Origin of the sequence: Streptomyces prunicolor NBRC 13075 (assembly GCF_000367365.1) — a bacterium.
Lineage (GTDB): Bacteria > Actinomycetota > Actinomycetes > Streptomycetales > Streptomycetaceae > Streptomyces > Streptomyces prunicolor.
This window is the reverse complement of sequence record NZ_BARF01000128.1, coordinates 1-54973: the sequence shown is the minus strand read 5'-3', so window position 1 is coordinate 54973 and position 54973 is coordinate 1. Positions and strand designations below refer to the sequence as shown.

Below are 54973 nucleotides of genomic sequence, written 5' to 3'. Positions count from 1 at the left end.
CGGTAGGACAGAACCGCGCCTGCGGCAACGGCCCCGCCAGCGCCCTGAGATACGCCGTACCGCCCGAGGCCTGAGCCGGGAAGAACTTCATCTCCCGCACCCCGCGCTCCAACAGCGCGACCACCTCCGACGTGGTCGACACCCCCGGCAGGAACGGCACCCCGGACCCCTGCATGGCCTCCAGCAACAACTCGGTCCACCCAGGACTCACAAGAAACTGAGCCCCCGCCCCCACGCACTCCTTCACCTGCCCGGGCGTCAGCACGGTCCCCGCCCCGACCACGGCCCCCGGCACCTCGCCCGCGATGGCCCGCAAGGCATCGAGCGCGACCGGCGTCCGCAAGGTCACCTCGATCGCCGGCAACCCACCCGCCACCAGCGCCCGCGCGAGCGGCACCGCATCGGCGACGTCCTCGATGACGACGACGGGCAGCACGGGAGCAAGATCGAGCAGGCCGGAGGAAGGCCACGGCGAGGAAGGCATGCCCTCATCCTGCCGAGCCGATGCAGTGCGCGCAAAGCCCATTGCGCACACTGCAACGCGTGCGCTCGAAAACCCTCAGCGTCCCTCGAAAACGTCCCTCGAAAACCCTTAGTGGATCTCGTCCACCAGCACATCCAGTGCCCAGGCCCGCCCCGCCTGCGAGGGCGCCTCCGCCTCCACCTCGTACCCCAACTCCCGCAACGCCTCCACCAGCTCACCCGGCGTCCCCGGCACCCCCGCCGAGGTCAACAGACTCCGCACGATCCGCCCCTTGGTCGCCTTGTTGAAGTGGCTGACGACCTTCCGCGTCGGCGCATGCAGCACCCGTACGGTCGCCGTCCGCCCCGCGACCTCCCCCTTCGGCTTCCACGCCCCCGCATACGCCGACGACCGCAGATCCAGCACCAGCCCGTCCCCGGCAACCTCCGGCATTGCAGCCGCCATCGGCCCCCGCCAGTGCGCCCCCAGCGCGCCGAGCCCGGGCAGCCGTACCCCCATCGAGCAGCGGTACGACGGAATCCGGTCCGTCACCCGCACCGCGCCCCACAACCCGGAGAACACGAGCAGCGAGCGCGCTGCCCGCTTCTTCGCGGCGGGTTCGAGCGAGGCCAGGTCGAGGGCGTCGTAGAGGACACCCGTGTAGATCTCCCCGGCGGGCCGCGCGCCCGCCGTCCGCAGGTCGATGTTCTTCGCGATCTCGCCGCGCAGTCCCTCGCTCAGCCCGAGGATCTCGCGTGCCTTGTCCTCGTCGGCGGCGCACAGGTCGACGAGTTCGTCGAGTACGGCGGCGCGGGCGTCGGCGAGGCCCGGGAGGGAGAGCGATTCCGGCTTGAGGGGGGCACCGCGGCCGGAGGAGGCCTTGCCTTCGGAGGGCGGCAGCAGGACGAGCACGGCGGGTTTCTCCTTAGGGGACTTCTGGAGGGAACTTCTGGAGGGGACTTCGGGGCGGAACTTCTGGCTTACGTGGGGGCCTGCGCCAGCGTAAAGGGTGCGGGCCTGCGGATTGTGCCTACGCTCGTGTCATGCCCAGCCGCCGTATCCGGGTGACCGGCGCCCCCGAAGCCCCGCTCCGCGCCGCCCTCGCCGCACTCCGTACCGAACTCGGCGTACCCGAGACCTTCCCGCCGGAGGTGCTCGCGGAGGCGGAACGCGCGGCGAAGTCCCCGGTGCCGCCCGCCGAGGACGCGACCGACATCCCCTTCTTCACCATCGACCCGCCGACATCCATGGACCTGGACCAGGCGATGCACCTGTCCCGTAGGAGGACCGGGCGGACCGGGGGGACCGGTTTCCGGGTCCGGTACGCCATCGCCGACGTCGCCGCCTTCGTGGTCCCCGGCGGCGCGCTGGACGCGGAGGCCCACCGCCGCGTCACCACCCTGTACTTCCCCGACGAGAAGACCCCGCTGCACCCGCCCCTGCTGAGCGAGGGCGCCGCGAGTCTGCTGCCGGACGTGACCCGGCCGGCGGTGCTGTGGACCATCGACCTGGACGCGGACGGCCGTACGTCCGCCGTCGACGTCCGCCGCGCCCTCGTCCGCAGCCGGGCCAAACTCGACTACGCGACCGCGCAGCGGCAGATCGACGCGGGCACCGCCGAGGAGCCGCTCGCCCTGCTGAAGGACATCGGGGAGGCACGCGAACGCCTGGAGGTCGAGCGCGGCGGCATCTCCCTCAACGTGCCCGAGCAGGAGATCGTCGAGCGCGACCACACCTACCAACTTGCCTACCGCGCCCCGCTCCCCGCCGACGGCTGGAACGCCCAGATCTCCCTCCTCACCGGCATGGCCGCCGCCGACCTGATGCTCACGCACGGCACCGGCGTCCTGCGCACCCTGCCCACCGCTCCCGACGGCGCGGTCGGCCGCCTCCACCGCACCGCACACGCGCTGCACATCGACTGGCCGCACCACATGGCGTACGCCGAACTCATCCGCTCCCTCGACCCGCACCTCCCGCACCACGCGGCCTTCCTCCAGGAGTGCACGACCCTGCTGCGCGGCGCCGGCTACACGGTCTTCCGCGACGGCAACCTCCCCGCCATCACCACCCACGCGGCGGTGGCCGCCCCCTACACCCACTGCACGGCACCCCTACGGCGCCTGGTCGACCGCTACGCCGCCGAGCTCTGCCTCGCTCCCGGCAGCCCACCCGCCTGGGTCCTGGCCGGCCTCGACGCCCTCCCCAAACAGATGGCCGACGGCACCCGCCTCGCGGGCACCGTCGAGCGCGAGTGCGTCGACATCGTCGAGGCGGCCCTGCTGAAGGACCGCGTCGGCGACTTCTTCGACGGCTGTGTGGTGGACGTCGACGAACGCCAACCCACCGTGGGGAAGGTGCAGTTGGACACCCCGGCCGTCGTGGCCCGCCTCGAAGGCGGCACGACTCCGCTGCCGTTGGGGGAACGCCTGCGCGTCCGCCTCACCCAGGCGGACCCGGGCACGTCGAAGGTACGCTTCGCCCCCGCCTGACCGCCCGCAGCTGGGCCTGAAGGGTCGCTACGACGAGTTCGGCGTCGTCGGCGTGGAAGTGGACGGCGTGCACCTCTCGTTGTCGGCCGAGAAGCGTGAAGTGGGTTACCGGCTCGGCGAGTTGGAGGGTGATGGAGGTGCGGAAGCCGACGGGGAGATCGAGTTCGCCGTCGGACCGGCGCCGGGCCACCCGCAACTCCCGCTCGGCGGAGGCGATATGACCCAGCGGGACGATCACGTCGGCGCGGGCGGCCCGCCGGAGCCGTAGCGCAAAGGTGTCCTGGTCCAGCAGGTGCGGGCGGGCGACGGAGGACGCGTGCAGGGCGGCGACGGACGCGACCGCGAACAGGCCCAGGACCGGCACCACTTGGTCGAGCGGTGGCCAGTCCCGCAGCAGCACCGACATGGTGAGCGTCTCCAGCACGCACGCGAGCGCCGACCCGGCCACCAGGGCCCGTCGCCCCCGCGCATACCCGAACACCCGCCCGCCGCCCGCCCAGTTGGTCCTCATGGGGATCAGTACAGATGCTGACGTCGCGGCAGGGTCAAGCGCCAAGCGGCGCGCCGAACCACAGTCGCAGTGCCTCCGTCGGGTCGTCCTCGGTGCCGTCCACGTCGGCCGCCCATGCCGTGATCCCGTCCGGACGCACCAACAGCCCGGCCAGTTCCGGGTGTTGGGGGCAGGTGGTGGTCAGGACGTCCACCAGACCCTCGTAACCGGCCGCGCGCGCCCGGAGTTTGGGGTCGTCGGAGAGGTCGAGGAGGAGGGCGTGGCCGGTGTGGAGGTGGTCGGCGAGGTGGGTGCCGTCGGCGAGTTCGAGGTCGGGGGCGCTGCGGCCGGTCAGCGGGTGGTCGCCGGGGAGGTCGTAGCGCTGCCAGACACCGGAGATCCGCTTGACGAAATACGTGGTGCCGTCGACCGTCCCGGTGAGGTCGGTGACCACCTCACGCAGGGCGCGGGAGTGCGGCTCGGGGCGCATCACCGCGATCTGGGCGCGGGTCCAGTCCAGCACCCAGGCGCCGATCGGATGCCGTTCCGCCGTGTAGGTGTCCAGGAGTTCCACCGGCGCCCGGCCGTTCACCACGAGGGCGAGCTTCCAGCCGAGGTTCATCGCGTCCCCGGCACCGAGGTTGAGGCCCTGCCCGCCGAACGGCGAGTGCACATGCGCCGCGTCGCCCGCGAGCAGCACCCGGCCCGAGCGATAGGTCTCCGTCTGGCGGCAGTTGTCGGTGAACCGGGTCGAGGAGTGGACCTTGTGGACGGTGACGTCGACGCCGGTCACCCGGCGCACGCTGGCCTGCAACTCCTCGGCGGTGACGGCGGATTCACGGTCGGCGGGCGGCCCGTCGAACTCGACGGTGAGGATCCGTCCCGGCAGCGGACCGAACGCGTACGTCCCCACGTCGGTGGTGTTCCAGCCGCCGCGCAGGGGCTCGGTGCCGGTCATGTCGGCGAGCGCCTGGTAGCCGGTGATCTCCGGTGGGGTGCCCGGGAAGTCGAACCCGGCGAGCTTGCGCACGAGGCTGCGCCCGCCGTCGCAGCCGACCAGCCAACCGGCGCGGACGGTCCCCGGCGCGGAGCCGTCCGTAGGGCTCAGGCGGACCGTCACGCCCTCCTCGTCGGTGTCGAAGCCGGTCAACTCGACCTGCCTGCGCACCTCGACGCCGAGTCCGTCGGCGTGCCGGCCCAGCAGCCGCTCCAGCGGGGCCTGCGGGACGAGCCCGACGCGCTCGACCGGACCGAGCTCCGCGAAGGCGGGGTCCGAGTCGTCGAGCAGATCGGCCCGCAGCATGATCCCGGAGAAGTGCCCGGCGAACCGCGGCGGCGGCACGGGATCGGCATCTCCGTCGCCGTCGCCGTGACCGGGACCGCCCTGGGTCCGCATGAACTCCTTGAAGCGGCTCATCGCCTCCTCGTGCACCTCGGCCAGCGCGGGCAGCAGTCCTCGGCGGTAGAGGGCGACGGCGGTGGTCGAGTTGATGCCGCCCGCCTTGATCGTCTCGTTCACCTCGGCCAGCCGCTCCACGACCAGCACGCGTGCTCCGCCGAGTTTCAGCTCGGTCGCCAGCAGCAGTCCCACGGGACCGGCTCCGGCGACCACGACGTCGTAGCGCGTGTCGGTGGTCGTGTCAGCGGTCGCCTCAGAGGTCGTGTCGGTGTCGGTGTTCGTGTCAGTGTCCATGGCTTGAGTGTAGTCACTAAAAAATTATGTTCGCTACACTATTCCCATGAGTGAGAGCACGAGTGGCAGTGACGGCGCGGTCGAGCTGTCCCTGAGGGAGCGCAAGAAGCGGGCGACCCGGCAGCGGATCTCGAACGTCGCCACCGGCCTGTTCAAGGCGCGGGGCTTCGACCAGGTGTCGGTCGCGGAGGTCGCGCGCGCCGCCGAGGTGTCGACGATGACCGTCTTCAACTACTTCCCGCGCAAGGAGGACCTGTTCCTCGACCGCATCCCGGAGGCGGTCGAGGTGCTCAGCGGGGCGGTACGCCACCGTGCCCCGGGCGAGACCCCGCTCGCCGCGCTGCGCCGCCTCTCGCTCGAACTCCGCGACCAGCACCACCCGTTGGCCGGTCCCAACGACGCCTTCCCGGACTTCTGGCAGGTCGTGATCGACTCGCCGGCCCTGCGCGCCCGGGCCCGCGAAGGCCTGGAGGAGATCGAGAACGCCCTGTCCGACGCCCTTGCCGAGACCGCCCCGGACCTCCCTGACCCCGCCCTGGCCGCGGCCCTGATCGTCGCCGCGTACCGATCGGTGTACGGCACCACCGCGCGCCGCCTGCTCGCGGGCGAACGCGGGGAAGAGCCGGCCGAGGACCACCAGGTACGGATGGCCGCGGCCTTCGACACACTGGAGCGGGCGCTCACCCCGGCATGACACGCGGCCCCGGCGCGTTGCACCCTGTGGAGGAGAGGGGGTGCGGCCGGTGAGCGCACGTGAGCAGGCACTGTGGACGAGGGCGAGACTGGGCCGCTGCGGCCCGCCCCTCGACCTCCTGACCGCCCGTTTCGACCGGCACGTCTACGCCCCGCACGCCCACGAGGAGTTCACGATCGGCGTCTGCGTCGGCGGCTCGGAGGTCATCGACTACCGCGGCGGCCGCATCCGCACGCACCCGGGCTCCATCGTCGTACTCGCCCCCGGCGAAATGCACACGGGCGGCCCCGGCACCACCACCGAGGGCTACGCCTACCGCGCCCTCTACGCCGACCCGGCCCTCCTCACCGACGGCATCCTCGGCGCCGCCCTCCCACACTTCCGCGAACCTCTCCTCGACGACGCCGAACTGGCCGTAGCCCTGCGCACGGCGCACACCCAACTCAGCGTCTGCCCGGACCCGTTGGAGGTGGAGTCCCGCCTTCCTTGGCTCCTCACGGCCCTGGCCCGCCGCCACTCCACATCGAGCCCGGCACCGGACGAGATCCCGGGCGCGGCCTGGGTGGCGCACGCGGTACGGGACCGCCTGGCGGACGAACTACTGACCCCACCATCGCTTTCATCCCTGGCGGCGGACTTCGACCTGTCCCGCTACCAGCTCCTCCGAGCCTTCCGTACGACGATGGGGATACCGCCGTACGCCTGGCTCGCCCAGTACCGGGTGACCCGGGCCCGCGGTCTGCTGGAGGCGGGCGGGCGACCCGCCGAGGTGGCGGCGCAGGTGGGCTTCGCGGACCAGGCGCACCTGACGCGGTGGTTCAGGCGGGTGCTGGGGGTGACACCGGCGGCGTACCGCAACAGCGTTCAAGACCGCGGGCGCTGACCGGTCCGACACTCGCCGTATGACTGCACGCGGCTGGTTCCTGTTCTCCCTGATGGGAGTGGTGTGGGGCATCCCCTACCTGATGATCAAGGTGGCGGTGGACGCCCCGCTGTCCCCGTCCACGGTCGTCTTCACCCGCTGCGCCGTGGGCGCCGTACTCCTGCTGCCCTTCGCGCTACGACAAGGCGGCCTCGCCGGCACACTCCGGACGCACTGGCGCCCGATGCTGGCCTTCGCGTGCATAGAGATCATCGTCCCGTGGTTCACGCTGACGGACGCGGAACGGCACCTGTCCAGCTCTACGGCGGGCCTGCTGATCGCGGGCGTCCCGATAGTCGGCGTGCTGATGGCGCGCTTCTTCGGCGAGACGGAGCGATTGGGCGCCCGGCGTGTGGCCGGCCTGACGCTGGGCCTGGCCGGGGTCACGGTCCTCACGGTCCCGCATCTGACGGGCGGCGACGCGCGCTCGCTGGCGGAGGTGCTGCTGACGGTGCTCGGCTACGCGACGGCGCCGCTGATAGCGGCCCGCTACCTGAAGGACGTCCCGACACTCCAACTGACCGCCCCGTGCCTGGCGTTGGCGGCGATCGTCTACGCCCCGGCAGCGGCGCTGACCTGGCCGTCCTCGGTCCCGTCGCCCCAGGTCCTGACGTCCCTCGCCGGTCTGGGGGTGATCTGCACGGCGGTGGCGTTCGTGGCCTTCCTGGAGCTGATCAAGGAGGTCGGCCCGACCCGTTCGACGGTGATCACGTACGTCAACCCGGCGGTCGCGGTGGCGGCGGGCGCGCTGTTCCTGGGGGAGAGCCTGACGGTGGGCATCGTGGTGGCGTTCACGCTGATCCTGGCGGGGTCGGTGCTGGCGACGGCGGGAGGAGGCGGGGGCGGATCGGGGCCGCTGGACCCGGGGGGACCGGCCGTCGGTCGGCGGGGTCGCGCCCGCCCGGTAGCATGGTCGACACGGCAGACGAGCCGGGCGGACGGCCGCGTGGAGTGCCCCTAGGGGGACTTCCCGAGGAACGTCCGGGCTCCACAGGGCAGGGTGATGGCTAACGGCCACCCGGGGTGACCCGCGGGACAGTGCCACAGAAAACAGACCGCCGGAGATCTCGATCTTCGGTAAGGGTGAAACGGTGGTGTAAGAGACCACCAGCGCCTGAGGTGACTCAGGCGGCTAGGTAAACCCCACCCGGAGCAAGGTCAAAAGGAGCGCCGCCGTGAAAAGCGCGCTCTGCGCGGACGTTCGAGGGCTGCCCGCCCGAGTCCGCGGGTAGACCGCACGAGGCCGGTGGCAACACCGGTCCTAGATGGATGGCCGTCGCCGGGGGGATCGTGAGGTCCTCCCGGACACAGAACCCGGCGTACGGCCCGGCTCGTCTGCCGCCAAGGACCTCTGACCAGGGAAAGTACTGGTCAGGGGCCCTTTTCATAGATCCAGGGGTTTGGTCGGACCCCGGTCCGTACGGGTTCAAACGGGATCGCACGGCTACGTAGGTAGCCACGTAGGTAGCCATGAAAACTGGGGCCAGAGCCGGGCGGCGGCGCGGCCGGACCTGGCACAAACGGCTTCTGCCCTGGGGCGTCCGAGTGGTTCCGCCACGATGCCTGAGGATGTGGCGCAGCCGCTTCTGGCTCGTGCCTCGACCGGGTGGCACTCATCCTCAGCAGTCCGGCTCTGCCGCCTGAGAACCTCGACCCGACGAAGTTGGCGCAGAAACGCTCCATGCCAGCCTGTCGGGCGCCGAGCATCGCGCCTGCCGACCGGGAGATGGCTGTGTCACCCCGTGGTTGTGACGAGTTCGTCCAGCATCTGCTCTGACAGGCTGTTGTCGCCGAGGAAGCTCTTTACCGAGGCGTCCTCGTTGCGCTGAGGGTCCAGGGTCGACCAGTTCAGGTCGTAGCTCGCGTCGGTGCTGAGCTGGGTCAGGAACGCCCGCTGGGTGCGGCCGTTGCCCTCGCGGAACGGGTGGAGGACGTTCAAGTCGCCGTACAGCGCGGCAAGTCGGATGACGAATTCCCGCCGGGGGAGATCCCGTAGGTGACCGGACGAGGCGAGACGGCCGAAGATCTCTCCGGCGTAGGACGCCAAGTTCTTGCCGGGCAGAACGGTGTGCGCTTGGCGATGTTCACGGTGCGTAACTCGCCTGCCCACGGATAGATGTCACCGAAGATCGCGGCATGGAAAGCTTGGAAATGGCCGAGGTCGTACGCGCCGGGTAGGGGGCGTTCGGCGAGCATGACCAGGCGCGCCCGGGTGATGTCCGCCTCCGCTGCCGCGAGCAGTTGATGGTCGGTGATGCCGAGCTTGTTGCGCAGCACGCCGTTGGGTATGGCGTACGGATCGTTCACCCTGCCCGCCGCTCCGAAGTCTGTCGGTGGCGGGCGATCGCGCGGGCGACAAGGGTGTCCGCGTCGAGGTCGCCCTTCACGTACGCCTCGGTGTCGCGATCGGAGGCCTGGGAAGCCTGGAGCCCCTCGGCTTCGATGGAGCCGGTGGCCGAGGCGACGGCTGCACGTCGTGCCGCTCGGCCGCTCAGCGCTTCGAAGGCCTCGACGGACAGGAGGACGCCCTGGGGCTTGCGGTGGGCGCCGATCAGGACCGGGTCGGCATCCGCGCCGGACTCCGACAGGTCAGTCAGGATCCGCGACAGCCTCGCGCGCGCATCGCTGACGGTCACGACCTCAGGGATCTCCATGCTGTCACCGTACCCATATAGAGGCTTGATTCTGTACAGATTCTAGTACGGATTCCGGTGAATGTCCCGTCCCGGGCGGGTTCGCCGTCCTGGAAGCGGAGCTGGACAACGGGCCGGTGGCGCCACAGGGGCCGGAACGAACCGAACCGAGACCGCGAGGTTCGCCGATGTCGGCGGGGTTGAACGGGACCACCGGTACACCACGCCGGTGAGTTCGGTGATCACCATGTCGGCGGTGATGTCGTCCGCCTCGGTGGCCACCAGAACTGGCCTCTCCGAGAACGACGAAGCCCCCGTCCGGACCGCTCCGGCGTGGGGCGCCTCCTTACGTAGCCATCAAGGTAGCCACGGAAACGCCCTCGCTGCACGTTTGTGCAGGTCATAGCGCCGCGGTGATTCTCCCCGGCGTACGGCCCGGCTCGTCTGTCGGCAGGGCTCTGACCTGGACTTGTGGTCCGGGTCGGGGCCACTTTCCGTGTCTGGGGGCTCCCCGCTTCTACCTGGGAGTTCCTGCGGAAGGGAAGCAGACGCTTCGACCTCGACGTGTGGATCTGGCCCCCGTGCGCGGTGGGACGGCATCCTGCCCACCCGCACGATCCTCATGGAGTGGCCCGCCGGCCACGGCTCCCGCGAACTCAAACACGGCCTCGGTCTGGACCACTTCGAGGGTCGCCGGTGCTGGAAGTCGTCCCAGGCGGCCGGGTCGAAGTTGACGTCCCTCACTCGTCACCGGCCAGTCCCTGGAACTCCTCCAGGGACTGGGTGACCCTTGTCTGGCCCGCACGGTCGCGGGCTACGGCTTCCATGAGGCGGCGGGCGTTGGCCGGTGAGCGCAGGAGGTAGACGGTCTCCTGCCAGGCGTCGTAATCCTCTGCCGGCATGAGGATGGCGTCGCCGTTCATGGAGTGAATCCGTACCTCTTGGAGAGGTGGACTCCGGGTCGGTGTGCACGTGATGTGCGCGGCCTCTGGTCCCGCGGAACGTCCGCACAGCTCAGAGGGTGCTTCCTCGGGTATCGAAGCCATCCCCGGTGTACAGCCCGACTCGGCCCGTCCCATGGCGGGCACATCAGTCGGAAGACATGGACCAGAAGACATGAACTGGTGTGTTGGAGAAGGGAGTTGAGTCGTAGGATGTGCCGCCAATGATCCCCGCCCCGGTTGAAGGACGCACACGACTCATGAGCGATCCCGTGCCGGTGCCCGAATCGGCGGAGCAGCAGAAGATCGACACGTCGGTGCCGCACTCTGCCCGTATCTGGAACTACTGGCTCGGCGGCAAGGACAACTACCCCGTCGACGAGGCGGCCGGTGACGCGTACACCGAGGTGTTTCCCGGGATCGTCACCATCGCTCGCTCCAGCCGTGGCTTCCTGCGGCGGAACATCGCGTATCTCGTTTCCGAGGTGGGCATCCGGCAGTTCCTGGACGTCGGTACCGGCCTTCCGACCGCGCAGAACACCCATCAGGTCGCCCAGGGGCTCGCTCCCGAGGCGCGGATCGTCTACGTCGACAACGATCCGATGGTGCTCGCGCACGCCCGCGCCCTGCTGTACTCCACCGCGGAGGGTGCGACCGCCTACGTCGACGCCGATGTGACGGACCCGGACCGCATTCTCGAAGTCGCCGCCAGGACACTGGACTTCGGTCGTCCTACCGCGCTCATCCTCAGCAACATCCTGGGTCACGTCGCCGACCACGATCAGGCCCGCTCCATCGTCACCCGGCTGATGGAAGCCCTGCCCTCGGGCAGTTACCTCTCCGTCAACGACGGGTCGCGCGGCATCGACCCCGTCTTCGAGCAGGCCCAGGACGCCTACAACACCAGCGGCGCCGTTCCGTACAACCTGCGCGCCATTGATGAGATCACCGCGTTCTTCGACGGCCTGGAGCTTGTCGAGCCCGGTGTCGTCTCGGTGACCCAGTGGCGTCCGGAGCCCGGTTCGGGCGTCCCGGAGGTCATCGCCGAGCACGGTGGACTTGCGCGTAAGCCGTGACGACCGCGTGAGCCGTGACGACCGCGTAGCCGTAACGGCAGGACAGGAAGAACCGCAGCGGCGCACAACCTTCCGGAAGGCCGCCGGTCTGAAAGGACACACACCTACGCGAGCTACCGGGGGTAGTCATGCGACGGATAGGTACTGCACTGGCCGCGACAATGCTGGCGGGCGGCGGCCTGCTGGCCGGCACGGTTCCGGCGGTGGCCGCGCCGGCGGCCGTGGACTGTGCCGTGACGTGGGGAAGCCTGGACAAGACCGGTGACGCCGTCGCCTCCAGGCGACTGACCGACGTGCGGACCGGACAGCACGAGTGCTTCGACCGCCTGGTCTTCGACGCCCAGGGCACGACGGCCGACCCGATCGGTTACACGGTCCGCTACGTCGACGTACTGCATCAGGACCCGAGCGACATCGTGGTTCCGATCAAGGGCGGAGCCATTCTGGAGATCTCGCTGTTCTCCTCGCGCTACGACCCGGCGACCGGACAGCCCTACCCGCCGCTTCCGTCCGTCGACGTCACCGGGTACCGGACCTTCCGGGAGTTCAAGGTCACCGGCGGCTCCGAGGGATACACCCAGGCCGGACTGGGCGTCCGTGCCCGGCTGCCGTTCCAGGTCTTCCAGACGGCCAACCATCTCGTGGTCGACGTGGCTCACACCTGGTGACCCCGGAGGGGTCGACTCGTTTGCCGCTCCTCGTGTCCAACTGCCCGCCGCCGCACGCCCCTTGAGGCGTACGGCGGCCGTGGCATCGGCTGCGCGTCAGCAGGTAGGTACGTCCAGCCAAGCCGCGCCCTTGATGTAGATGTTGGTCAGCCAGGAACCGTCCGTCAGTTTGGACCAGGCGTCGTTGGTGTAGCCCTCGGCCGTGACCTCCTGGGCGTGTGCCTGGCAGACGACGTTGACCGTGGTGGGCTGGGCGAAGTAGTCGACCACGCCGGCGTTGACGTTCGGCTGGCTGTGGGTGCGGACGCCGGTGCCCCAGGTCTGGAAGGGCTTGCTGCCTCCCGAGGGCGGCGGGGTGCTGCTGCCGCCGCAGTCCGGGATGCCGGGCAGCGAGGCCGGGCCCTTGATGTAGATGTTGGTCAGCCAGGAACCGTCGGCCAGCTTGGACCAGATGTCGTTGGTGTAGCCCTCGGCGGTGACCGTCTCGGCGTGCTGCTGGCACTGGACGGAGACCTGGGTCGGACCGGCGAAGGTGTCCACCACGGCACCGCGCACACTCGGCGTGGAGCGGGTGCGCACCCCCGTGCCCCAGGTCTCGAAGACCGTACCGCCGTTCGCGGGTGGGGGAGTTGGCGTGCCCGAGCCGTTGATCCGGATCGCGCCCGCGTAGTCGCCGCCGGTACGGACGGGGGCGACCCGGATGTGGGTGCCCGACTCGTACGCCTCGACCATCTGCCCGTTGCCCAGGTACATGGCGACGTGGTGGATGTGCCCGCTGCCCCAGAACATCAGGTCGCCCGGCAGCAGCGGGGCGGAGCCCTGCGAAGCGGCGAAGCGGGCCGAGGCCTGCGAGCTGTGGAACTGGTCGTCCGCCGTGCCGTTGAGCAGGTCCCGGCCGGTGGCCTGGTAGTAGGCGTAGCGCGTCAGGCCGGAGCAGTCGAAGCCCTTGCGCTCGTTGTCGTGGAGGCTGTCGGGGTCCGAGCCGTCGTAGTAGCCGTAGCTGGCGCCCGGCGTGGCCGCGTGGCCGCCGCCCCAGCTGTACCAGACGCCGATCTGCGAACAGGCGGCGTTCACCGCGGCCTGCGCGGTGGCCGAGGCGCCCGGTGCCAGGACACCGCAGGTGGCGGCCTGCGCGGCGGCGTGGGCCGGGGCGGAGACGAACGCGGACAGGGCGAGGACCGAGGCCCCCAGGAGCGCGCCGCTGGTCCGGCGGCGCGTGCTGCTGGTGTTCAAGGAAGTCTTCCTTCGTCGGGACGACGTCACCGGACGGGCCGGGGACGGCAGTTGGGGACGGCGGTGGGGGGACGTGCGTGCCGCTCCCCACCCCCGTGGGGGAGCGGCACGTGGGTGGGGCTAGTCGCCGAGCGCGTCGCGCATCTTGGCCAGGCCGCGCATCCGGTTGCGCTGGACCGTGCCGCGGTGGGCGCCGAGGCGTTCGCCCGCGGTGTCGTGGCTGAGGCCCTCCAGGTCCACGAGGATCACCGCCGCGGCCTCCTTCTCGGAGAGCATGGCCAGCAGCGCCAGCGTGGTCTGGGACGCCTCGTAGGAGGCCAGCCCGCCGTCCCAGCCCGATTCGGGCAGCCGGTCGGTGGACTGCTCGCGCCGGGAGGGGTGCTGCCACGCGTCGCGCAGCAGGTTCAGGGCGACGGTGCAGGTGTAGGCGTACGGGTGCTGCTGCCGCGTCAGGTTCTGGGCGCGGGCGCGTCGGGAGAGCCGTAGGTAGGTCTCCTGGAGCAGGTCGTCGGCGTCGTGCGGGTTGCCGGTCAGGGCCAGCAGTCGGCGGCGCAGGCGTGGCATGTCGGCGGCGAAGGACGCGTCGAAGTCCTTCGGACTCATCCGGTCGCCGTCCTCGCGCTGCGGTGGCGGGACGGCGCAGGTTCTGGTCTCCATGCTGTTTCCCCCTCGGTCGTGAACTCGGTCGTGAACTCGGCCCGGCCGTGAACTCGGTCGTGAACTCGGCCGTACGGTGCGGTCGTTGGGTGTCCCGGTCGGCGGCTGGTCAGGCCGTCGAGCCGGGTAGGCCGGGTGAGCCGGGTGGGGTGGCGGGGCCGTAGCGGGCGGCCGGTGCCCGGCGCAGCAGCGCCCAGTACCGATCGCCGTACGACCAGTGCCACCATTCGGTCGGGTAGTTGACGAAGCCGGTCGCGTCGAGGGCCCAGCTCATGAGGGCCCGGTTGGCACGTGCCTCGGCGCTGATATTGGGTGCTTCGGTGCGGCAGGCGCCCTCGCTCTCCTCGGGGGTCGCGTTGACCTCCGTGCCCAGCGGCAGTTCCCGGCCGTCCTGGTCGCACAGCGTCAGGTCGATGGCCCCGCCGCTGACGTGCGGTGCGACTTCCGGCGGGGAGATGTACGCGCTCGCCAGTTCGCGGATGCGTTCCGGCGACGCGTCCGGGTGGGCCCGGCGCATGGTCTGCGCGTACTCCTCGAAGTACCGGCGCTGCAGAGCGGGCGGCCGGTACCCCTCCACCACCAGGAACCGGACCCCGGCCGGCAGCAGCCGCTGGGCTCGCACCAGCCGCCGTAGCGCACCGGTCCTGAGGTGGGCGTAGTTGCCGTCGTCGTCGGCCTGCCGGTGGTCGATCCACAGGTTGCCCGTGCCGCGCAGGTCGACCAGGGCTTCCCCGCAGTCGTCCTCCGCGACGGCGGCGACCCGGGCGTCCGAGAGCGTGATGATCTCTGTCACGTGCATCAGCATCGCGGACCCCGCTGCAACTGCTCTGCAAGTTGCCTGTAGGTGGCCCACCAGGGCTTCTACAGGCGAAGCCGGGTAGGTACGGACTAGACGGCGTCCGGCGCCTGCTCCTGTGCCTCGCGGCAGTCCAACTCCCGGAAGACGCCGAGTGCTTCGGCCCTGGCCGCGCGCGCCGCCGACGCGTCGCCGTGCGCCTCCCGCACCTCGGCCAGGTCCCGGAGTGTGCGGGCCCGCCACAGGGGCAGCCGCAGGGTCTCCCAGGTCGACAGGGCCCGTTCCAGCGGCTCCCGCGCGCTGTCCGGGTCGCCGGCGGCCAGGTGCCACTCGCCCAGGGTGCGCAGGACGAGCGCCTCGCCGAAGCGGTCCTGGCGCTCACGGGCCACGGTCAGGCAGCGGCCGAGCCGCGCCTGTGCCTCGTCGAGGCGGTCGAGCCTCAACTCCGTTTTGGCCAGCGACTGTTCGGTGTACATCACCCCGAAGGTGTCCCGCAGAGCCGTGAAGATCCGCAGTGCCTCGTGCAGTTGCCGCTCGGCGTCCGCGAGCGCGCCCTCGGCCCGGTGGCACAGGGCCAGCGACCGCAGGGTCAGCGCCTCATTGTGCCGGTCGCCCGCCGCGCGGTACAGGTCAAGTGCCTGCGCGAGAGCCTCGCGGGCCTGCGCGCCGCGTCCTTGTTCTCGGTGCACATATCCGATGCCGTACAGCACCCGGGCCCGGGCGCCCTGCCCGCCGGACTCCCCGTACCGCTCCAGCGCCGCGTCCAACAGCTCCAACGCCTCGGCGTACCCGGCCTGTTCGCGGCGGGCCGTCCCCATCCCGGCGAGCGCGAGCGCCACCCCCTCGGGCACGTCACCGCGCGCCTCGAACAGGCGCAGGGCCTTGCCGAAGTAGGTGTACGAATCCTCGAACTCGTCTTGTTCGTAGCGCAGTTGGCCAAGACCCGCGAGCAGCCAGGCCTCGCCCTCGCCGTCCCCACTCCGGTGTACGGCGGCCATGGCCGCGGCGTGCGAGCGGGACCAGGCGTCGAACTGGTTGTACAGGGCGGCCGAACTCGCGATCAGCGCGCCGGCCAGATCGCGGGCGGCGCGGACCATGCCGTGGTCGGCGCAGTACTCGACTGCCGCCAGCAAACAGGCCTGTTCGGCGGCGAACCAGGCCGTGGGCCGCTCCAGCAGCTCCTCCTCGGTCGCCGCGTCGAGGGGCCGTACGGCGGCCGGTTCGGGGAAGCGCCGGGCGGCTCCGCCCGGGCCGAGGGCGGCGGCCTTCTCGGCAAGACCCAGCCAGGAGGCCACCAGCCGCAGCACGGCCGCCGTACGTTCCTCGGGGCTCTCCTCGGACAGGCAGCGCTCGCGGGCGTGTTCGCGGGCCAGGTCATGGATGCGGTACCGGCTGCGACCCGTGTCGTCCACGCCGATCACGTCGATGAAGTGGCAGTCCACCAGCCGCTCCACCGCCTCCTCGGCCTCCTCCGTGCCGATGTCCAGCAGAGGGGCGGCGATCCAGGCCGCGAAGTCCGGCAGGTCCAGCAGGGCCAGTCGGCGCAGCGCCCGGCGCTCGGGCAACTCCAGGTCGGCGTAACCGAGTTCGAGGCTGGTGCGCAACTCCAGGTCCCCGGCGCGCAGTTCGCTCAGCCGGCGGCGTTCGTCGCGCAGCCGGTCGGCGAGCCGGCCGGGCGCCCAGTGCGGGCGGGCCGCCAGCCGGGCGCCCGCGATACGCACCGCCAGCGGCAGCCGTCCGCACAGCGAGACGATCTCCGCGGCCCGCTCCGGCTCGGCGCTCGTGCGGTCAGGACCGGCGACCCGGCGCAGCAGTTCGAGCGCCTCCGCCTGACCGGGCACGGCCAGGTCCAGGTGGTCGGCGCCCTCCAAAGCCACCAGCCGGCGCCGGCTCGTGACGAGGACGGCGCAGCCCGGGCCGGGCGGCAGCAGGGGCCGTACATGCGCCTCGCCCGCCGCGTTGTCCAGGATCAGCAGGACGCGCCGGTGGCCGATGTGGGTGCGGTACAGCCCGGTCAGCTCCTCGACCGAGGTCGGCAGGGTCTTGGGGTCGGCGCCCATGGCGCGCAGCAGCCGGGCGAGGGCGTCGGCGGGTTGCAGCGGCGCGGTGTCGGCCGCACGCAGGTCCACGAACAGGCGTCCGTCCGGGAAGAGTTCGGCCGTACGGTGGCCGACGTGCACGGCGAGCGCGGTCTTGCCCGTGCCGGACCGGCCGGAGATCACCCCGATCGGCGGAGCGGTACGGCCCGCCTCGTCGACCCGGCCCACCAGCGAGGCGGCCCAGGCGATCTGCCCGGAGCGGCCCACGAAGTCGGCGATGTCCGGCGGGAGATGGGACGGTGCGGGGGTGGAAGTGGAGCGGTCGGCGGCCGGCGGCCTCGGGGGCCCGGCGGGTTCCCGCCCGGTCCGGTGCGGGCGTGCCGGGCCGGCCACCTGTGTGTCGTTGGTCAGGACCGCCTGGTGCAGTGCCTGCAACTCCGGGCCGGGATCGATGCCCAGCTCCTCGCGCAGGATCGCGCGGCCCTCCCGGTAGGTGCGCAGGGCGTCGGAGCCGCGGCCGGTGCGGACCAGCGCGGTCATCAGCTGGCCGCGCGGCCGTTCCCGCAGCGGGTGGGCGGCGACATGCGCGAGCAGCGGAGCGATCGTCCGGTCCGCGCGGCCCAGATCGAGATGCAGTCCGAAGGACTCCTCCTGGGCGATGAGCCGCAGTTCGGCCAGCCGGGCCGCCTCGATCCGGGCGAAGTTCTGACCCAGTCCTTCCAGCGCTTCCTGGCCGCGCCACAGCGCCAGCGCCTCGGGCAGCAGCTCGGCGGCCTCCTCAAGGCGGCCCGCCGCGGCGGCGGCCCGGCCCGAGGCGAGCAGGTCCTCGAACCGGCGGGCGTCGACCTGGGACGGTTCGAGGTCGGCGACATAGCCCGGCGGGCGCGTCCGGACCACCGCGTCCTGCGTGACCTGGGCCAGTGCCCGGCGTACTGCGGAGACATGGGTGGCGACCAGGGCGCCCGCGGTGGCCGGCGCCTCCTCGTCCCAGACACAGTCCACGAGCCGCTCGGTGGAGAGCACCTCACCGAGGTGGACGACCAGTGCCGACAGGACCGCGAGGGGTCTGACGCCACCGAGCGGGGCCCGCCGGTCGCCGGCCCACACCTCCACCGGACCGAGCAGCCGTACTTCGAACATCGTTCCCCGATCGCCGCACCACCCGCCCGATGGAGCAGGGCAAAGATATCGGCGAACATGCCCACGACATAGCGAAGGCACAGCAACGGCCGGACCGCCGTGACCGGATTCGATCGATTCGGCGGACCGGTGTCCCTCACCTGCAACGTCGTGGCAGGTGACGTCTGTCGTACGCGCCTCGGCCGGTGGTCGGCGCTCCTCCCTCCTCCCGCCGGTTGGCTGGTTTCGGCCGGTCGGCGAGGACTGTCGCGCGCAGGGGGGACGGTTCGCCGGCCGCCCTCGTATGACCGCCGGAGAAAGAAGAAAACCTTGTGATCCGGGGGCATACGGACAGGGCCCGCGGGGCGTCAACGGCTCGAAAGCAACACGCTCGTTCGCCCACTCGCTCGTTCGTCCATTCGCCCGTTCGACCAGATCCCCGGGAGCCGCCCCATGCACCGCTGGACCCTGACCCTGCTGACCGCCGGTCTGCTGGCGACGACGGCCACCGGATGCGCGGGCACCACGACCACCCCCGGGGCGACCGGGAGCAGCACACCCCGGGCCGCGGGCAGCACGGCCGAGACGCTACGGCTCGCCGAGCAGCTCCTCATCAAGAAGTGCATGGAGAAGGAGGGACACAAGTACTGGGTCGAGCCGGCCGCCCCCGACGACGTCTCGGTCCGCTTCCCCTACGTCGTGGACGACCCGGCATGGGCCAGGGCCCACGGCTACGGCACCGATCTACGGCGGCAGCGGGTGGCCGAGGTCCGGAGCGACCCCAACCAGCGGTACTTCCACTCCGTGCCGGCCGGCACCAGGGCCGTCCTGGTGAGCGACCTCAACGGGGCGCAGGCGCAGGGACTTTCGGCCCGCCTCCCGAACGGCATCCGCGTCTCCCACAGCGACCAGGGCTGCCAGGCCACCGCCCAACGGCAGCTGTACGGCGATCTCCAGGCCTGGTTCCGGGCCACCCGGGTCACCGACAGCCTGGCCGGCATGCGCGTCGGCCTCGTCACGGACGACAAGCGCTACAAGGCGGCCGTCAAACCGTGGGCGCGCTGCATGCGCGAGCGGACGTACACCTACGCGGACCCCGCCCGGGCCCGTGCCGCGGCCACCGGGCCGGAGACTCCGTGGCCGCACGCCAAGGAGGTAGGACTGGCCTCGGCCGAGGCGGCCTGTGCCGTCTCCAGCGGCCTGTCGTCCGTGGCCAAGTCCCTGGACGCCGAGTACCGGGACCAGCTTCGGCGGAGCCACCCCCGGGAGACGGCCGACCTGGCGCGCCTCAAGCGCGAGGCGCTGCCCCGGGCCCGCGAGATCGTCGCGCACGCCGACTGAACCCGGCCCGCTTCCTCCCCAACTCACATAGACCCCAACACACACAGACCACCACGGCCGTCGAGCCGTGGGCGCATCACCCCACCGCGGGCGTATGACCCCGGCGTGGGCGCATCACCCCACTCACAACGAAACGAGGGAAACCATGTCCGTCAAGCGTCTCCTCACCGTCGCGGCCTCGGCCGCCGCCGTCGCCGCGCTCTTCTCCCCGGTCTCCAGCGCCAGCGCGCTGGACGCGGGCACCCAGAAGACCGCGACCGCGCAACTCGCCGGGGACGGCTACCTCCACGTCTACACCCAGCCCTACGGCGGCGGCCGCGAGTGCAAGTGGTCCGGCAACTCCGACAACTGGGGCAGCTGCCGCAACCTGACCTCCGACATCTGGAACAACGGCTACGCGGGCGGCCTGGACGCCGTAGACCTGTACACCGCCCCCAGCGGCGGCGGTGCGCACGCCTGCATCAGCCAGGGCGACCGCTGGTGGGACACCACGACCGGCAATTACCGCTTCACCTACGGCGCGGGCCTGGACCAGTTCGGCAAGAGCGTCAACAACAACATCTCCTCGCACCGCTGGGTGGACTACTGCAGCCAGGGCTGACGACCCGACGGACCCGCCCCGGTACACCTGCGCACGGGTGCACTGAGGCGTCCTGGATCCGGGGCCCGGAGCGCCCCCCGCGCGCCCCGGACCGTGGACCCCCCATTCCCCCGTCGTCGTTCAGCTCTTCGGTGACCCCGTGGAACACGGGGGAGTTGGCGCCGGATGTGCTGCGGTCGAGTGCCCCCGGCATATCGACCGCAGCACGCGCCTCGGGTTCGTCCGAAGGCATGATCAGTGCGCCCGTTCCCCCATGGGGCGCGCCCCCGTGCCCGTAGGCTCCGGCACAGACAGCTTCCCCGGTCATCGGGCCGGACCGGAGGGGTCGGGTGTTGCCAGCGGGTATTTGGCAACACCGTTCGGGCGGTGTGTTGTTGGGGGGATGGTCATCGAGTACGACGGGTTCGGCGCCGAGTTACGTCGGCGCCGCATCGCGGCAGGCATGTCGCTGAGTGAGCTGGCCGGCAAGGTGTACTGCAGCCGCAGCTTCCTGAGCCGCGTGGAGAACGGGCGCCGCAGGGCGTCCCTGGAGTTGGCCCAGCTGTGCGACGAGGTGCTGGGTGCGAAGGGCGCGCTGGTCGGGCTGGCGCCGCTGCCGGGCTCCGACGCCGTACCGAAAGCGGTCCGGGGCGGGGCCGGTGAGCGGGCCGCCGGGGCGGTCAAGTCGCCCGAGCGGGACGGGCGTTCGGCCGGCGGGCCGGACCGCGCGGAGTTCCGCCGGCTGCTGCGGCGCGGTGACCTCAGCCATACCGCGGGCGAGATGCGGGAGGCCGAACGGCACTACACCGCCGCGTACCGCGGCGCCGAGGGCGATCCGCGGGCGCAGGCCGAGGCCGTGATCAGGATGGCCCGGCGCTGGTCCGATCCCGGGCAGGCCGACCGCGAGCTGCTGCAGTCGCTCCGGGGCTGCCTGGCCGCGCTGGACGGCGACGGCAGCGCGGAAGCGGCGGGCTTGCGGCTGCGGCTCGAAGCGCACCTGGCGAAGAAGATGGCCCTGGCGGTCAGCCAGGACACCGCGGCCGGACTCGCGGGGCCCGCCGAGGGAGCGCGGCTCGCCGAGGACACCCTGCGCCGATTACCCGACGACGGCGACGGCGAGGTGCGCTGCGAGGTCCTCACCGAATGTCGCTGGGCACGCTACGACTTCATGCCGGCCCCCGAGTCGCTGACGCTCTCCGAGCGGCTGCGCGAAGCCGCCGCCCGGCACGACTCGCCGTACTTCCGCGGCGAGGCCCTGATGGCCGTCGCCATCGACCAGCTCCGCAACGGCAGGATCTTCAGCGCCCTCGCCACCGCGAACCAGTACCGCAAGCACGCCGCGGACACCCACAGTGCCCTCGCCCTCTGGCAGCGGCACACCCTCGACGCCCTGCTCGACCTGTGGCACGGCCGGTTCGACGCCGCCGCCGAGTGGATCTTCGTGGAGTCGCTGAAGTTCATCGAACTGCTCCGCGCCGACTACGCAGTCCCCGCGGACAACCTCACCCAGACCCGCCTCGGCCAGGCCTACTGGCTGCTGCGACAACAGGGCAGACTGGCCGAACTGTTCACCTCCGACCTGGCCGGCGACGTCGAGCGCCACGCCTACTTCCCGATCTGGCGGGCCGGCCTGGCCCTCGCCCTGTGCGAGACCGGGCAGTACGCCGAGGGCGCGGACCTCCTCCTCGGCTGCGTCGCCGACGTCGACCGGTTCCCGCCGTCGGGCTGGGCCGTCCCCGCGCTCGTCCTGCTGGCGGAGGTCTGCGCGGCGCTGGACCTCCAGGGCGGATTCGACACGGAGTTGGCACCGGTGCTGCCCGTACTGCGCGCACGCCTCGCGCCGCACGACGGCGAGCAGATCGCCCTGGGCGGCTGGCCCAGCGTCCTCGTCGGCCCGACCGCCCGCGCCTGCGGCGTCCTCGCCCTGGCCGCGGGCGAACCGGAGACCGCCCTCGAACACTTCCGCCGGGCCGCGATCCCGGCCCGCTCCTCCCAGCCGGAACTCGCCCGCCTCCGCCTGGCCCAGGCCCGCGCCGTGCGCCGCGTGGGCGGCCCGGGGAGCGAGCCGAACGCGGTGCGGTTGCTGCGGGAGGCGTCTCGGGGGGCGGAGACGTATGGGATGACGTGGCTGGGGGCGCAGAGTGAGGGGTTGTTGGGGGCGCCGGGGAGGGGGTGAGGGGGCGGGATCCGGGGGTGGTTGAGCGCGTACGCCCAACTTGGCGCGGCACGCGGTGCTCCGTCAGCCGCGCTAGCCCTTGATCAACCGCCCTGGCCCCCCGTCAGCCGCCCCAGCCCCCCGTCAGCCGCCCCAGCCCTCCATCAGCCGCTCCGGCCCGTACGCCGACACCAGCCCGTCCACCGCGAACCCGCACCGGGAGACCGCGACCAGCGGAGTGTCCTCGTCGGCGCCGGGCACGGCCATCGCGTCCCGGGCCAGAGAGGCCAGGGCCCGGTGGTCGAAGGGCCCCCGCTCGTGCCACTTGATCGAGCCGACGAAGGCGATCTCGCGGGCCGGCGAACGGTCCGCCCCCACCAGGTCGACCTCCGGGTTGTTCGTCCGGGGCCACCAGCCGCCCACCTCCCGGACCTGCGGCCAGGTGCGGTCGGGGAGCAGCCGGGCCAGGGACTCCCTGACGACGGGTTCGATCGCCCGTCCGCGCCATGAGGTCCAGCCGCGTTCGACGGCGTCGCTCACGATCCGCCCGCGCCCACGCTCGATCTCCGGGATGCCCCGCTCCAGGAAGGCCAGCCAGAACCGGAGGTAGGGGTCGGCGACGCGGTAGCGGCGGTCGCGGTCTCCGGGCCGGGTGGACAGGGGAGTGTCCACGGCGATGAGCCGCTTGTCCGCGAGGGTGCGCAGCGCCGCGTTGAGCGAGCCGGGCTGGAGCGGCCGGCCGGACGAGCCCGCCCTCGCGGCGATCGTCCCGAAGGTCCGTTCGCCGCTGCCGATCACGGAGAGCACGTGCCTGGCCTGGAGGGCGGCGGGGAACTCCGCGGCCAGCACACGCTCGCCGGAGACCAGGAGCGGGGAGGTGGGGTCGTCGAGGGCACGCGCGAGGAAGTCGGTACGGGACTCGCCCTCCCGCCACTCCTGGCAGACGAGCGGCAGGCCGCCGGTGATCAGATGGGCGTCGAAGGCGTCCGCGGCGGGGAGCCCGGTCATCGCCATGACCTCGGCCGGGGAGAGGGACGTCAACACCATCTCGATGCCGCGCTGATGGAAGGGGCGGCCGTAGGCGGAGAGCTGTTCCATCATCGCCAGGTCGCTGCCGATGAGGACGAGCAGCACCGGTTTCCGGCTCAGCACCCGGTCCCACACGGTCTGCAGGGTGCCTTCCAGCACCGGGTCGCCCTCCAGCATCCAGGGCAGTTCGTCGAGGACGACGATGCTGGGGGTGTCGTCCGGGAGCACCGCGGCGAGCTGGCGCAGGGCGGTGTCCCACTCGGCGACCGTGGTGACGCCGGCGAGGAGGGCGGTGTCCGGCAGCGAGGAGTGCCGCACCTCGGTGAGGAAACGGGCCCGTTCCCGGTGGGCGTCCTCGCCGCGGGTGGCCTGATGCACGACGTACGGCACCTGGGCGCGCTCACAGAAGAGGTCCACCAGCCGGGACTTGCCGACCCTGCGCCGGCCCCGGAGCAGCAGGGCCCGGCCGCGCTGGTCGCCCCGGCCCTCGCGCACCCACGCGAGGTGGCGCTCCAGCGCGGCCAGCTCGGACTCGCGGCCTACGAAACCCGCCATGGCGCACCCCTCGGTCTTGCTGGCATCGAACCTAGCCCGTGCTACTAGTATTGGTCATAGTCAAGTGAACCATAGTAACTTCAATGCTAGTAACACAGAGATCGAATGGAGTTACGACTGGTGACAGCCCTGCGTGGCCCGGAGGGGGAGGTGTTGACGGAGTGCGGCGGACTCTTCACTCCGCCCCTTGCGCCCCTCGAACTACCCTTTCCCCCTCGCCTCACCCTGGGTAGTCAGCCAAAACGTCTTCGTGGCCAAGGGGTTGGGAAAACGTCGGTGTCGCAGTTCTTCACCGCAGCTCCTCCTCTCCGCCGTGCCGTCGGCTGCCGGTGGGCGAGGTGAGCCGACATCGGGGTACGTCCGCGCCGGCGGGGGCGGGCGCGAAGGCCGGTCGGGGCGCAGTACCAGGCCCAGTTGGCCACCGTACGGAAGCGGCTCACCGGGCTGACCGCCGAACGGACCGCGGTCGACGACGGGAAGGCCACCCTCTTCGGCGCGATCAGCGAGACGACCCCGCTGCGTACCGAGGAACTCATCACCGAGGCCGGCGTCGGCGTGGACAACCTCGTCGGGGTGGAGCAGAAGACCACGACGACGGTCGCCATGGACTTCGGCCGGATCACGCTGGGTTCGGCCCTCGTGGTCTACCTCTTCGGGGCCCCCGGCCAGGACCGGTTCTGGTTCATGTGGGACGACCTGTCCCGCGGCGTGCTCGGCGCGGTCGTCCTCGCCGACACCCGCCGCCTGGAGAACTGCTTCCCCTCCGTCGACTTCTTCGAGCACCGCGGCATCCCCTTCGCCGTGGACGTCAACTGCTTCAACGGCGTCTGCGAGGAGGACCCCGAGGAGATCCGCGCCGCGCTCGACCTCGCCCCCGACATACCGCTCGTGCTGTGCGACGCCCGCGACCGGGAGTCGGTGAAGACGGTGCTGCTCGCGCTCCTCGAACACGTCATGCGGGGGCTGGCGGCGGAGGCGTCGGGGGACCGCCAGCCGGTGTAACTGGCTTCAGCCGTACGGTCATACGGTCATGAGGGCTTCGTCGCCGTCACGGCCGTAGCGGTCAGCGTGCCGTCGCACTCCGCGAACTGGCCATCATCCAGGGCGACTTGGTGTGCGCCGGAGTTCGGCAGGCCGATCACCATCGTCGGGTACACGACGGGCGCCGAACCGGACTCGCAGTAGCCGTCGCCCTCGCCCTGCACCTGCACGAAGGTCAGCTTCAGCCAGGCCTGGGCGCCGGGGGCGAGTTTCACGGGGGAGGCGGAGCCGACGGGGGTGACCTGGAGCGGGACATTGAGCTCCGGGGAACCGTTCGCGGCGCCGGCGACGGTGGGGTGGCCCTGGAGGACGCAGGGCTTGGCGGTGGTGTTGGTGAACTGGACGATCGCGGCGCCGGTCCCGGTACCGGTGGGGCGGTCGGCGGCCTGATAGGCGCTGGCCTTCAGGGAGTTCGGCGCGCAGGTCTTCACCGACGTACCCGTGGACCCGGACGTGCCCGTGGACGTGGAGGAGACGGGGGAGGAGATGGGGGAGGAACTGGTCGCGGTCGGCGCCGTCGACGTCACGTCGTCGGACCCGGTCTCCGCGTCGCCCGGCTGACACCCCGTCATCATCGCCGCCGCCACCGACACCACGGCCACCGCCATCGCGCCCCTACGGATGCTGATGCTGCTCTTCTGCATGACGTCCCCCGAACTTGCTGTGCACGGACCGGCTCTCACCGGCACTCGCGGAGAGAGACAGGTCCGTCGCACCCAGGGTTTCGCCCGTGCACCACCTGTGACGCAATGGTGACGCTCAGTCGCCCGGCTTCTCGCCCGCGCCCTCCTCGAAGCTCGCGAAATACGCCGCCGCCATGTCCTCGTCCCCATGCCCCTGCGCCGCCGCCCGCGCGAACCGTTCCGCACTCGCCGCGGCCACGTCCAGCCGAACGCCGTTGGCCGCGCCCGCCTGCACGATCAGCCGGGCATCCTTCTCGGCCGTAGTGACCGCGAAACTCGCCGGAGTCAGCTGGTCGTTGAGGATGGCGGCCGACTTGGCGTGCAGATACCCCATGTCGAGGGGACCGCCGGCGATGAGGCCGAGGAAGTCCTGCGGGTCCACGCCCAGGCCCTTGGACAACGCCAGAGCCTCGCCCGCCGCGTTCGTCACGGCCAGCACCCAGCTGTTGGCCACCAGCTTCAGCCGGGTCGCCGTCGCCGCCGCGCCCTCCTCGCCGACCCACATCGTGCGGGCGCCGACCGCGTCGAACACCGGGGTCACCGTCTCGCGGCCGCTCACCGGACCCGCCGCCAGGACGGTCAGTTGACCGGCCTCGGCGGGCTGGCGGGTGCCGAGGACGGGGGCGTCGTAGAAGACGAGGTCGTGCCGGTTCGCGAACTCGGCCAGTTCGCCCACCGATTCGAGGCTGGAGGTCGTCGACTGGATCCACGCGGCGCCGGGCCGCAGCACGGGGGCGGCCTCGCGCATCACATCCAGCACGGCGTCGCCGTCGTAGAGCATCGTGAGGATCACGTCCGCGTCACGTACGGCGTCGGCCACCGTGCCGCTGACGTGCGCGCCGTCGGCGGCCAGGGGCTCGGCCTTGGCACGGGTCCGGTTCCAGGCGTGCACGGTGTGCCCGGCGCGGGCGAGGTTGCGGGCCATCGCGGCGCCCATGATGCCGGTGCCCAGGACGCCTACGGTGAGCTTTTCGGAGGTCATGACTCGGCTTTCGTCCTCGACGGTGTTGTCGAGGACCAGCGTGCCAGGCCGCCACGCACCCGGCCTCCCGGCGGGGCGCGCGGCAGCCGTTGCCGTCAGCCCGTGACCGTGAACCAGGTCGACCGTGACTTCTTCCACTCCTCGTGGGAGAGGTCCTTCGCCTCGGTGCCGTCGCCGTAGAGGTCGGCCGCGCCGTCGTCGGTGATCAGCTGGGCGCGGGCGCCCGAGGTTGTCAGGTCCGGTACGTCTACGACCGCTTCCCAGGCGCCGGGGTCGGTCGTCGGCAGGTCGCGCAGTTTGACCGGCTGGTCGGTGGGGTTGCCGGTCCAGGAGTAGAGGGCGTACGGGTCCGAGTTGTCGTCGGCGGCCCAGGAACCGGCGACGATCAGGTACTGGTTCGCCGCGTTCTTGCGGATGTCGCGCACCGAGAGACCGCCGAGGTCGAGCTCGATCGGTGTGCCGAAGGTCGCGGCGGTGCCGTTCGCGACCACCTTGTCGATGTTGGTGACCGGCACGAGCAGCGCCTTGCCGCCCTCCACCGCCGGGGCGAGCGGCGCGCGGAAACCGAGGTACGCCGTGCTCGTCGAGCCCGGCGCGAACTCCAGGCCCTCCACGTTGAACCCGTTGATCTCCTTGGGGATTTGACCGTCCGCGGTGCCCGCCGCGAAGCCGTACCGGTTGCCGTTCGCCTTGTCCCACGCCACCAGGTCGTCGCGCAGCTTGCCGTACGAACTGCCGTAGGAGAGCGTCGTGTTGGCCCCCGTGCCGGTCACCTTCGTGGTGAAGACCGTGTTGCGGGGCGCCTTGTACTCGCCGTCCTTGTTGTTGCCCAGCGAGCCGGTCCAGTAGATCGTGTCGCCGACGCGGGCCGCGCCCTCGATGTCGATCTCCTTGGAGACGTCGATGTCGTCGCTGAAGTCCCAGGTCTTGATCGGCGCGCCGGAGGTCGAACGGTCGTACAGGCGGAGGACGTTGGACTCGTCATCCGCTACGACGATGTAGCCGCCGCCCACGTCGACCGCGGCGGAGGCGTCGCTGGAGCCGGTGAAGTAGCGGGTGTCGGCGGGCTGTTGGACCGATGCCGAGGCCGCGTAGTGCAGGGTCTTCGTCGCTGTCTTGCCGCCCAGGCCCGTGACCTTCACCGTCAGGTCCGTATAGCCCTGCGCGGCTGCCGTGACAGCGAGTTGGCGGGTTGCGCCGGTGCCCGTCACGGTCACCGCGCTCGTCGGCGCCACGGACGTCTTGCTGCTCTTGCTCGCGGCGACCGTCAACGCGCCGACGTCCGCGCCGCTCTGAGCGACCGTCACCTGGACCGTCGGATCACCGACCGCACCCACCGCGCCCGAAAGGTACGTTGCCGAGAGGGAGATGGTCGGGGTGCCGTAACTCGCCGCGTGCGCCTGGCTGTTCAGGCCCATATTCAGACCCAGGGCCGTGAGGGCGAGGCAGGTGCCCGCCACGGCGACCGTCCTGCGCCTGTTGGCGAACGCTCCGCTGGAGACTGCGTAGTCCTGCACTGGGACCCCTTCGTCGGCTCGGTGTCGACGAGAAGGTTCAGCGGACCTCACCAACTCCGCGGGGTGTGGGCACGTCCTGGGGGTGAACAACTGCCGACGGGCCGAGGGAACGTTCCATGACCCGGGCCAGGTGACGGGTGAAGACCTGCCGCGTATCGGGGGTGAGCGTGCGCAGCGCCACCAGCGCGGTGATCACCACGTCGCACAGTTCCGCCTGCACGTCGTCCCAGGTGTGGGTGACGCCCTTGCGCGGGTTCTGCCCGGTCGCCCCGATCACCGCCTGGGCGACCTCACCGACCTCCTCGGACAGCTTCAGCATGCGCAGGAGCAGGCCCGCCCCGCCGTTCTCGCCTCCCTCGCCGGTCAGCGGACGGTTGTCGTCCACCCAGGTCCACAGGTCCTCGATGCCGGCCCAGAGGTCGGCGGCCCGGTCGTTGTGCTCACTCATACGCCCAGCCTGCCATCACCGCCCGACCGGTCCGACCTACTCGTCGAACCGCGTCCTGCTTCCCGAAGAGAACCGCGTGCTACTTCCCGAAGACCGCATCCGCCTCGTCGAACAACGTCTCCTGCCCGAACTCCGCCGCCTCCCGCACCCGCCTGTTCCGCAACCCCACCACCACGGCCGTCGCCGCCCCCGTCACCGCGAGCGCCGCCGGCACCATCCAGCCCCGGTTCACCGCGTGCCCGAGCGCGTTGTCCAGGGAGAGCCGCCCCGGGCCCGTGACCGCGAGCCCGGCCGCGGTCAGCGCGAGGGAGGCCGCGTACTCGTAACCGCCGCCCGCCGCGAAGAACCCGTTGGGCGCGTGCACGGCCGCCGCTCCCGTCATCGCACCGGCCGCCGCCGCGCCCGCCGCCGGAGTCGCCAGGCCCAGCGCGAGCAGCGCACCGCCGCCCGCCTCCGCGAGCCCCGCCATCACGGCACTCTGCTTCCCCGGCGCGTACCCCATCGCCTCCATCGCCGCGCCGGTGCCCTCGATCCCGCCCCCGCCGAACCAGCCGAACAGCTTCTGCGCGCCGTGCGCGGCCAGCACTCCGCCGGTACCCAGCCGGAGCAGCAGCAGGCCCAGATCTTGTCGGTCGTAACAGGTCACGGTGACTCCCTGAACAGGCGACGGGGACGGTCTCCCCACGGTCGCACCTCCGACCTCCCACGGGCCTGCGCAGACCGCCGTTCGGGTGGCGGGCCCCCGTGAACGGTGTGAGTCTGACCGGCATGACGATTCAGCCAGCCAAACTCAGCGATCCGGCCGTCCGGGCCTTCGTCAGCGCCGTCAACGCCCATGACCGCGACGCCTTCCTGGAGGTCCTCGCCCCCGGCGCGACGATGGCGGACGACGGCTCCGACCGTGACCTCGCCGAGTGGATCGACCGGGAGATCTTCTCCTCCCACGGCCACATGGAGGTCGACCGCGAGTCCCAAGGCGGCCGTGCCCTCGTCGCCCGCTACTCCAACGACGCGTGGGGCGAGATGCGCACCCGGTGGAGTTTCACGGTCGGCGACGACGGCAGGATCGCCCGCTTCGAGACGGGCCAGGCCTGACCGCCGTAGAAAGCCGCCGCAGAAAACCGCCGCAGAAAACCGCCGTGGAAAACCGCCGTGGAAAACCGAAAAGCCCTTGCCCTGAAGTGCGCTCCAACTCCTAGTGTCCCCAGGCATGGAGACCAAGTCGAACATCAGGACCCTCGGCCGCAGCGGTATCGACGTGAGCGCTCTCGGCTTCGGCTGCTGGGCCATCGGCGGGGAGTGGCAGGACGCGAGCGGGCAGCCGCTCGGCTGGGGCAGGGTCGACGACGAGGAGACCGTACGGGCGGTCCGGCGCGCCCTCGATCTGGGTGTCACGTTCTTCGACACCGCCGACACCTACGGCGCGGGGCACAGCGAACGCGTCCTCGGCCGCGCGCTCGGCAAGCGCCGGGACGACGTGGTCCTCGCCACCAAGTGGGGCAACGTCTTCGACGAGGACACCCGCACCCTCACCGGTTCCGACGACTCCCCGGAGTACGCCCGCCGCGCGCTCACCGCGTCGCTGGAGCGCCTGGGCACCGACCACGTCGACCTGTACCAACTCCACCTGTCCGACGCCGACTTGGCGCGTGCCGCCCAACTCCGGGACCAGTGCGAGGAGTTCGTGCGGGAGGGGCTGATCCGCGCCTACGCCTGGAGCACCGACGACCCCGCCCGTGCCGCCGTGTTCGCCGAGGGGGAGCACTGCGCGGCCGTACAGCACTCGGCGAACGTGTTGCAGGATGCCCCCGAAATGTTCGCGCTGTGCGAGGAGTTGGGGCTGGCCAGCATCAACCGCAGCCCGTTGGCCATGGGCCTGCTCACTGGAAAGCAGGCGCCGGGACGGGAGTTGGAGGCCGGCGACATCCGCAACACGCCCCCGGCCTGGATGCAGGGCTTCAAGCAGGGCGCAGGTGCCGACGAGGACTACGTAGCGCGCGTCGAAGCCCTCCGCGAGATCCTCACCTCCGACGGCCGCACCCCGGCCCAGGGCGCCCTCGCCTGGCTCTGGGCCCGCAGCCCGCGCACCATCCCGATCCCGGGCTTCCGCTCGGTCGCGCAGGCCGAGCAGAATGCGGGCGCGATCGCGAAGGGGCCGCTCACCGCCGGGCAGTTGGCCGAGGTCGACCAGGTGCTCGGGAGGTGAACGGCCCCGACGGGACCGGCAGGCGGGCTCAGTAACCCTGGTTGCCCTGTTCCGCGTACTGCTGCTGAGGGGTGAACCGGCCGTTGCCGCGGCCCTGTTCGGTCAGGGTGATCTGGCCGGCCTTGATGGTGGCCAGGCGCGGCGCGCGGCGGGCGATCGACGAGTCGTGGGTGACCATGATGAAGGTCAGCCCGTACTCGTGCCAGAGGCCTTCGAGCAGGCCCATGATGTCGTCGCGGGTGCCCTCGTCGAGGTTGCCGGTGGGCTCGTCGGCGAGGAGCACCTTCGGCTTCTTCACCAGCGCGCGGGCGATCGCGACGCGCTGTTGCTGGCCGCCGGAGAGTTCGGACGGGGCGTGCTTGAGGCGGTCGCCGAGGCCGACCGACGAGAGTGCCTCGGCGGCCCGCTCGCGGCGCTCGGCCGGCTTGACGCCGAGCGGGACCAGGGCGGTCTCGACGTTCTCCTGCGCGGTGAGCGTCGGGATGAGGTTGAAGGACTGGAAGATGATGCCGATCTTCTCGGCCCGCAGCCGGGTCAGCTTGGCCTCGCTGATGGTGGCGAGGTTGACGCCGTCCAGCTCGACACTGCCCTCGGAGGGGCGGTCGAGGCCGCCGATCATCTGCAGCAGCGTCGACTTGCCGCCGCCGGTGGGGCCCTGGATGACGAGCTGGTCGCCGTCCTCGATCGTGAGGTCGACGCCGCGCAGCGCCTCGACCGTCTCCTTGCCCCGCGAGTAGCGCTTGGTGACGCCGGTGAGCTTGTACATGGGATCTCCGTCGATACGTCTGTGAAGAAGAGGGTCGGGGCGCCGCCGCCCGGGGGGAACGGTGGCGGCGCCCCGGTTCAGGGGGTGCGGCGCGGTCGGCGTCGGGCGGCGTGACGAGCCGCCTCCGCCGGACCACGCCACCACGGCCGCGCTACGACACGCTGCGCAGCGCGTCCGCCGGACGCATCCGCGAGGCACGCCAGCCGCCCATCGCGCCGGCGATCAGCCCGCCGGTGACGGCCAGGCCCACCGCGAGGGCGATCGTGGTCAGCGAGACCGGCGCGTTCAGGGCGATCTCCAGGGTGTTGGAGGTGGCCTGCTGGCCGGGGCCGCCCTGGCCGCCACCGCCGGGGCCGCCGCCCATGCCGCCACCGCCGGTGGAGGTGGAGCCGAGCTGCGCGGTCAGCTTGGGGCTGATCGCGGTGACCGTGTAGGCCGCCAGGAGGCCCAGCGCGATACCGAGACCGCCGCCGATCAGACCGTTGACCATGGACTCGCCGACGACCTGCCGGGTCACCTTGCGGCTCGGCCAGCCGAGCGCCTTCAGCGTGCCGAACTCACGCACCCGGCGGGAGACGGCCGAGGAGGTGAGCAGCGCGGCGACGAGGAACGCGGCGATCAGGACCGCGATCGACAGCCACTTGCCCACGCTGGTCGCGAGGTTGGAGGCGGTGGACAGCGAACCGGAGACCGTGGACGCGAGGTCGGCGGAGGTGGTGACCGTCGTACCCGAGATGTTCTTCTGGATGGTCGTCTTGACGGACGAGATCTGCTTCGAGTCGGTCGCCTTGACGTAGATCGTGGTGACCTTGTTCTTCGAGTCGCCCAGCGTCTGCGCCTGCTTCAGCGGCACGTACACGTCGATCGTGGACTCGCTGCTGTTGGGCGTCGCGATGCCGATGACCGTGAACTTGGTGCTGGAGATCTTGAAGGTCGAACCGACCTTGTACTTCTTCGTCTTGGCGTACGACTTGCTGACGACGGCGACCTTCGCGTTGGTCTGCGCGGTCGTGAACGTCTTGCCGGTGGTGATCTTCGACGTGGACAGCGGGCCGAGTGTCTGGTCGGTGACGTCGATGCCCGCGACCGAGTACGAGTTCACGTTGAAGTTGGCGCCGCCACCCTGCACTTGGGGTGCACCGGTGCTGCTGGTTCCGCCACCGCCGCCGGGGCCGCCCTGCTGAGAGGAGCCCGAAGAGCCGGACGTGGTGGAGGACTTGGCCTTGCCCTGGGTGAAGGAGCCGTCGACCTTGGTGACGTTCAGGGTGAGCGCGCCGACCGCGGCGGACACGCCCTTCTGCGAGCCGACCTTGGTGACCAGGGAGGACGCGAGGGCCTGACCGCCCTGCGTGTTCACCCGGTCCGTGCTCTGCGAGGTGCTGCTGGAGGAGGTGGCGCCGAACTTGAAGCTGGGACCCTGCGAGCTGCCGGCCTTGGGGGCCGACTGCGCCTTGGTCACGGTCATGTCAGTTCCGAGACCGTAAAGAGACTTGAGGACCTTGTCCTGAGCCTGATTCATGCCGGCCGACACCGAGTTGACGGTGATGACCAGCGCGATACCGAGCGCCAGACCCATCGCGATGACCAGGGCGGCCTTCTTGCGCCGGCCCAGCTCGCGCTTGAGATAGATGCCAAACATCCCATTCCCCAAAGGTTCTTGGCGCCCGCTGTGGGCGCGGCCACAAGCTATGGAGGAACCTTTGAGTCGACCTGAGTAAAGGATGTGTCTGGCCTGAGAAAAAGAGGCCCGAAATCAGAATTGCGTCAGACAGCTCATTCCTAAGCTGCCGAGGGCTTCCTGCCAGGAAACCCCTGTTCAATGGCCTGCTGACATGGGATGTCGATCATCCTTTCGGCGCCCCGCCATGGACCTCGCCATGGACCCCGCCGTGTACGCGCGCGGCCTCATTTTGTACGGTCCCGGGATGCGCGATTCCTCTCGGCTCACCCGGCGTGCCGCTCTCGGTCTGACCGCCGCCGCCCTTCCCGTGGCGGCGGCCACCCCCGCGTCGGCGGCGACGGCGATAGGCGGTGAGCGCCTGGCCCGCGCCGGGATCCAGGTGGGCGATGCCGCCACGCTGCCCAAGAAGCTCACCGCCCGCTCCTGGCTGATCGCCGACCACAAGACCGGCGAGGTGCTCGCCTCGTACCGCGCGCACCAGCGGCTCGCGCCCGCCTCCACGCTGAAGATGCTGTTCGCCGACACCGTGCTGGGGAAGTTCGAGCGGACCCGCACCTACCGGGTCACCGACGCCGACCTCGCCGACGTCCCCTCCGGCTCCAGCCTCGTCGGCGTCAAGCCCGGGATCACCTACAGCGTCCACCAGTTGTGGCAGGGCGTCTTCCTGCGCTCCGGCAACGACGCCGTGCACGTGCTGGCCCACATGAACGGCGGGATCGCGGCGACGGTCGCCGAGATGCAGGCCAAGGCGAAGGACCTCCAGGCCCTGGACACGCACGTGGTGAGCCCGGACGGCTTCGACCACCCCGGGCAGCTCTCGTCGGCGTACGACCTCACGCTCTTCGCCCGGCACGGGCTGTACGACGACGACTTCAGCGCCTACTGCTCGACCAGGACCGCGAACTTCCCGGCCGGCGGCAAGAAGACCTTCCAGATCCAGAACACCGACCGCCTGCTCAGCGGCGCCTACGGCCTGCGCCCGTACCGGGGCATCATCGGCGTCAAGAACGGCTACACCAGCCACGCGGGCAACACCTTCACCGGCGCCGCCACCCGCGACGGCCGCACCCTCCTGGTCACCGTGATGCACCCCGCGAACGGCGGCAACGAGGTCTACAAGGAGACCGCCGCGCTCCTCGACTGGGGCTTCGGCAAAGGGAGTTCGGCCACGGCCGTGGGCACGCTGGTCGATCCGCTGAGCGAGGGCGGGGCGACCGCGAGCCCCACACCGTCGGGGAAGGGCGTCAAGGGCGCTCCGGGTGCCACCGGGGCGGCGGCTTCCTCCTCGGACGCTCCCTCGCCCTGGCGGCTGCTGGAAGGCGCGGCGGGGGCGGTCGTGGTGCTCGCGGGCGGCGCGTTCGCGCTGCGCAGGCGACGGGCGGCCGTGGCGGCGGCGAAGTCTCAGGAAGGTGTCAAGTCTCAGGAAGCGGCCAAGTCCCCGGAACTCGACGGGAGTTGATGTGACGCGACAGCCGCTCCACGGTCCGGTGCGTAACCCGCGGTCCCTCGCGGGCTCCACCCCCACCCGGGCCGTGGAACGACTGTCGCCTCTCCCCCCTCGGTGTGGCCTGCGGAACCCGGGACTCCGATACCGCGGAAGCCCCGTGCTCCAAGTGTGAAGCTTTGGTGGAGAAGAGTTGAGCATAGGTCAGCAACCGGCCGCAATGGTACGGATGGTCAAATTCCGTTTGTGCAACTTGCCCTAGCCGCGCCCCACATACGGCATCGCGGTCGCCAGCACCGTCGCGAACTGCACATTCGCCCCCAACGGCAGCTCCGCCATGTGCCGCACGGTGCGCGCCACATCGGCGACATCCATCACCGGTTCCGGGGCTACCACCCCGTTGGCCTGCAACGCCCCGGTCCCCATCCGCGCCGTCATGTCGGTCGCCGCGTTCCCGATGTCGATCTGCCCGACCGCGATCGAGTACGCCCGCCCGTCCAGCGACAGCGACTTCGTCAGCCCCGTCAACGCGTGCTTGGTCGCGGTGTAGGCCACGGAATGCGGCCGAGGCGTATGAGCGGAGATCGACCCGTTGTTGATGATCCGCCCGCCCTGCGGCACCTGCTCCTTCATTCGCCGGTAGGCCGCCTGCGCACACAGGAACGCCCCGTTGAGATTGGTGTCCACCACGTGCCGCCAAGCGTCGTACGGCAACTCCTCGACCGGCACCCCACCGGGCCCGAAGGTCCCCGCGTTGTTGAACAGCAGGTCGACCCGTCCGAACCGTTCCACGACGGCGTCGAACAGCCCGTCCACATCCTCCGGCCGCGCCACATCCGTCGCTACGGCGAGGGAGGCGCCCTCGGGCACCAGCGCGGCCGTCTCCTCCAGCGTCCCGGCGCGGCGGCCGGCCAGCGCCACCGACCAGCCAGCGCGCAGCAGTTCCACGGCGACCGCGCGGCCGATGCCGGAGCCCGCGCCGGTCACCACGGCGATCCTCGACGATTCCTCAGCGTTCATGGCCGCAGCCTACGAGTCACCCTTCCTGCGGGTACCGCACCCCGATCCGCTCCCGCACCGCGTCCAGCGTCCGCATCACCGCGAGGGTGCCCTCCAGCGGCACCAGCGGCGACTCGGTCTCACCGGCCCGCAGCGCCCGCATCACCTCCGACGCCTCGTGCCGCAACGTGTTGCGGGGCCCGTCGGCCGGGTCGAGGACGAACTCCTCGGGGTCACGCCCGTCCCGGTGCAGCACGAACCGCTCCGGGTGGAAGAAGCCGTCCGGAATGTCGATCCGGCCCAGCGACCCGGTCACCGACGCCGAGGTCCCCGTACCGCCGACGATCGAGCAGTGCAGCGCGGCCAGCGCGCCGCTGTCCCACGAGAACAGGGCCGCCGTCTGGAGATCGGCGCCCTCGGGGGAGAGCACGGCAGAAGCCTTGATGTCGGCGGGCTCACCGAGCAGCAGATGAGCGAACGACACCGGATACACCCCGAGGTCCAGCAGCGCGCCCCCGCCCTGCGCGGGATCACGCAGCCGGTGCGCGGGCGGGAAGGGCCCGGCGAGCCCGAAGTCGGCCTGAATGGTGCGGACTTCACCGATGGCCCCGTCGTCGACAAGCGACTTCAGCCGCCGTACCAGCGGATTGCAGTACATCCACATGGCCTCCATCAGGAAGCTGTCGCGCTCGCCCGCCAGCGCGACAAGTTCCGTGGCCTCGCGGGAGGTGAGGGTGAAGGCCTTCTCGACGAGCACGTTCCGTCCGGCCTCCAGACAGAGACCGGCCGCCGTGCGGTGCGCCGAGTGCGGGGTGGCGACGTAGACGATGTCGACGTCCGCGTCGTGCGCCAGCGCGTCCCAGTCGCCGTAGGCCCGCTCGATCCCGAACCGTTCCGCGAAGGCCTTCGCCGAGGACTCCGTCCGCGAGGCCACCGCGACCACCTCGGCGTCCGGCAGATCGACCAGCGCCGCCGTGAACGCGGCGGCGATCCCGCCGGTCGCCAGGACTCCCCAGCGCACCCTCTGTTCCGTCATCGCGGCCCCACCCTCGCTCACCAGACCCTCGGCACCTTGTACGAGCTGAGAGCATAGGTGGCGGATCACCAGGAGAGGGAGGGCCACATGTCCGAGCAGAGAGCGAAGGCACCGACGCCGGCTGTGCCGCGGTCCGCCGTACCGTCGCTCAAGGCGTCCCGCCGGACCGGCCTCCTCGTCATCCTCATCCTCGGCGGCCTCACCGCGACCCCGCCGCTGTCGATGGACATGTACCTCCCCGCGCTCCCGGCGGTCACCCGCTCCCTGCACGCGCCCGCCGCGACCGTCCAGCTCACCCTCACCACCTGCCTCGCCGGCATGGCGCTGGGGCAGCTGGTGGTCGGCCCGATGAGCGACAAGTGGGGCCGCAGACGCCCACTCCTGACCGGCCTCGCCGTCTACATCGTGGCGACCGCCCTGTGCGCGATCGCGCCGAACGTCGAATCCCTGGTCGCCTTCCGCCTGCTCCAGGGCCTGGCGGGCGCGGCCGGAATAGTGATCGCGAGGGCGGTCGTACGCGACTTGTACGACGGCGTGGCGATGGCCCGCTTCTTCTCCACCCTGATGCTGGTCTCCGGGGTGGCCCCGATCGTCGCGCCGCTGGTGGGCGGCCAGATCCTGCGGGTCACGGACTGGCGGGGCGTCTTCGTGATCCTGACCTTCGTCGGCGCGGCCCTGGCCGTCCTCGTCTGGACCCGCCTCCCCGAGACCCTGGCCCCGGCGGACCGCCACGCGGGCGGCACGGCGGAGGCCCTGCGCGGCATGCGCGCCCTCCTGGCGGACCTCCCCTTCACGGGCTACATGCTCACGGGCGGCTTCTCCTTCGCCGCATTGTTCGCGTACATCTCGGCATCCCCCTTCGTCGTCCAGGAGATCTACGGCGCCTCCCCGCAGACCTTCAGCCTCCTCTTCGGCGTCAACTCGGTCGGGCTGGTGGCGGTGGGCCAGATCAACGGCAAGCTGCTGGTGGGCAGGGTCTCGATGGACAAGGTCCTGGGCACGGGGTTGGCGGTGGTGGTGCTGGCGGCGACGGCGCTGCTGCTGATGGCGACGGGAGCGTTCGGGGAAGTGGGCCTGGTCCCGGTGGCGGCGGGGCTCTTCGTCCTGATGTCGGCGATGGGCGTGACGCTTCCCAACGCCCAGACCCTGGCGTTGATGCGCACCCGCCACTCCGCGGGCTCGGCCTCCGCCCTGCTGGGCACGTCGTCCTTCTTGATAGGCGCGGTGGCGTCCCCGTTGGTCGGCATAGCGGGCGAGCACACCGCCGTGCCGATGGCGGTCGTCCAACTGGTGGCCGCACTGGTGGCGGTGGCCTGCTTCGTGGGAATGTGCCGTCCTTGGAACACACGTACGACCGCGGAGGGAGTGGGGAGCTGAGCGCCCCGAGACTGCGCAACGACACCCCGGAACGGGCCGGCCTCGACCCCGAGGAACTCCGCCACCTGATCCGTGAGGTGCACGCCCTCACCACCGGCGACCGCCCCTGGGCGCCGGGCACCGTCGTGGTCGCCGGCCGCGGCCCGGTGATCGCGGTGGAGGAGGCGGCGGGCTGGGCCGTGCGGTACGCGGCCTACGACCCGGAGACGGACAGCGGCATCGAACTCCCCCCTGCCGCCCGCGTCCCGACGACGGTGGACACCCCCTTCGACCTGGCCTCCCTGACCAAACTGTTCACGGCGGTGGCCGCGATGCAGCAGATCGAGCGCGGCACGCTGGGCATAGACGCGAGGGTGGGCGCGTACCTGCCCGACTTCCGCGCGGCGGCCCGCCACGGCATCACCGTCCGCCAACTCCTCACCCACACCTCGGGCCTACGCCCCGAACTCCCGCTCTACGCCTGCGCGGACGACGCGGAACGCATGGCGATGCTGCGGGCGGAGGCGCCGGTGGCGGAGCCGGGGGAGTACGTCTACTCGGACCTGAACCTGCTCCTCCTCCAGTTCGTCCTGGAACGCGTCAGCGGCCGCACGCTGGACGTCCTCATCCACGACGGCATCACCCGCCCGCTGGGCATGACGTCGACGGACTTCGGCCCGTGCCCCGGCGCGGCGGCGACGGAGGACCAACGCCGCCCGTGGGCCAAGGCGGACCGGGGCATGCTGCGGGGCGTGGTCCACGACGAGAACGCGTGGGCGCTGGGCGGGGTCGCCGGCCACGCGGGCCTGTTCTCGACAGCCCGAGACCTGGCGATCTTCTGCCGCACGCTCCTGGCGGGCGGTTCCTACGGCCCGGCCCGCATCCTGGGATCCGACTTCGTGGAGCTGATGCTGACGCCGCCGGGGCTGGGCTTCGGGGTCGATCAGGCTTGGTTCATGGGGGAGTTGGCGGGGCGGGGGGCGGTGGGGCACACGGGGTTCACGGGGACGTCGGTGGTGTTGGATCCGGCTACGGACACGTTCTTGGTGCTGCTGGCCAACACGGTGCATCCGCGGCGGCGGGGGGCGGACAGTGGGCCTCGGGCGGCGGCGGGGACTCGGGTGGCGCGGGCGGTTAGGGGCTGAGGGGGGTGCGGGGTGGTGCCGGTTGTGTTGTGTGGTGCGGCCCGGTGGGGGCTGGTCGCGCAGTTCCTCGCGCCCCTTCGAAAGCGGGGCTGTGTTTGAGAGGTGCGGGTGGTGCGGGCTTCGGCTTGTCGAGTTGGCGGGTAGGGCGGGGTTTTTGAGCCGAGCTCTTCCATTGCCCGAGACGGGTGATGGGTGGGCATAGGCCTCGGGGGTCTGGGGGCGGAGCCCCCAGGGACCTCGGCTGCGACCCCGGGCCACTTAGAATCGGCGGGTGAACGACCCCGTGGCCCCGGCCGAAACCCTCCGTACCGCTCTGGCCCGCCTGCTCGACGGGCTTTCGCCCAGGCAGGCCGCCGGGGCTGTGGAACGCCTGATCGGCAACTACCGCGGGGCCACCCCGACCGACGCCCCGATCCTCAGAGACCGCGCGGATGTCGTCGCCTACGCGGCGTATCGGATGCCGGCGACTTTCGAAGCCGTACGTTCCGCACTGGACGCCTTCGCGGACGCCGTACCCGAGTGGTCCCCGCAGGGACACGTGGACGTCGGCGGCGGCACCGGTGCCGCGACCTGGGCCGTCGCCGCGACCTGGGACGGCGAGCGCCCGGTGACCGTACTCGACTGGGCCGAACCCGCACTCGCCCTGGGGAAAGAGATCGCCGCGGCCAACTCGGCGCTGCGCAACACCAGTTGGCGCCGCGCACGCATCGGCTCCGCGCTCACCCTCGACCCCACCGACCTCGTCACCGTCTCCTACGTCCTCAACGAACTCACCGTCCCCGACCGAGCCGCCCTCGTGGACGCGGCGGCCACCGCAGCCCAGGCCGTCGTGATCGTCGAAGCCGGTACCCCGGACGGTTACGCCCGCGTCATCGAGGCCCGGGACAGACTCGTCGCCGCCGGTTTCCACATCGCCGCCCCCTGCCCGCACAGCGCCGCCTGCCCGATCGTCCCCGGCGAGGACTGGTGCCACTTCTCGACGCGGGTCAGCCGTTCCTCCCTGCACCGCAAGGTCAAGGGCGGCTCCCTGCCGTACGAGGACGAGAAGTTCAGCTACGTCGCCGCCGCCCGCTTCCCCGTCGAACCCGCCCCCGCCCGCGTCGTACGCCGCCCGCAGATCCGTAAGGGACAGGTACTCCTCGACCTCTGCGAGACCGACGAACAGCTGCGCCGGACGACGGTCACCAAACGCCACGGCGACCTGTACAAGGCGGCCCGGGACGTGAGCTGGGGAGACCCCTGGCCGGAAAAAGCGTGACACTTGCGCCGAAAGCGCCACACGTGTGTCTCGTCCCACCCACCCCGGATGTGGGGTACCGCCTCTCGGGGCGCAGGATGGTGGGACCATAGGGGAAGTTCTCCGCACAACGGCAGGGCTTCTCCGCACACGGCAGGGCAAGAACAAGCAGGGCAAGACGGCAGGGCGACAACAGCAGGGCGAGGAGATAGATGAGCGCGACGTTCGGTGGCCGGACCGGTCGGCAGGGCAAACTCTCCTCGTGGCTGCGCGGACGCCGCCCCCAGGAGGCCCCCGACGACGGCAGCGGACGCGAGGCGCTGCTGCTGGCCGCCGCCGAGGCCGGGCTGCCGCTCGCGCCCGCCGCGCACCCCGCCCCGGGCTACCGATGTTCCTGCGACCGTGTGGGCTGCCCCACACCGGCCCGCCACCCCGTGTCGTTCGCCTGGCAGACGCAGTCCACGACCGACCGCGCCCAGATCGAGCGCTGGGCCCGCCACCAGCCGCAGGCCAACTTCATCACCGCGACCGGCATGGTCAACGACGTCCTCGACGTCCCCCTGGAGGCCGGCCACGAGGCACTGGAGCGACTGCTCGCCGCCGGTGTCGAGGTAGGACCCGTCGCCGCGAGCGACGACGGCCGGCTGCTCTTCTTCACCCTCACCCGCGGCACCCCCGAGGACGAGGACGAGTGGTGGCCCTGCGAACTGGACTGCCACCCCGAGACGATGGACGAACACCCCGGCCTGCGCTGGCACTGCCGAGGCTCCTACGTCCTGGTCCCCCCGGCCCAACTCCCCGGCGAGAACCAGTCAGTTCACTGGGTACGCGGCCCCGAGCACCCCCTGCCCGACCCGCTGACCCTCCTCGAAACCCTCACGGACGCCTGCGCCCGCCACGCGGGTGCGGAACCGGACCACGCGAACTCGGCCTGGCCACTGGGCCGTTAGGACTCGCGGGGATCTGTAGGACTCGTAGGACCTAGCCGCCCTGCGCCGACGTGAGGCCCTCGATCCGCCCCAGCACCGACACCTTCCCGCCCCGCTTCGGATCCAACGCCACCTGGTTGGACACGAGTTGGAGTGTGAGGGACTGCTCGACCTCGCCCGTCGTCAGCGCCTGTACGTCCTTGTTCTGGGTCGGCACCGACGTGCCCTCCGCAGCGGTCTCCTTCTGGAAGTACCGCGTCGTGAAGAACACCAACGCCCCGCCGTCCGTCGTACGAAGCGCCAACGGCGCGTAGTCGCCGCTCGTCAGCGGCTGGTCGAGGAACTGGACGGCCAGACCGGGCTTGGTGGCCTTCTCCCGGTCCGCACGCCACGCGCTGGTGTGCGCGCCGTCCGCGAAGGCCGTCCCGCCGCTCTTCAGATACGTCGCGTAGCTCTGGCTCAACCGGCCCGGCGCGACGGCGAGTTCGGCCGAGTTCGCCGGTACGGCCTCGGCCCAGCCGTCCTTGTCGGTCTTGAACTTCGGTACGGCGGTGGGCGCGAGCAGCGTCAGATACGCCACCTGCCACGGCTCGGACAGATCGTTGCGCGTGAAGACCAGCAACCACCGCGCCGCGCCACCCTTGTTGGCGGCGGCGTCGGCGACGAACCAGCGCGGCCAGCCGGCCTTCTTCGGGATGGTGAACTTCGCGTCCGTCAGCTCCAGCGGCGCGTAATTCGCGTTCCCGGCCGGCGAGTTGGTGTGCCCCGCCTTCAACCGTGCCCCGTCGATGTCACCGAGCGCGCCGGTGACATGAGCGGAGTCCAGGGAACTGTCGTACGCCTTGTCGGCAGCGTTGTACGCGGTCGTGAACTGCTGGAGCGCCGTCGCGGCCTCGGCACGGGTGGTGGCCGGGAGGACCTCCCGCTCGCCGTGGACCACCACACAACCGCTCGCCGTCAGCGACAAAGCGCTCACCGAGGCCGCTATCAGTACGCGCCGGTCAAGCCTGCGGAGCCTTCGAGGGCTGCGATCCCTGCTCATCAGGTGTCTTCACCTTCCCCTTCCCGGAGGCGAACCCTACCGGGGCGAAGAACAGGGCGAGCGCGGGGACCAGGTACAGCAGCCACACCGTGATCTGCAGGACCGTCGGGTCCGGCTGGAAGTTGAAGACGCCCTTCAGGAGGGTGCCGTACCAGCTGTCCGGCGGGATCGTGTCGCTGATGTCGAAGGCCAGCTTCGTCAGCCCCGGGACCCAGTCGGCCTCCTGCAAGTCGTGGAAGCCGTACGCCAGTACACCCGCCGCGACGACGACCAGCATCGCGCCGGTCCAGGTGAAGAACTTCGCGAGGTTGATCTTCAGCGCGCCCCGGTAGAACAGCCAGCCCAGCAACACCGCCGTGGCCAGACCCAGTCCTACGCCGACCAGCGGGCGCGGGGTGCCGTCGCTCGCCGCGTGCACCGACGCCCACACGAACAGCGCGGTCTCCAGCCCCTCGCGGCCGACGGCGAGGAACGCGGTGGCGACCAGCGCACCCGTGCCCATCGCGAGCGCCGCGTCCAGCTTGCCGTGCAGTTCGGCCTTCAGATGCCGGGCGGTGCGCCGCATCCAGAACACCATCCACGTCACCAGACCGACGGCGAGGATCGACAGCGAACCGCCGAGCGCCTCCTGCGCCTGGAACGTCATCTCCTGCGAGCCGAATTCGAGCGCGCACCCGAAGCCCATCGCGATGAGGACGGCGACGACGATGCCGATCCAGATCGGCCTCAGCGCGTCGCGCCGGTCCGTCTTGACCAGATAGGCGATCAGGATGCAGACGACGAGACTGGCTTCCAGGCCCTCGCGCAGACCGATCAGATAGTTCGAGAACACGGTCTACGACTCCTTCGCGTCCTTGGAGAACAGCGTGCTGCCCCACCAGTCGTCCTTGTCACGGACGCCCGGCGGGACGGCGAAGACCGCCGAACCCACGTGCTGGATGTACTCGTTGAGCGCGTCGGTCGCCGACAGCCTCCGCTGGAGCGGGATGAATCCCTTGCGTACGTCACGCTGGTAGGCCAGGAAGAACAGGCCGGCGTCGAGCCGGCCGAGGCCGTCGGTGCCGTCGGTGAAGGAGTAGCCCCGGCGCAGGATCGTGACCCCGCTGTTGGAGTCGGGGTGTGCGAGCCGGACGTGCGCGTCGGGCTTCATCGCCTTCAGGAACGGCGGGTCGTGCTCCTTCGCCTTGCCGACCGCAGCGCCCTCGCCCTTGTCGCGCCCGAAGACGTCCTCCTGCTCCTGCAGCGAGGTCCGGTCCCAGGTCTCGACGTTCATCCGGATCCGCCGGGCGACGAGATACGAACCCCCGGTCATCCAGGCCGAGTTCGCGCTGTTGTCGCCCTCGCCGACCCACACGAACTTCTTCAGCCGGTCCGTCTCGGTCCCCGCGATGTTGCGGGTGCCGTCCTTGAACCCCATGAGATTGCGCGGGGTTTGAGCCCCCGGGGTCGTCGACGAGGTCTTCCCGAAGCCGAGTTGGGACCAGCGGATCGCGACCTTCCCGAACCCGATACGCGCCAGGTTGCGGATCGCGTGCACGGCGACCTGCGGATCGTCCGCACAGGCCTGCACACAAAGGTCCCCGCCCGTACGGGACTTGTCGAAGTTCTCGCCGGGGAACTGCGGCAGATCGACGAGGGCGTCGGGACGACTGCCGCTCAGCCCGAAGTGGTCGAAGAACGACGGCCCGAAGCCGATCGTCAGCGTCAGCCGCGAGGGTTTCAGCCCCAGCGCCTCACCGGTGTCGTCCGGCGGCGCCTCGGCGAGCCCGCCGTAGGCCCCCTCACCGACTGCGTGCCCACCGGTCATCCGCCGCGCGGCGGCCGTCCAGTCCTTCAGCAGCTGCACGAACTCGGCGCGGTCGTCGGTCTTCACGTCGAACGCGGCGAAGTGCAGCCGGTCCTGCACGGGCGTCGCGATGCCCGCCTGGTTGGCGCCGTGGAAGGCGACCGCGGCACCGGTGTCGGCACCGGCCGGATCGACATCGTCGCCGACCCGGGTCATCGCGACCGCACCACCGGCCGCGACGGCACCGAGCGCGAGCCCGGCACCGCCCCAGCCGATGAGCGAACGGCGGGAGGGGCTCTCGGATTTCGGGGTCTCGGCCATGGTGATCCCCCCTACTTCACGACGGCGGCGGCGAGCTTCGACAGCGGCTCCGCAAGCGCGTTGACCCCGTCCGACAGCTCCTTGCGCTGGTCCTTGGTGACCTTGTCGTACGACACGAAGCCGTCGGAGGTCGTGGTCGAGCGGTACTTGTCGAGCAGCGTGTCGAGCGCGGCGAACTGCTTGTCCAGCTCGGTGGTGAGGGCCGCGTCGTTCTTCTGCGCGACCGGCTTCAGCAGCTCGTACGCCTTCTGCGCGCCGTCGACGTTGGCCTTGAAGTCGCTCAGGTCGGTGTGCGAGTAACGGTCCTCCTCGCCGGTGATCTTGCCGGTGGCGACCTCGTCGAGGAGTTCCTTGGCACCGTTGGCCATGGAGGTCGGGGTGATCTCGGCCTTGCCGACCCGCTTCTGCCAGTCCTTCAGATCGGTGACCAACTCGGCGGCGAGGACCTTCTGTTCGGCGCCGATCTTCTTGTCCTGCCACAGAGCCTTCTCCAGCGCGTGCCAGCCGGTCCACTTCTGGCCCTTCTCCAGGCCGTCGGCGCGGGTGTCGGTCTTGGGGTCGATGTCCCCGAACGACTCGGCGATCGGCTCGGTGGCCTCCCAGCCGACGCGGGAGGGGGCGTAGGCGTTCTTGGCGGCGGTGAGGTCGCCCGCCTTGATGGCGTTGGCGAAGGTCTCCACCTTCGGGATCGTCGCGTCGGCCTGCTCCTGCGCGTACTCGCGGTACGCGGCGACGGCGGCGTCCAGCTTCGGATCACGCTTGGCGACGCTGCCCCCGGTGACGGTCAGCTTCTGCCGCACACCGTGCCCCTTCATCCCCGGCCGGCAGGCGATCTCGTACGACCCCGCCTTCACTTCAGCGGTGAGCGTGTACTTCGTCCCCGGCCCGATGTTCTCCTTCTCGGAGACGATCCGGTCGTCCGGGAAGAGGATCTCGACCTCGGTCGCCTTCGAGCCGGTGTTCTCGATCTTCAGCGTGACCTGCCCGGCCGGGATCGACTTGGTCGAGGTCGTGCACTTGGAGTCGGCCGCGGTCACCTGGATCGCGTCGCCGTCCTTGGCGTCGCTCTTCGCGGTGCACGCCGTGACGGCGGTCAGGGCGGCCGCGGCGGCGACGGCGGTGGCGACGGGAAGTCGGACGGCACGCATGCAGGCTCCAAGCGGAAGTGTGTGACGAGGCGATGTCGGGAGGCGGTGTGGTGAGGCTGCCCTAACTTACCTGAGGCTTACCTCAGTCCTACCCGTCCGGTCCGGTATTCACTGCCCACGGAAAAATCACAGACACGGCTTGATCTCAGTGGCGAAAAACGAACGCCAAGGGATAGTCAAGAGAGGGTCAAGCGGGCCGGTGCGGGGTCACGACGACCGCCCCCGTGCGCGGATGCGGAAACACCTCGACCTGCTGGTCGTAGACGTCCGACAACAACTCCTCGGTGAATACGACCCCCGGTGGGCCGTCGGCGGCGACACGACCGGCGCGCAGAATCGCGACCCGGTGCGCGTAGGCGGCGGCCAGCGCGAGATCGTGCAGCACCACGACCACCGCCGCCCCCGAGGACACCCCGATGACACCCGGCTCGGCGTGCGGATTCCCGAACACGCCCTGCATCAACGCCCCCGCGCACCCGAGCGACGCCCCGACGAGCAGCGCGAGCACGATGCGCGGGAACCGCACGTTCCACAGCACCGAATCCGGTACGCGGTCCAACGCCCCGCCACCGAGCCCGAGTCGGTGCTGCACCGAAGCCAACACATGACGAGCCTGGGCGAGAAGTCCGACGACGTGGTCCTGGCCGACCTGAAGGCAGGATCGACCGACCTCACCGCGAAGAACGACGTCATCACCCTCGACGACGTCACCGCCACCCTCACCGCGGCCGGCGCGAAGGCCTTCGGCGGCTTCTACCAGACCGGCGCCGAACTCGACCCGCTCGACCTGACGTTGGCCCTGACGGCGGACGCCACCCTGCCCTCGGACGGCTCGTCGTCGACGTCCGGCACCGGCACGGGCTCTTCCGGCAGCACCGACAACTCCGGTACGACAGGCTCGACTTCGGGGGGCGTCACCGGCTCCACGACAGGCAGCGTGAACGGCTCCCTCGCCTCCACCGGTTCCGAGATCCCGGCGGCGGCCCTGGGCGCGGCGGCCGCGGTGACCGTGGCGGCGGGCGCGGGTGTGGTGCTCGCGATGCGTAGGCGGCGTAAGACTGTGCCCCATGGAGACCAGGGGGCGTAGAGAACCACTGCCGGAGGGCGGACTGGTGCTGGCCGTGACAGGCCGGCCCGGTCCGCCTCCGTTGCGCTTCGAGACGGCGGACGGCGGCCGGCTGCTGCTCCGCCAGGGCGGGCGGCCCTTGCTGTTGGGCCGGGAGGAAGAGGGCGGCTGTTCGCGCGAGGGCCTCTTCGTGCACAGGCTCGACGGCTTCCGCTCACCGCTGCCCCGGATCCGGTCGGGCCGGATGAGGAGCCCCGGCAACTGGGTCCACCAGTACACGAGTTGGCTGGAGGAGGCGAAGGAGGGCCCGTTGCACGACGCACGCTGGCACCTCCGGGAGAGGCGCAAGTTCCCGGCGTACGTGTGGTGGGGCGACTTCATGCGCGACTGGCCCGCCTGCCATCTCGACTGGTGCGCGGGCGGCTGGGAGGGCGTCGTACCGCTGCGTCCGCTCTCGCCGACGGACGCGCCACGCGTGAAGGCCTACCGCAAGCACGCCCGGGAGGACACACTCGCCCCCGTCCTCCTGTGGCGGGTCACGCCGTTCGACGGCTGGGCGCTCCTCGACGGTCACGACCGGGCCGTGGCGGCGCTTGCGGAGGGCCGTACCCCGCCGTGCGTCGTCCTGTACCGCGTACCGGACGACGAGACATGGCGGCGGACCGCCGACGAGTTGACCGAGGACCACGAACAGCGCACGGAACTGCTGCTCGCGGGCCGTGCCACCACCACCGGCACTGACGCCGAGCGCAGACGGGCCGTCCTGGAAACGGCGTACGAGGACACGATGTCCTCGCTGCCCTACGACGAGGCCCCCACCCTCACCTGGCCCCTCCCCGGCGGAGCCCCGGCCTGGGATGGCCTCGCGGCCCGGGCGATGTTTGAATGCCCCCGTGACTGACTACGACGTGCTGCGTGTCTTCTGCGGCCCCAGCGGTGGATACGGCAACGAACTCGGAGTCGTCCGCGAGGGTTCCGTGATGCCGGACCCGGACGAGCGGCAGGTGTTCGCCGGGAAACTCGGCTTCAGCGAGACGGTGTTCGTCGATGACCCCGAGCGCGGAGTCATCGACATCTACACCCCGACCACCCGCCTGCCCTTCGCCGGCCACCCCTGCGTAGGCACGGCCTGGCTCCTGGACATACCCGAACTGGTCACCCCCGCAGGCATCGTGGGCGCCCGTCTGGACGGCGAGTTCAGCTGGATCGAGGCCCTCCCGGAGTGGGCCCCGCCCCGCACCCTCCGCCAGTACGCCACCGCCCCCGAGGTCGACGCCCTCCCCGTGCCCCCGCCCGGCGAGTGGATCTACGCCTGGGCCTGGGAGGACGAGGCAGCGGGCCGCGTCCGCGCCCGCGCCTTCCCCGGCCGTGACGACGGCATCCACGAGGACGAGGCAACGGGCGCGGCGGCACTCCTGCTGACCGACCAGTTGGGCAGAGCGCTCAACATCACGCAGGGCGCGGGGTCGCAGCTACTCACGGCACCGCAGCCGGGGGGTTGGGTGGAGGTCGGGGGACGGGTGTTCCTGGAGCGCTGAACGCTTTTGGGAACAGGGTTACTTGACCTGCGCCACGAAGAAACTCCAGGCGAAGCGGCCGAAGGGTATGACCGGGCCGGTGGGGGTTTTGCTGTCGCGGATGGGGGCGAGGGCGGGGATGTCAGGGGCGAGTTCGAGGCACTCGTTGTTGCCACCGCTGTAGCTACTGCACCGCCACCTCGCGCCCGACAGGTCCGGCGTGTTGTGGCGTGCGGTGTTCATGCCCTGTGCTCCTTGGCCCTGTGTCGGATGACGGCGAGGGATTCCACGGGAGAGAGCGCTGACGTGCGCGCGGCGTCGAACAGCTCCTGGTACCGGGCGACTTCAGTCTCCCGTTCGAACCACATGGAGCCGGTCGGGTTGTCCGCCAGCACTACGTCGAGTGCTGCCTCCTCCGGGAAACCCAAGACTACGTACGGCCCGAACATACTCGCATGGGCGCCGTGGGAGAACGGCAGCACCTGGATGGTCACATTTGACTGTTCCGAGGCGGCCAGTAGCTGTGCCAGCTGCCCTTTCATCACATCCGGCCCGCCGACCTGCTGGAGGAGTACGGCCTCCGACAGGACTGCCCAGAGGTGGAGCGGGGAGTCCCCGGTGAGGCGTTCCTGACGGGCGAGACGCACCTGGACGAACTTCTCGATCTCGTCCGCCGTCTGCCATTGCCGCGAGGCGACGGTGACGGCGCGGGTGTACTCCGGAGTCTGGAGCAGGCCGGGGACCAGTTGCGCCTGAAACGTATGGATCGTCCCGGCCATGGCCTCCAGGGCGATGTAATCGCGGTAGGTGTCCGCGAGCACTGATCCGTACTCGTTCCACCACCCTTGCCTGCGACGGCGGTTGGCCTTCCGGGCCAGCTCTGAGAGCCGACCGCGAAGCTCGGCGTCCGCCGCTCCGTAGGCGTGCAGCATCGCGGTCAGGTCCGGGAGCCGGACGGCGACCCGGCCGTTCTCGATCCGGCTGATCTTGCCCTTGGTGCAGTCCAGTGCTTCGGCCGCCTGAGCGGTGGTCAGCTCCGCCGCTTCCCGCAACCTGCGCAATTCGTCGCCGAGTTGACGGCCAAGGACGGTCGAAGGGTTCGGGGTGGTGCTTTTCGCAAGCATGGCAACACCTTCTAGCAGGACGGCAGATGCGGTGGCGGTGACTTAACTCGAAGGAGTGAATATCGGCATCATTCTAGTCGGCAACGTTGCAGACTCGCATCATCCTTGGGCATCCTGCTGATGTCCGCGACTCCAACCGGAGCCGCGCTGCGGGGAGTTCGCCACAGTCGCCGAGTCCCGAGGAGGCCACCGCATGGCCGCACCGAACGAAGTCACCTTCCGGCTGCCCCGTTGCCATCGCAGCGTGCCCAGGGCGAGGGCCGCGCTGCTAGCGGTGCTCGGTGACTGGGGTGTCGATCAAGAGGTCCTGGGCAACGCCGAGTTGGTGCTCTCGGAACTCGTGACCAACGCGCTGCGCGTACCCGTGCCGAGCGATCGCCAGGTAGGCGTACGGATCGCCCGCACGGTGGACGAGGGGACGCTGCGGCTGGAGGTCAGCGACGCCGGAGCGGGGACGCCTGAGTTACGGGAACCCGGAGACGAGGAGACGGGTGGGCGCGGGCTGCTCCTGGTCGAGGCGCTCGCTCACCGCTGGGGAGTGGAGAAACGCGCCGCCGGGATCGGCAAAACCGTGTTCGCGGAGCTGAAGGCCCCGGACATCGTGGCCGAGCCTGTCGAGACGGAGGTTGCGGCGGTCATGGTCCGCCCCGGCCAGTACGTGCGGGTATGGGGTGCCTGGCGCGCGGTCCTCGACGTCCATTCCGAGCAGCGCGAATCGCACGAATCCACGGTGGTACTGAGGCTGGACGAGGGCCCGGCGCTGCGCGTACACGCGACCGAGCCGCTGGCCGTACGGCGGACAGGGGGCGGATAGTGTGGCCGCGCAACCGCTTCGCGTACACGCGGTGAGTGAGGAGCAGCAGTGATCACCCGGATCGAGATCGACGGCTTCAAGACGTTCGACGACTTCTCACTCGACGTTCCGCCGTTCCTGGTCCTGCTGGGAGCGAACGGCTCCGGCAAGTCCAACCTGCTGGAGGCGGTCGCTCTGCTCGGTCGCCTCGTACGGGACCCCAGCGGTCAGACGCTGGTCCGTCACGCCAGGCGAGGCGGGCCCCGGGAGCTGTTCCGGCGGCGTCCGGACGGGAGCCTGGTGGACGAGATCCACATCGGCGCGAGCGTTCTGCTGGAGACCTCGGAGTTCGGTCTGGTTCATGTAGGGGTCGACGCGTACATCGCCTATCGCGAGGCGCCGGACCCGTTGGACGTAGAGGTGTCGATCGGGGGAGTGGGCAGCTACGGTCTGCCACTGCCGGAGCAGGTGGCTGCTGACATCGACGAGTCGGCGCCGTACGTATATCGGGAGGGGCCGGGAGAGTCCCCTGGCCTTGATGGCGCGGTGTCCCACGCTCTGAAGCGAGCGACCGACGGCTGGCGCCTGCTGGATCCGCTGCCCGATGCCATGCGCCTACCCGCTGACGCGTACGACGCCGAAGCGTTGACCGAAGACGGTCGTAACCTCGGTGCCGTACTCGGCCGGTTGTGGAGGACACCGGAGCTGAAGTCCGCCTTCCTGTCTGACGTGGCGGCCGTTCTGCCCGATGTGCGGGAGATCGACGTGGTGCAGGACGAGAACCAGGCTCTGTGGGACATCTGGATCCAGCACAAGCACGAGCCGAGGATGGCGCCGCGAGTCGTGTCCGGCGGAACGCTGCGGGTGCTCGCCCTGCTCGCCGCCGCACATGACCCGTCGCATCCGGGTGTGCTGATGGTCGAAGAACCTGAGAACGGCCTGCACCCGAATCGCGTCCCTCGTCTGCTGGAGCGGCTGAAGGCACGCGTCACGGATCTCGCCACGTACGAGGAACTCGCTGAAGGCGATCGTGACGCGCGCCGTCAGATCATCGTCACTTCCCACTCGCCGGTCGTGCTGGCCTCACTGCTGGACGAGGCCTCACAGGACGTGGTGTTCATGGACACGGTCACACGGCTGGAGCGAGGAGAGTCGCCGACCAGACTGACGCGGGCCCGGCGGGTCGGCGTGACCGGTGAGCGTGGCACGTACGTCACGCCCATGGAAGTAAGCCAGTACCTGAACCCGGTGGGATACGCCCCTGGGGCTTAGGTACTTGAGCATTGCACTGCTCACCGAAGGGCTCAGCGACCAGTGGTTCCTGCTGCCGCTCATCGACCGCCAAGTGGCGGCCCTGGAGCCGGAGTCCACTCCCGGATTCGATTTCGGAGGCACGGCGCCCGGAAGCCGTTTCACGGTCGCGCCGCGCGACCAGGTGGTCCAGGAGGTCGCCTCGCTTCTGGAGCACATGGACATCGTGCTGATCCATCATGATCACAACGAGCGGAGCAAGGTCGAGTCCGTCCGGGCGAGGCTCGGCCGCGAGGCGGAGCGGCTCGTCGGGATCGTCCCCGTGCGGGAGACGGAGGCGTGGATGCTGGCCGACGCCGCCGCGCTGCCCACCGCGACGGCGGAGGCGTCGGTACGGAACATGGTCCGGTCACCTCGCGACGCCGAGAAGGTTCCGGATCCGAAGAAGGCTCTGGCCGAGGCGTTCGGCCCACGGCACCGGCCGGAGTACGACTTCGATCGGCTTGGCCAGCACGTGTCCTTGGCGGCGCTTCAGCAGCTTCCCGCCTATGCCCGCTGGGTCGGTGAGTTGCGCACGGCGATGGAGCGGCTGCGCTTCCTGTGACGGTGGCCTCGCAGGCGCAGCCCGACATCACGCGGACATCGGGAACTCGTCACCCAGCGCCCGAAAGACCCCCGTGTTCAACGCGAACGCCCGCTTGCACTCAGCCACGATCCGCTGCTTCTCCAGGTCATCGACCTGAACCCCGTCCAGCAGTTCCCGATACCCCCGCTTGAACGCCGCCGGGTTCCCGATCCCCTCGAACACATAGAACCGCACCCCGTCCCCCCGCCGCGCGAACCCCCACGTCCGCTCCGCCTTGTCCCGGATGATCTGCCCGCCGGAGAGGTCCCCGAGGTAGCGCGTGTAGTGATGGGCGATGTACCCGGCCGGCCACAACTCCGCGCACTCCCGCACCCGTTCGGCGTACGCCCGCGTCGCGGGAAGTGCGGTCAGCCCCGCCCGCCAGTCCGCACCGCGCAGATGCTCGAGGTCACGCTCCAGCGCGGGCAGCCGGAACAACTCGGCCTGGATGAACGCCCCGGCCACCGGATCCGCCGCGAGCCGCTCCGCGCCGGTCTCCAACGCCTCGTAGACGAACCACAGTTGCTCGGTGTACCGGGCGTACGCGTCCACGCCCAGCCGGCCGCCGAGCAGGTCGCTCATGAAGGTGGAGGTCTCGGCTTCCACGTGCTGTTCGTGGGACGCGGTGCGGATGACTGTCGAGAAGGAGTCCATGGGGCCTATCCTCCAAGGTAAGGCTTACCTAAGTCAACAGGTTTGCCGACACCCTGTCGGTAAAAGCGTACAAGAAAAACGGCCCGCACCACGAGGGCAGCGAGCCGCTTCCACCAGTACCTACGCCCTACGGGAGGGTGAGAACCTCCGCCCCCGTCTCCGTCACCACCAACGTGTGCTCGAACTGCGCCGTCCGCTTCCGGTCCTTCGTGACGACCGTCCACCCGTCGTCCCACAGGTCGTACTCGTACGTCCCCAGCGTCAGCATCGGCTCGATCGTGAACGTCATCCCGGGCTGGATGACCGTCGTCGCGTGCGGGCTGTCGTAGTGCGGGACGATCAGGCCGGAGTGGAAGGACGAGTTGATGCCGTGGCCGGTGAAGTCCCGGACCACGCCGTACCCGAAGCGCTTGGCGTACGACTCGATGACCCGGCCGATGATGTTGATCTGGCGGCCGGGACGGACCGCCTTGATCGCGCGGTCGAGGGACTCGCGGGTGCGCTCCACCAGCAGCCGCGACTCTTCGTCGACGTCCCCGACCAGATAGGTCGCGTTGTTGTCGCCGTGCACCCCGCCGATGTACGCCGTCACGTCGAGGTTGATGATGTCGCCGTCGCGCAGCACCGTGGAGTCCGGAATGCCGTGGCAGATCACCTCGTTGAGCGAGGTGCACAGGGACTTGGGGAAGCCGCGGTAGCCGAGCGTGGACGGGTAGGCGCCGTGGTCGCACATGTACTCGTGCGCCACCCTGTCGATCTCGTCCGTGGTCACCCCCGGCGAGATGATCTTCGCGGCCTCCGCCATCGCCCGCGCGGCGATCCGCCCGGCGATCCGCATCGCCTCGATCGTCTCGGGGGTCTGCACCTCCGGCCCGGTGTACGGGGTCGGCGCGGGCTTGCCGACGTACTCGGGGCGACGGATGTTTCCGGGCACGGAACGGATGGGAGAGAGCTCCCCTGGTACGAGCAGCGACTGGCCAGACATGCCAGCGAGTCTAACCAGCGGACATGGGGGAACATGGCCGTAGGGAAAGGAGCCGTTGATGGCCCTGTTCAAGAAGCGCACGGTCGGGAAGCCCGGCGAGTGGTACTACTGCCTCGAACACAAGAAGGTCGAGGAGGGGCCGGAGTGCCCCGCCAAGGACCGCTTCGGGCCGTACACCACCCGCGCGGAGGCCGAACACGCGATGGAGACGGCCCGCGAGCGCAACCTGGAGTGGGAGACCGACCCGAAGTGGCACGACGCGACCGACGCGGCCAAGGGGAGCACGGACGACGACTGATCAGGCATCGGCGGGGGCTGTGGGGGCCGTGGAGGTTGTAGGAGCCGTGGCCGCCCGCTGTTCCTTCAGCCGTAGCGCGTGCTCGTCGGTCCGCGCGTCGTAGGACATCAACTTCGGCAGTCCTACGGCCAGCAGCCCCACCGCGCCCACGCACATCAGCCCGCCCGCCCACACCGACGTCCGCACCCCGGTCAGCGCGGCCATGCCGCCCGACCGGACCTGGCCCAGCTGCGGGCCCACCGAGTACGACAGCAGCTCGATCCCGGCGAGCCGGCCGCGCAGCTCGTCCGGGATCGTCTGGTTCCACATCACCCCGCGGAAGATGCCGCTGACCATGTCGCAACCGCCCGCGACGGTGAGGAACAGCAGCACCAGCCATACGTTGCCGACCGCGCCCGCGCAGGCGATCGCCGCGCCCCACAGCGCCGCCGCCAGCACCACCATCCGCCCGTGCCGCTGGATCCGCGAGGTCCAGCCACTGGTCACACTCACCAGCAGGGCACCGGCCGGGACGGTCGAGTACATCAGCCCCAGCGCCCACGGGGCGTGCAGATCATCGGCGAGGAACGGCAGCACGGCGAGCGGCATCGCGAAGAACATCGCCGCGAGGTCGATGGCGTACGTACCCAGGAGTTCCTTACGGCTCCACGCGTACCGGGCGCCCTCCGCGATCGCCTTCAACGAGGGCTTCTGCGCCTCGTGGGCGCCGGGGGAGGCGGCGATACGGAAGATGAGAACGACGGAGATCGCGAACGTCACCGTGTCCGCCGCGAACGCGTAAGGCAGCCCCGCGAACGCCACGACCACCCCCGCCAGCGCCGGTCCGGTGACCCCGCCGACCGTCCAGCGCAGGGAGTTGAGCGCGGACGCGGCCGTCATGTGCTTGTGGGCCACGATCCGCGGCCACAGCGAGTCCAGCGCGGGCCGTTGGATCGCGCCGAGGGTGGAGGTCAGGGCGGCGATCACATAGAGCGGCCACACGGCGGGCCGCGGCAGCAGCGAGTTGAAGAGCAGCGCCCCGCACAGCACCCCCAGTCCGACCTCGGTCCACACGATCAACTTCCGCTTGTCCCACGCGTCGGCGAGGGCACCGCCGTAGAGCCCGAACACGATCAGAGGCACCAGCTCCACGGCCCCGACCGCGCCCACCGCCGCCGCGGAGCCGGTGAGTTCCTTGATCTGCACCGGAAGCGCGACGAACGTCAGGAAATTGCCGAAGTTCGAGATCAGCCCCGCGATCCAGAGCCTGCGGAAGTCGACGGAGGCGTGCCAGGGGGCGAGGTCGGGGAGGAGGGCGCGGAGGCGGGTGGGTTCGGT

General features: G+C 70.7%; 55 protein-coding genes, 1 other RNA gene and 1 pseudogene (1 of these 57 cut by a window edge). 25 read left to right on the top strand and 32 right to left on the bottom strand.

The features are described from left to right. Positions 1-484 carry the 5' portion of a bifunctional 4-hydroxy-2-oxoglutarate aldolase/2-dehydro-3-deoxy-phosphogluconate aldolase gene (locus tag SPR02S_RS48820; protein ID WP_019064367.1) on the bottom strand. It extends 158 nt beyond the left edge of the window, so only the first 484 of its 642 coding nucleotides appear in the window; its start codon is at positions 482-484; the stop codon falls past the left edge of the window. A gap of 108 nt (positions 485-592) precedes the next feature. Next, on the bottom strand, positions 593-1375 hold the full coding sequence (gene yaaA / locus SPR02S_RS48815) for a peroxide stress protein YaaA (protein ID WP_019064366.1): 783 nt from the start codon (positions 1373-1375) through the stop codon (positions 593-595). Between the two features lie 131 nt (positions 1376-1506). On the opposite strand from yaaA, the gene SPR02S_RS48810 reads away from it, so the two are divergent. Next, on the top strand, positions 1507-2955 hold the full coding sequence (locus tag SPR02S_RS48810) for an RNB domain-containing ribonuclease (RefSeq protein ID WP_019064365.1): 1449 nt from the start codon (positions 1507-1509) through the stop codon (positions 2953-2955). Here SPR02S_RS48810 and SPR02S_RS58150 read toward each other — a convergent pair. Then, a complete protein-coding gene (locus SPR02S_RS58150) occupies positions 2906-3466 on the bottom strand; it encodes a hypothetical protein (RefSeq protein ID WP_019064364.1) in 561 nt (186 codons plus the stop codon). The two genes, SPR02S_RS48810 and SPR02S_RS58150, sit on opposite strands and share 50 nt — an antisense overlap. A gap of 34 nt (positions 3467-3500) precedes the next feature. Next, on the bottom strand, positions 3501-5138 hold the full coding sequence (locus SPR02S_RS48800) for an FAD-dependent monooxygenase (RefSeq protein WP_019064363.1): 1638 nt from the start codon (positions 5136-5138) through the stop codon (positions 3501-3503). Positions 5139-5184: 46 nt separating this feature from the next. Between SPR02S_RS48800 and SPR02S_RS48795 the strand changes: the two genes are divergently transcribed. The 4 genes and pseudogenes from SPR02S_RS48795 (at position 5185) to rnpB (ending at position 8092) form a co-directional block, all read left to right on the top strand. Further along, positions 5185-5832, top strand: coding sequence for a TetR/AcrR family transcriptional regulator (locus SPR02S_RS48795; protein ID WP_019064362.1), 648 nt, complete (start codon positions 5185-5187; stop codon positions 5830-5832). A gap of 49 nt (positions 5833-5881) precedes the next feature. After that, positions 5882-6715 carry a helix-turn-helix domain-containing protein gene (locus SPR02S_RS48790; protein ID WP_043259032.1) on the top strand — a complete coding sequence of 278 codons (834 nt, stop codon included), beginning with the start codon at positions 5882-5884 and terminating at the stop codon, positions 6713-6715. Positions 6716-6734: 19 nt separating this feature from the next. Then, positions 6735-7517, top strand: a pseudogene (locus SPR02S_RS66380) (DMT family transporter); the annotation flags it as partial. 163 nt (positions 7518-7680) lie between these two features. Beyond that, an RNA gene (rnpB, locus tag SPR02S_RS59375) (RNase P RNA component class A) lies at positions 7681-8092 on the top strand. Positions 8093-8489: 397 nt separating this feature from the next. On the opposite strand, the gene SPR02S_RS65425 is transcribed toward rnpB, so the two are convergent. The 4 genes from SPR02S_RS65425 to SPR02S_RS66375 form a co-directional block, all read right to left on the bottom strand. Then, a complete protein-coding gene (locus tag SPR02S_RS65425) occupies positions 8490-8801 on the bottom strand; it encodes a Fic family protein (protein WP_245607760.1) in 312 nt (103 codons plus the stop codon). Beyond that, positions 8690-9061, bottom strand: coding sequence for a Fic/DOC family protein (locus tag SPR02S_RS58145; protein WP_245607761.1), 372 nt, complete (start codon positions 9059-9061; stop codon positions 8690-8692). The genes SPR02S_RS65425 and SPR02S_RS58145 overlap by 112 nt, the downstream gene beginning before the upstream one ends. Next, positions 9058-9408, bottom strand: coding sequence for an antitoxin VbhA family protein (locus SPR02S_RS48775; protein WP_019064358.1), 351 nt, complete (start codon positions 9406-9408; stop codon positions 9058-9060). Before SPR02S_RS48775 ends, SPR02S_RS58145 begins: the two co-directional genes overlap by 4 nt. Positions 9409-10127: 719 nt before the next feature. Then, entirely contained in the window at positions 10128-10433 is a 306-nt protein-coding gene (locus SPR02S_RS66375; RefSeq protein ID WP_078623234.1) for a type II toxin-antitoxin system Phd/YefM family antitoxin, read from the bottom strand. A 155-nt stretch (positions 10434-10588) separates the two neighbouring features. Between SPR02S_RS66375 and SPR02S_RS48765 the strand changes: the two genes are divergently transcribed. Further along, positions 10589-11404 carry an SAM-dependent methyltransferase gene (locus SPR02S_RS48765; RefSeq protein ID WP_019064356.1) on the top strand — a complete coding sequence of 272 codons (816 nt, stop codon included), beginning with the start codon at positions 10589-10591 and terminating at the stop codon, positions 11402-11404. A 128-nt stretch (positions 11405-11532) separates the two neighbouring features. Continuing rightward, complete coding sequence (locus SPR02S_RS48760; protein WP_373283442.1) at positions 11533-12072, top strand: AMIN-like domain-containing (lipo)protein; 540 nt, start codon at positions 11533-11535, stop codon at positions 12070-12072. A gap of 96 nt (positions 12073-12168) precedes the next feature. On the opposite strand, the gene SPR02S_RS48755 is transcribed toward SPR02S_RS48760, so the two are convergent. The 4 genes from SPR02S_RS48755 to SPR02S_RS48740 all read right to left on the bottom strand — a co-directional run bounded on the left by SPR02S_RS48755 (position 12169) and on the right by SPR02S_RS48740 (position 17937). Next, entirely contained in the window at positions 12169-13305 is a 1137-nt protein-coding gene (locus SPR02S_RS48755; RefSeq protein ID WP_019064354.1) for a C40 family peptidase, read from the bottom strand. A gap of 120 nt (positions 13306-13425) precedes the next feature. Continuing rightward, entirely contained in the window at positions 13426-13962 is a 537-nt protein-coding gene (locus SPR02S_RS48750) for an RNA polymerase sigma factor (protein WP_019064353.1), read from the bottom strand. A gap of 109 nt (positions 13963-14071) precedes the next feature. Then, positions 14072-14755: a M15 family metallopeptidase gene (locus SPR02S_RS48745; protein WP_026151588.1), complete on the bottom strand. Its 684-nt coding sequence runs from the start codon at positions 14753-14755 to the stop codon at positions 14072-14074. 95 nt (positions 14756-14850) lie between these two features. After that, a complete protein-coding gene (locus SPR02S_RS48740) occupies positions 14851-17937 on the bottom strand; it encodes an AfsR/SARP family transcriptional regulator (RefSeq protein ID WP_019064351.1) in 3087 nt (1028 codons plus the stop codon). A gap of 432 nt (positions 17938-18369) precedes the next feature. Here SPR02S_RS48740 and SPR02S_RS48735 point away from each other — a divergent pair, with 432 nt between their 5' ends. The 3 genes from SPR02S_RS48735 to SPR02S_RS65415 all read left to right on the top strand — a co-directional run bounded on the left by SPR02S_RS48735 (position 18370) and on the right by SPR02S_RS65415 (position 22013). Then, positions 18370-19257 carry a hypothetical protein gene (locus SPR02S_RS48735; RefSeq protein ID WP_019064350.1) on the top strand — a complete coding sequence of 296 codons (888 nt, stop codon included), beginning with the start codon at positions 18370-18372 and terminating at the stop codon, positions 19255-19257. Between the two features lie 145 nt (positions 19258-19402). After that, positions 19403-19858 (top strand): hypothetical protein, encoded by a 456-nt coding sequence (locus SPR02S_RS48730; RefSeq protein ID WP_019064349.1) that lies wholly within the window; start codon positions 19403-19405, stop codon positions 19856-19858. A gap of 382 nt (positions 19859-20240) precedes the next feature. Next, positions 20241-22013 carry a helix-turn-helix domain-containing protein gene (locus SPR02S_RS65415; protein WP_026151587.1) on the top strand — a complete coding sequence of 591 codons (1773 nt, stop codon included), beginning with the start codon at positions 20241-20243 and terminating at the stop codon, positions 22011-22013. Positions 22014-22136: 123 nt separating this feature from the next. Here SPR02S_RS65415 and SPR02S_RS48720 read toward each other — a convergent pair whose 3' ends face one another. Next, entirely contained in the window at positions 22137-23576 is a 1440-nt protein-coding gene (locus SPR02S_RS48720) for an ATP-binding protein (protein ID WP_019064348.1), read from the bottom strand. Between the two features lie 414 nt (positions 23577-23990). Between SPR02S_RS48720 and SPR02S_RS48715 the strand changes: the two genes are divergently transcribed. Next, entirely contained in the window at positions 23991-24578 is a 588-nt protein-coding gene (locus SPR02S_RS48715) for a GTP-binding protein (protein ID WP_019064347.1), read from the top strand. A gap of 26 nt (positions 24579-24604) precedes the next feature. Here SPR02S_RS48715 and SPR02S_RS48710 read toward each other — a convergent pair whose 3' ends face one another. The 5 genes from SPR02S_RS48710 to SPR02S_RS48690 form a co-directional block, all read right to left on the bottom strand. Continuing rightward, positions 24605-25261 carry a DUF4232 domain-containing protein gene (locus SPR02S_RS48710; RefSeq protein WP_019064346.1) on the bottom strand — a complete coding sequence of 219 codons (657 nt, stop codon included), beginning with the start codon at positions 25259-25261 and terminating at the stop codon, positions 24605-24607. Positions 25262-25376: 115 nt separating this feature from the next. Next, positions 25377-26282 (bottom strand): NAD(P)-dependent oxidoreductase, encoded by a 906-nt coding sequence (locus SPR02S_RS48705; protein WP_019064345.1) that lies wholly within the window; start codon positions 26280-26282, stop codon positions 25377-25379. A gap of 95 nt (positions 26283-26377) precedes the next feature. Beyond that, a complete protein-coding gene (locus SPR02S_RS48700; RefSeq protein ID WP_019064344.1) occupies positions 26378-27799 on the bottom strand; it encodes a hypothetical protein in 1422 nt (473 codons plus the stop codon). A 37-nt stretch (positions 27800-27836) separates the two neighbouring features. After that, a complete protein-coding gene (locus SPR02S_RS48695) occupies positions 27837-28247 on the bottom strand; it encodes a MazG-like family protein (RefSeq protein ID WP_019064343.1) in 411 nt (136 codons plus the stop codon). A gap of 79 nt (positions 28248-28326) precedes the next feature. Beyond that, the gene (locus tag SPR02S_RS48690; RefSeq protein ID WP_019064342.1) at positions 28327-28893 is read right to left on the bottom strand and encodes a DoxX family protein; all 567 of its coding nucleotides are present in this window, start codon (positions 28891-28893) and stop codon (positions 28327-28329) included. Between the two features lie 122 nt (positions 28894-29015). On the opposite strand from SPR02S_RS48690, the gene SPR02S_RS48685 reads away from it, so the two are divergent. Together SPR02S_RS48685 and SPR02S_RS48680 are read left to right on the top strand one after the other, a co-directional pair. Then, the gene (locus SPR02S_RS48685) at positions 29016-29342 is read left to right on the top strand and encodes a hypothetical protein (RefSeq protein WP_026151585.1); all 327 of its coding nucleotides are present in this window, start codon (positions 29016-29018) and stop codon (positions 29340-29342) included. A gap of 115 nt (positions 29343-29457) precedes the next feature. After that, on the top strand, positions 29458-30453 hold the full coding sequence (locus SPR02S_RS48680) for an aldo/keto reductase (protein ID WP_019064340.1): 996 nt from the start codon (positions 29458-29460) through the stop codon (positions 30451-30453). A 28-nt stretch (positions 30454-30481) separates the two neighbouring features. Here SPR02S_RS48680 and SPR02S_RS48675 read toward each other — a convergent pair whose 3' ends face one another. Both SPR02S_RS48675 and SPR02S_RS48670 read right to left on the bottom strand, forming a co-directional pair. Further along, on the bottom strand, positions 30482-31219 hold the full coding sequence (locus SPR02S_RS48675; RefSeq protein ID WP_019064339.1) for an ABC transporter ATP-binding protein: 738 nt from the start codon (positions 31217-31219) through the stop codon (positions 30482-30484). A gap of 151 nt (positions 31220-31370) precedes the next feature. Next, positions 31371-32858: an ABC transporter permease gene (locus tag SPR02S_RS48670; RefSeq protein WP_019064338.1), complete on the bottom strand. Its 1488-nt coding sequence runs from the start codon at positions 32856-32858 to the stop codon at positions 31371-31373. A gap of 286 nt (positions 32859-33144) precedes the next feature. Here SPR02S_RS48670 and SPR02S_RS48665 point away from each other — a divergent pair, with 286 nt between their 5' ends. Next, positions 33145-34359: a D-alanyl-D-alanine carboxypeptidase family protein gene (locus SPR02S_RS48665; protein ID WP_174447612.1), complete on the top strand. Its 1215-nt coding sequence runs from the start codon at positions 33145-33147 to the stop codon at positions 34357-34359. Between the two features lie 243 nt (positions 34360-34602). Here SPR02S_RS48665 and SPR02S_RS48660 read toward each other — a convergent pair whose 3' ends face one another. Next, positions 34603-35364, bottom strand: a complete 762-nt coding sequence (locus SPR02S_RS48660) for an SDR family oxidoreductase (RefSeq protein WP_019064336.1) — start codon at positions 35362-35364, stop codon at positions 34603-34605. A gap of 16 nt (positions 35365-35380) precedes the next feature. Then, complete coding sequence (locus tag SPR02S_RS48655) at positions 35381-36379, bottom strand: Gfo/Idh/MocA family protein (RefSeq protein ID WP_019064335.1); 999 nt, start codon at positions 36377-36379, stop codon at positions 35381-35383. Between the two features lie 87 nt (positions 36380-36466). On the opposite strand from SPR02S_RS48655, the gene SPR02S_RS48650 reads away from it, so the two are divergent. From SPR02S_RS48650 to SPR02S_RS48635, 4 genes are all read left to right on the top strand, one after another. Next, positions 36467-37756: a multidrug effflux MFS transporter gene (locus tag SPR02S_RS48650; RefSeq protein WP_019064334.1), complete on the top strand. Its 1290-nt coding sequence runs from the start codon at positions 36467-36469 to the stop codon at positions 37754-37756. Continuing rightward, entirely contained in the window at positions 37708-38880 is a 1173-nt protein-coding gene (locus tag SPR02S_RS48645; protein ID WP_026151584.1) for a serine hydrolase domain-containing protein, read from the top strand. Before SPR02S_RS48650 ends, SPR02S_RS48645 begins: the two co-directional genes overlap by 49 nt. Before the next feature lie 271 nt (positions 38881-39151). After that, complete coding sequence (locus tag SPR02S_RS48640) at positions 39152-40138, top strand: small ribosomal subunit Rsm22 family protein (protein ID WP_019064332.1); 987 nt, start codon at positions 39152-39154, stop codon at positions 40136-40138. Positions 40139-40329: 191 nt separating this feature from the next. Beyond that, positions 40330-41067 carry a bifunctional DNA primase/polymerase gene (locus SPR02S_RS48635; protein ID WP_019064331.1) on the top strand — a complete coding sequence of 246 codons (738 nt, stop codon included), beginning with the start codon at positions 40330-40332 and terminating at the stop codon, positions 41065-41067. Positions 41068-41098: 31 nt separating this feature from the next. Here the strand turns inward: SPR02S_RS48635 and SPR02S_RS48630 are convergent, their stop codons facing one another. From SPR02S_RS48630 to SPR02S_RS66575, 5 genes are all read right to left on the bottom strand, one after another. Next, the gene (locus tag SPR02S_RS48630; protein ID WP_078623232.1) at positions 41099-42088 is read right to left on the bottom strand and encodes an SCO2278 family lipoprotein; all 990 of its coding nucleotides are present in this window, start codon (positions 42086-42088) and stop codon (positions 41099-41101) included. After that, entirely contained in the window at positions 42048-42920 is an 873-nt protein-coding gene (gene efeU / locus SPR02S_RS48625; protein WP_019064329.1) for an iron uptake transporter permease EfeU, read from the bottom strand. Before efeU ends, SPR02S_RS48630 begins: the two co-directional genes overlap by 41 nt. A 3-nt stretch (positions 42921-42923) precedes the next feature. Further along, on the bottom strand, positions 42924-44195 hold the full coding sequence (gene efeB / locus SPR02S_RS48620; RefSeq protein WP_019064328.1) for an iron uptake transporter deferrochelatase/peroxidase subunit: 1272 nt from the start codon (positions 44193-44195) through the stop codon (positions 42924-42926). A gap of 11 nt (positions 44196-44206) precedes the next feature. Further along, positions 44207-45343 (bottom strand): iron uptake system protein EfeO, encoded by a 1137-nt coding sequence (gene efeO, locus SPR02S_RS48615; RefSeq protein ID WP_019064327.1) that lies wholly within the window; start codon positions 45341-45343, stop codon positions 44207-44209. A 187-nt stretch (positions 45344-45530) separates the two neighbouring features. Further along, the gene (locus SPR02S_RS66575; RefSeq protein ID WP_281169959.1) at positions 45531-45935 is read right to left on the bottom strand and encodes an iron chelate uptake ABC transporter family permease subunit; all 405 of its coding nucleotides are present in this window, start codon (positions 45933-45935) and stop codon (positions 45531-45533) included. A 12-nt stretch (positions 45936-45947) separates the two neighbouring features. On the opposite strand from SPR02S_RS66575, the gene SPR02S_RS48605 reads away from it, so the two are divergent. Genes SPR02S_RS48605 through SPR02S_RS48595 form a run of 3 tightly spaced genes read left to right on the top strand, consistent with a single transcriptional unit; the run spans position 45948 to position 47947 of the window. After that, positions 45948-46430, top strand: coding sequence for an HtaA domain-containing protein (locus tag SPR02S_RS48605; RefSeq protein WP_019064325.1), 483 nt, complete (start codon positions 45948-45950; stop codon positions 46428-46430). Next, the gene (locus SPR02S_RS48600) at positions 46411-47310 is read left to right on the top strand and encodes a hypothetical protein (protein ID WP_052347189.1); all 900 of its coding nucleotides are present in this window, start codon (positions 46411-46413) and stop codon (positions 47308-47310) included. Before SPR02S_RS48605 ends, SPR02S_RS48600 begins: the two co-directional genes overlap by 20 nt. Continuing rightward, on the top strand, positions 47303-47947 hold the full coding sequence (locus tag SPR02S_RS48595; RefSeq protein WP_019064323.1) for a PhzF family phenazine biosynthesis protein: 645 nt from the start codon (positions 47303-47305) through the stop codon (positions 47945-47947). The genes SPR02S_RS48600 and SPR02S_RS48595 overlap by 8 nt, the downstream gene beginning before the upstream one ends. An 18-nt stretch (positions 47948-47965) precedes the next feature. Here SPR02S_RS48595 and SPR02S_RS48590 read toward each other — a convergent pair whose 3' ends face one another. Further along, on the bottom strand, positions 47966-48169 hold the full coding sequence (locus SPR02S_RS48590; RefSeq protein WP_019064322.1) for a DUF397 domain-containing protein: 204 nt from the start codon (positions 48167-48169) through the stop codon (positions 47966-47968). Beyond that, positions 48166-49050 carry a helix-turn-helix domain-containing protein gene (locus SPR02S_RS48585; protein ID WP_019064321.1) on the bottom strand — a complete coding sequence of 295 codons (885 nt, stop codon included), beginning with the start codon at positions 49048-49050 and terminating at the stop codon, positions 48166-48168. The genes SPR02S_RS48590 and SPR02S_RS48585 overlap by 4 nt, the downstream gene beginning before the upstream one ends. 193 nt (positions 49051-49243) lie before the next feature. Between SPR02S_RS48585 and SPR02S_RS48580 the strand changes: the two genes are divergently transcribed. Genes SPR02S_RS48580 through SPR02S_RS48570 form a run of 3 tightly spaced genes read left to right on the top strand, consistent with a single transcriptional unit; the run spans position 49244 to position 51698 of the window. Continuing rightward, on the top strand, positions 49244-49864 hold the full coding sequence (locus SPR02S_RS48580; protein ID WP_019064320.1) for an ATP-binding protein: 621 nt from the start codon (positions 49244-49246) through the stop codon (positions 49862-49864). Between the two features lie 48 nt (positions 49865-49912). After that, positions 49913-51115 carry an AAA family ATPase gene (locus SPR02S_RS48575; RefSeq protein ID WP_019064319.1) on the top strand — a complete coding sequence of 401 codons (1203 nt, stop codon included), beginning with the start codon at positions 49913-49915 and terminating at the stop codon, positions 51113-51115. Positions 51116-51119: 4 nt separating this feature from the next. Then, the gene (locus tag SPR02S_RS48570) at positions 51120-51698 is read left to right on the top strand and encodes a DUF4276 family protein (RefSeq protein ID WP_019064318.1); all 579 of its coding nucleotides are present in this window, start codon (positions 51120-51122) and stop codon (positions 51696-51698) included. A gap of 27 nt (positions 51699-51725) precedes the next feature. Here SPR02S_RS48570 and SPR02S_RS48565 read toward each other — a convergent pair whose 3' ends face one another. Next, positions 51726-52373 (bottom strand): biliverdin-producing heme oxygenase, encoded by a 648-nt coding sequence (locus SPR02S_RS48565; RefSeq protein ID WP_019064317.1) that lies wholly within the window; start codon positions 52371-52373, stop codon positions 51726-51728. 127 nt (positions 52374-52500) lie between these two features. Continuing rightward, positions 52501-53358 (bottom strand): type I methionyl aminopeptidase, encoded by an 858-nt coding sequence (map, locus tag SPR02S_RS48560; protein ID WP_026151581.1) that lies wholly within the window; start codon positions 53356-53358, stop codon positions 52501-52503. A 58-nt stretch (positions 53359-53416) separates the two neighbouring features. Between map and SPR02S_RS48555 the strand changes: the two genes are divergently transcribed. After that, on the top strand, positions 53417-53656 hold the full coding sequence (locus SPR02S_RS48555; protein WP_019064315.1) for a hypothetical protein: 240 nt from the start codon (positions 53417-53419) through the stop codon (positions 53654-53656). Here SPR02S_RS48555 and SPR02S_RS58135 read toward each other — a convergent pair. Then, a partial coding sequence (locus SPR02S_RS58135; protein ID WP_019064314.1) for an MFS transporter occupies positions 53657-54973 on the bottom strand: 1317 nt, incomplete at its 5' end.

What these genes read in the sequence shown, in the direction of transcription:
- SPR02S_RS48810 (WP_019064365.1), top strand. Translation starts at nt 1,507, where the DNA reads ATGCCCAGCCGCCGTATCCGGGTGACCGGCGCCCCCGAAGCCCCGCTC.
- SPR02S_RS58150 (WP_019064364.1), bottom strand. Translation starts at nt 3,466, where the DNA reads ATGAGGACCAACTGGGCGGGCGGCGGGCGGGTGTTCGGGTATGCGCGG.
- SPR02S_RS48800 (WP_019064363.1), bottom strand. Translation starts at nt 5,138, where the DNA reads ATGGACACTGACACGAACACCGACACCGACACGACCTCTGAGGCGACC.
- SPR02S_RS48795 (WP_019064362.1), top strand. Translation starts at nt 5,185, where the DNA reads ATGAGTGAGAGCACGAGTGGCAGTGACGGCGCGGTCGAGCTGTCCCTG.
- SPR02S_RS48775 (WP_019064358.1), bottom strand. Translation starts at nt 9,408, where the DNA reads ATGGAGATCCCTGAGGTCGTGACCGTCAGCGATGCGCGCGCGAGGCTG.
- SPR02S_RS66375 (WP_078623234.1), bottom strand. Translation starts at nt 10,433, where the DNA reads ATGGCTTCGATACCCGAGGAAGCACCCTCTGAGCTGTGCGGACGTTCC.
- SPR02S_RS48765 (WP_019064356.1), top strand. Translation starts at nt 10,589, where the DNA reads ATGAGCGATCCCGTGCCGGTGCCCGAATCGGCGGAGCAGCAGAAGATC.
- SPR02S_RS48760 (WP_373283442.1), top strand. Translation starts at nt 11,533, where the DNA reads ATGCGACGGATAGGTACTGCACTGGCCGCGACAATGCTGGCGGGCGGC.
- SPR02S_RS48750 (WP_019064353.1), bottom strand. Translation starts at nt 13,962, where the DNA reads ATGGAGACCAGAACCTGCGCCGTCCCGCCACCGCAGCGCGAGGACGGC.
- SPR02S_RS48740 (WP_019064351.1), bottom strand. Translation starts at nt 17,937, where the DNA reads ATGTTCGAAGTACGGCTGCTCGGTCCGGTGGAGGTGTGGGCCGGCGAC.
- SPR02S_RS48735 (WP_019064350.1), top strand. Translation starts at nt 18,370, where the DNA reads ATGCACCGCTGGACCCTGACCCTGCTGACCGCCGGTCTGCTGGCGACG.
- SPR02S_RS48730 (WP_019064349.1), top strand. Translation starts at nt 19,403, where the DNA reads ATGTCCGTCAAGCGTCTCCTCACCGTCGCGGCCTCGGCCGCCGCCGTC.
- SPR02S_RS65415 (WP_026151587.1), top strand. Translation starts at nt 20,241, where the DNA reads ATGGTCATCGAGTACGACGGGTTCGGCGCCGAGTTACGTCGGCGCCGC.
- SPR02S_RS48720 (WP_019064348.1), bottom strand. Translation starts at nt 23,576, where the DNA reads ATGGCGGGTTTCGTAGGCCGCGAGTCCGAGCTGGCCGCGCTGGAGCGC.
- SPR02S_RS48710 (WP_019064346.1), bottom strand. Translation starts at nt 25,261, where the DNA reads ATGCAGAAGAGCAGCATCAGCATCCGTAGGGGCGCGATGGCGGTGGCC.
- SPR02S_RS48705 (WP_019064345.1), bottom strand. Translation starts at nt 26,282, where the DNA reads ATGACCTCCGAAAAGCTCACCGTAGGCGTCCTGGGCACCGGCATCATG.
- SPR02S_RS48695 (WP_019064343.1), bottom strand. Translation starts at nt 28,247, where the DNA reads ATGAGTGAGCACAACGACCGGGCCGCCGACCTCTGGGCCGGCATCGAG.
- SPR02S_RS48685 (WP_026151585.1), top strand. Translation starts at nt 29,016, where the DNA reads ATGACGATTCAGCCAGCCAAACTCAGCGATCCGGCCGTCCGGGCCTTC.
- SPR02S_RS48680 (WP_019064340.1), top strand. Translation starts at nt 29,458, where the DNA reads ATGGAGACCAAGTCGAACATCAGGACCCTCGGCCGCAGCGGTATCGAC.
- SPR02S_RS48675 (WP_019064339.1), bottom strand. Translation starts at nt 31,219, where the DNA reads ATGTACAAGCTCACCGGCGTCACCAAGCGCTACTCGCGGGGCAAGGAG.
- SPR02S_RS48670 (WP_019064338.1), bottom strand. Translation starts at nt 32,858, where the DNA reads ATGTTTGGCATCTATCTCAAGCGCGAGCTGGGCCGGCGCAAGAAGGCC.
- SPR02S_RS48665 (WP_174447612.1), top strand. Translation starts at nt 33,145, where the DNA reads ATGCGCGATTCCTCTCGGCTCACCCGGCGTGCCGCTCTCGGTCTGACC.
- SPR02S_RS48660 (WP_019064336.1), bottom strand. Translation starts at nt 35,364, where the DNA reads ATGAACGCTGAGGAATCGTCGAGGATCGCCGTGGTGACCGGCGCGGGC.
- SPR02S_RS48655 (WP_019064335.1), bottom strand. Translation starts at nt 36,379, where the DNA reads ATGACGGAACAGAGGGTGCGCTGGGGAGTCCTGGCGACCGGCGGGATC.
- SPR02S_RS48650 (WP_019064334.1), top strand. Translation starts at nt 36,467, where the DNA reads ATGTCCGAGCAGAGAGCGAAGGCACCGACGCCGGCTGTGCCGCGGTCC.
- SPR02S_RS48635 (WP_019064331.1), top strand. Translation starts at nt 40,330, where the DNA reads ATGAGCGCGACGTTCGGTGGCCGGACCGGTCGGCAGGGCAAACTCTCC.
- SPR02S_RS48630 (WP_078623232.1), bottom strand. Translation starts at nt 42,088, where the DNA reads ATGAGCAGGGATCGCAGCCCTCGAAGGCTCCGCAGGCTTGACCGGCGC.
- efeB (WP_019064328.1), bottom strand. Translation starts at nt 44,195, where the DNA reads ATGGCCGAGACCCCGAAATCCGAGAGCCCCTCCCGCCGTTCGCTCATC.
- efeO (WP_019064327.1), bottom strand. Translation starts at nt 45,343, where the DNA reads ATGCGTGCCGTCCGACTTCCCGTCGCCACCGCCGTCGCCGCCGCGGCC.
- SPR02S_RS48605 (WP_019064325.1), top strand. Translation starts at nt 45,948, where the DNA reads ATGACGAGCCTGGGCGAGAAGTCCGACGACGTGGTCCTGGCCGACCTG.
- SPR02S_RS48600 (WP_052347189.1), top strand. Translation starts at nt 46,411, where the DNA reads ATGGAGACCAGGGGGCGTAGAGAACCACTGCCGGAGGGCGGACTGGTG.
- SPR02S_RS48590 (WP_019064322.1), bottom strand. Translation starts at nt 48,169, where the DNA reads ATGAACACCGCACGCCACAACACGCCGGACCTGTCGGGCGCGAGGTGG.
- SPR02S_RS48585 (WP_019064321.1), bottom strand. Translation starts at nt 49,050, where the DNA reads ATGCTTGCGAAAAGCACCACCCCGAACCCTTCGACCGTCCTTGGCCGT.
- SPR02S_RS48580 (WP_019064320.1), top strand. Translation starts at nt 49,244, where the DNA reads ATGGCCGCACCGAACGAAGTCACCTTCCGGCTGCCCCGTTGCCATCGC.
- SPR02S_RS48565 (WP_019064317.1), bottom strand. Translation starts at nt 52,373, where the DNA reads ATGGACTCCTTCTCGACAGTCATCCGCACCGCGTCCCACGAACAGCAC.
- map (WP_026151581.1), bottom strand. Translation starts at nt 53,358, where the DNA reads ATGTCTGGCCAGTCGCTGCTCGTACCAGGGGAGCTCTCTCCCATCCGT.
- SPR02S_RS48555 (WP_019064315.1), top strand. Translation starts at nt 53,417, where the DNA reads ATGGCCCTGTTCAAGAAGCGCACGGTCGGGAAGCCCGGCGAGTGGTAC.